We start from the raw sequence: 57,671 nt of genomic DNA on the forward strand, positions 1-57,671 counted from the left end.
ATACCGTCGTCATCTGCATCTATGTCTAAATAGTTTGGTCCACCTGTTCCATCAGTATTTGGTAAAGTAAGTGGGGTTCCTGCATCATCAGTATCTACAATATCACTCATACCATCACCATCTGTATCAGTAATTACACCTGAACCAATTTGTCCATCTCCGTCTGCATCTGTTCCTCCTGCTTCAATTGCATCTACTATTCCGTCGTTATCTGAATCGATATCTAAGGCATCAATAAGACCATCTAAATCTGTATCTGGATTAGTTAATGCGGTTCCACCATTGTCGGTATCTACGATATCTGATAAACCATCACCGTCTGTGTCCGTAATTGGTCCAGTTCCGATTTGACCGTCACCATCTGGATCTGTGCCACCGTTTTCTATCACATCTGCAATACCATCATTATCTGAATCTACATCTAAGGCATCAATAAGACCATCATTATCACTATCTGGAATAGTTAAAACAGTGCCACCGTTATCTGGATCCACTAAGTCAGGAATACCATCTCCATCTGTATCGGTAACATCATCTAAAACACCATCTCCATTCGCATCTGTTCCGCCAGCTTCTACTAAATCTGAAACACCATCATTATCTGAATCTAAATCTTGGTTATTTGGAATACCATCTCCATCACTGTCTAAAGTACCTTCTACGATATCTGGTATACCATCACCATCTCTATCCGCGTCACATTTATCGCCTAAACCGTCACCATCTTGATCGTTTATCTCCAAATAATCATCCGTTCCATTTGAATTATCGTCTGCTAAAGCACCATAACCGTCTGAACCACTAACAGTCCCATTAGCATTAAGCCCAGTTCCATCTACTTCTCCATTTCCGTCTACATCTGTATAACCAGCTTCTATTACATCAGAACAATTATCTCCATCTGCATCTATATCAAAACTATTAATTATACCATCTAAATCAAGGTCAAAATTATCATTAATCAAATCAAAATTTGAATCGACAAAACCAGGGAACTGCGCATCAATATAATTTGGAAATCCATCAAAATCATGATCAGCCAATGGGTCGGAGGAATGTTCAGTTAGATCTAAAATTCCGTCATTATCATCATCTAAGTCTAAATCATCAGTAATACCATCATTATCGTTATCACAATTAGGAAGAATTTTTGCGACTAAACCAGAAGCTACATTAGAGGAGTAAAACCAGGTATTAATAGTTCTAGCATTTCCGAAATCATCACAAGTAGAAACGGTAGTAGAACCATCAAATAAATTTGGAGCCGGCACAGCCAAAGTTGGTCCAGCACCATCCCAAGCATGTTGGGGGCCAAACACACCTTCTAGTAAATTAATATCTGCATAACCAGCACCTGTATTATTATCCGTTAATATATTTGCACAAGTTCCATAATTCACTAAATCAGAATCATCCCAATACAATTTTTTCGATCCAGGCAGTGGAAAAATAGAGGTTACTTGAAAACCATTAGCATTTATTTCTGCATCATACATTGGAATATTCGTCCTTCCTTTAAACAAGGTAGCTTGCAGATTAATGTTTGCACCACCTAAAACAGGATTGCCTAATCCATCAAAACCATCCCAAGCAATAATACCATTACCGGCAGCAGCACCATAAATTTCAATTACTTTATCAGATGTAGCAGATTGATAACCTGGTATGCCATTGATATCTAACAATAGTGCTAAATCTCCAGCACTTTGAATATAATACGGGATATAATATTCCCCAGGACATCCATATATTTGATTCGTCAACACCGGTGAAGGTGCTGTTCTTGTGGGTATAAAAACTAAAGTATCAGGTAAATTTAAAAACGTTTTATAACCATTATTCAATGGTGGTGCACCTGCAGGAGAAATAACAGATTTTCTATCATAAATAAAACTACCTGTATTAATTACACCATAATAATTCATTGCTAATTCATAACCAAATGGCTTAAAACCATTCGCGAATTCCATACGAATAATCGAGCTATCCTTAGTATAAGCGTAATAGTCACCATTAAATGAATAATTTAGATCTCCCTCAAAATTAGAAGGATTATAAGTCAAAAACGACCATTTCTGACAACTAATACGTCCAGACTTTCTTACACCAGCATTTGTAGCTACTGTAAAATCAAAAAATACACCTACCACATATTCATTGGTGGAAGAAATACCGGCTGTTAGTGAGGAGTATATTTCAATGAAATACTCTCCATTAGCAGTAGGATCAAATGAAAGCGGCGTATAACCTGTTGGGGCGGTCCCAGCGATATTTGGTCCAGCAACAGCTTCGGTATAATCTGCAATATGTCCTGTTCCAAGTAAAGGAAATAATTGCGGTCCATATACAACAGTTCCAGAACCATCTTTTATTCTAATATAAACATCTCCTCTTTGGGCTAGGATTACTCGGTCGTAAAATTTACCTCCAAAATAAAAGTTTTCATTAACATGATCTGCAATTTCAAATCTGATTTTGTTTTCATCTGGTGAATTAAAAAATGGACCGGATGAATTTGCGTCCCCTACATACAAACCTACACCGTTTGTAGCAGTAGGCATTACTTCTTTAGTTCCCTCAGCAAAAAGTTGTTGTGGAAAAAAAATTGGTAATACAAAAATAAGAGTGAATAGCAAATTTGATGCCCTAAATCTAAAACTATTTGATTTAAAGCACTTTAATTCCAAAGTATCTTTCATAAGTATTGTTTAACAAAACAAAACTACAAAATTTTTCGATATGTTAATAAATACAAATTTTTGTTAATAACTTTAATTTGTTAATTAGGAATAGGGTTTAAGGTCTTTTAGAATCAACTGTAAGTTAGATTTGCCTTTCCACCGATTTTCTTCTAGATGATACACCACATTAAAAACCTTATTATCGAGATACTTAAACTGATCTTGAAAATTAAACCCTATAGCATCTATTTCAATATCATCTTGCACCAATTTAATTTTAAGGTGTGCTTCTTTTAAAATTTTAGGCGAATTTACAGGCCTAACCATATTTGTTCTAAATATGGGATTCATATTATCAGGACCAAATGGGGCGAATTGTTTAAGAATCCTATAAAATTTTGGTATACTATTTTGCTCTTCTAAAAATATATCTCTAAAATCAATTTCAGCCTCAACGGCTATCTTTGGTATTTTTCTTTTGGCGTCAGATTGTATTTTAACAGCTTCATTAAAAGCAACTCTAAAATCATCAATTTTTTCAATTCTTAAGGTTAATCCTGCAGCGTACATATGTCCTCCAAATTGTTCTATATGTTCTTCACATGCACACAATGCTTCATACACATTAATATTTTCTACACTTCTAACGGAACCAACTGCCATGCCATTAGATTCGGTTAATATGATGGTTGGTTTATAATATTTTTCAATCACACGTGAAGCCACGATACCAACCACTCCTTTATGCCATGTATCATTATACAAAACCGTTGTAAACTGCTTATCTTCATCCACATTACTACTGATCATAGTTAACGCTTCTTCGGTTATATCTTTTTCAATAAGGCGTCTAGTAGTATTGTACTCGTTAATTTCCTTTCCTATACTTTGCGCTTCCATCATAGTAGTAGCTAAAAGTAGCTCTACCGCTTTATTACCCGATTTAATTCTCCCTGCTGCATTAATTCTTGGTGCCAAAGTAAACACAACATCCGTCACTGTCAGGGGGGTCTGCTTACCAGCCAGCTCTAGCAATACTGAAAACCCAATTCTTGGCGCTTGGTTTAACTTCTTTAATCCATGGTATGCAAGAATCCTATTTTCCCCCATTACAGAAACCATGTCGGCCCCTATAGCCACCATCACCAAATCCAGTAAATGTTCCACTTCAGAAAAGGGCAAAGCAAAACTATCATTTAAAGCTTGAGCCAATTTAAAACCAACACCACAACCGCATAATTCCTTAAAAGGATAAGTACATCCTTTTTGCTTAGGATTTAATATAATGGCGTTTGGTAATATTTCACCTGGCGTATGGTGATCACATATAATAAAATCTACATCATTAGTCTTTGCTCTTTCTACCTTATCTACTGCTTTAATACCACAATCCAAAGCAATGACTAGAGAAAAATTATTGTCAATTGCGAAATCTACTCCAATATTGGAAACACCATACCCCTCTTTGTATCTATCCGGAATATAATAATGTAGATTCTTTGTGAAATTTCTTAAATACTGAAACATCAAGGCCACTGATGTAGTACCATCTACATCATAATCTCCATAAATTAATATATTTTCATTGTTATCTATAGCATCTTGAATTCTAATAACAGCTTCATCCATTCCCTTCATCAAAAAGGGGTTATGGAGTTCTTCTATGTCGGGACGGAAAAACTTTTTAGCTTTATCAAATGAGTCAATCCCTCTATTAATCAATAATTCTCCAATAGTTTTAGAAACATCTAATGCTTCAATCAAATCAATAAGTTGATCATTTTCTTCAAATTCCGAATAGTTCCAATTATTTTCCATGTGTCTGCTAGAGATATAAAGTACAAAAAAAAATCCTTTGCATAGCAAAGGATTTTAAATTTTATGGGTAGAATTTAATTATTGCGCTGCTACATATCTTCTGTTCACTTCTTCCCAGTTAATAAGGTTAAAGAAAGCATTGATGTAATCTGGTCTACGATTTTGATATTTTAAGTAATAAGCATGTTCCCATACATCTAAACCTAAAATAGGTTGTGACTCGCAAGCAACACCTGGCATTAAAGGATTGTCTTGGTTAGGTGTAGAACAAACTTCTAATTTTCCATTTTTATCTGAACACAACCAAGCCCAACCAGAACCAAATCTAGTTGCTGCAGCTTTAGAGAAAATATCTTTAAAAGCTTCAAATGAACCAAAAGCAGCATCAATTGCTTTAGCAACATCACCTGTAGGTTCTCCACCACCGTTAGGCGACATTACAGTCCAAAATAAACTGTGGTTATAGAATCCACCACCATTATTTCTAACTGCTGGCGTATTAAATCCTTGTACTAAAATTTCTTCGATTGTTTTATTTTCCAATTCAGTTCCTGCAATTGCATTATTCAAATTGTTGGTATATCCTTGATGGTGTTTTCCATAATGAATTTCCATTGTTTGTTTATCAATGTTAGGCTCTAATGCATCAAATGCGTATGGTAATTTTGGTAATTCAAATGACATAATAATTTATTTTTAATTAATACTGTTCAAAGATAAAGGTAATTTCGAAAAATTAAATTGATTTTAGATTTAAATAGTGTTAAGTGGAAAGGAAAATCGACAATTTACTTAAACCGATAGTTCAATTAAAAGTTGATTTTTTTCCACATTGTTTAATTCCTCAACAAGAACAGTTTTAATTTCGCAATCATGCTGGGCCTTCAATACATTCTCCATTTTCATGGCCTCTAAAATTAATAAAGCATCTCCTTTTTTAACCTGATCACCAGGTTTAACCTTAATTGCAATTACTTTTCCAGGCATAGGTGCTTTAATATCCGTGTTAACGGCATCAAAACTTCTCTTAATACCCATTTTATCTAAAGTAAAATCTAATTCATTTTTAAATTGAACCTCATGTGTATTATGATTGTGTCTAAATTTTAAAGTTTTAAGGTCTGGATTTAAATCCAAAACTTCAATCACTTCCCCGTCAATCTTATAAATATCCTCACTAATTTTTTCAACACTACTATCCTTACTATCTGTAAATAATTCGTTTAAAGCTATTTGATCAATCATAATTAATAATTTTCTAGGTAAAACGTGTTATATTCTTCCATATTTTTTGTCGACTGCAAGATGGAAAAATTGGGTTTAGTAATTAAGTAATACGTATAGTCACTCGCAATATTATTCAAAAGTGACTTAGCAGGAATGGAAGTAAAGGCATTTTTATACACTTCTGCTTTTGCGTAGTTATCGAATTGTTTAACTAATATAACTTGACCAGTCTCATCTATCAAAGTCGAAATTATTTTTATACCATCTCCATTAAAGTAAGAGGCATTAAAATTGGAAATTTTTATCTTCACTTCGTTTAACAAATTCTCTTTGTCTTCCGGAATTAGTACAATTAAATAATGCGGCTCCGTTAAACTAGGTTTGTATTTTAATTTTTCTTGAACATCATCTCCATTATTAGTCTGATTGATATAATTAGCAGCATATATACCTTCTGGAGAGTCGGGACTCAAGGCAATTAAATCTTCCAAAGGAGCTATTGCAGCAGTTGCTCCACCAATGCCGGTTTTACTAATTGCTTTGGCCTTTAAAATATAATATTTATTCAAATATTTATTATCCTGATCGTTAAATATTATATTATTACAATAGGTTATGGTAGCTACATATTGTTGTAATTCGTATAAATTTAGTGCTTTTTTATAGGTCAATAAATCTTCTTGTTCTATGCGTTCTTTTTCTTCAAAATAAGAAGGGTTTGAAATTAAATTGGCGATATCTGAATTTGGAAAATTTGTCTTTATGTAGTTCTCATACTCTTTTTGTTTGCTAGAACCTTTTAACTTTTCAATCAAATACAATTGATATGCAGCTGGTAATACTTTTTCATGTGGATAATTTTTTCTTAGTATTTTTTGAAAATAATCTATCGCTTCTTTTTCTTCACTTAACTGATTTTTATAAATCATACCCAAATTATACATGGCCACCATTTGATCGTCTTTTGATTTACTTAGTGCTTCATCACTCAGCGGTAATCCTTCCATTAAAATGTCTATGGTTAAAGAATCAACCGACACTACTGTAGAGTCAACCGCAAGTTCTTTGAATTCATTCGACTGTTGCTTGTTCGACCTTCTCCAGTCATCCTCTAGTTCTCGAGAAGACCAATTTAATTTAAAATCATTATAACCTTTCGCCAAGGATTTTTGATTATAAAAGTACCATTTTGAACCTTCCCCATTTACAGTGTTTACCGCACTCAATCTTCTTTGTTGCTCTTCTAATTTTAGCTTTTCAGTAATTTTTTTTATTCGTGCTTTTTCTTGAATATCTTTGAGGATGTTTTTTAACTCTTTTTCCAAATCCTTTTCAGAAAGTGAGACAAGTGCTTGTAAGCTATCTTCTTTGGAATAAACCTCATAGTTTTCTACCAAACTAGACAAACTTTTTGCTTTGTTTTCAATTCGACTATAATCCTCATGTTCTTTGGGGAGGACAGTAACACAACTGTCGTAATATTTTTGTGATTTGATATACAATTTATCTTCAAAATGCATATCCGCAAGCTTTAAATAAGACTTTGCTTTTTGTTTATCGTTATTTACCGAAAACTGAGCAGATTTGGTTAAATTCACTATGGCGGCTGCTCTATTACCTTCCCGTAAATCAATATCCGCTAAAACAAAATATACCTGATCTCTATACTCCAAGTTTTTTTCATCTTTCAACATTTTATTCAAATCTTTTCTCAGTTCAGTAGGATTTGAATTAGCGGTTAAAGCTTTATTTATTTTAGCATAAAAACGCATTTCATAAATTGCATTCGAATTAATGACACGGTTAAAATGACTACTTGCCGCAGCATTTTTTCCTAACTGTTGGTATAACTGTCCCAATATATACTCATACCTAGCCCGTTCTTTTCGTTTCTTGGTCAAGGTAATTGCTTTTTCTAACTGTGTAATTGCTTTGGGATAATTCTCTTGTTTGATACTTAAATTAGCCAACGTTAATTCGTAATCCTTTTTTAAATCATCTGTAAACTTTTCAGGTGCATGCTCTTCTTTTTTCTCCTTTTTCTTCTTTTTCTTTTCCCGTTTTTCCCTTGCTCGCTGGTATTTATTTTTTTTCGGGCCACTTTTTTTTAAGAAAGAAAACATTCCTTCCTTTTCTTCTTCGGCCGCTAATTTCATGTCATTTTCAGCAGAAATTAATTGTAAATTTGCTTTTGAATAGTCACCTTGTTCAATATAAATTTTTGCGAGCCAAATTTTTGCAGCATATTTCGTTGCGGCATGATTGTACTCTTTAATGATGTATTTAAATTTCTCTTCCGCTTTATCAAATTCTCTTTTATAGAAGTGTGCTTTTCCAATTAAAAACCAATTATCATCTATCCATCTGCAATATTCATCTTTCTTTCGACTTACCACATTTGGATCAGGCATTGAATGGCGATAAATTACTTTAGAACACTTTTCAATGGCCTTGTCCATATCTGGAAATAATTCTGAAGCCTCTTTTTCATTCGGATATACCTCAAGCGCCAATATCTGCGTGTAATCCTCCTTATATTTATTTCTAAATGAACTGGCAGATTGGTTAATAATTTCACCAGCATTAAAATACCCATTAAACCTTGCGGTCATATTATGATAACCAACATTGAGTGCTGCATCTTTTTCCGTGGAACATGCATTGATAATCAACAAAGCAAAAATGGTGATTACAGTATAAGTAAGTTTAAAGGTTTTAAACATTGAATAATATATAATTTCAATTAACGGTGAATCAACAAAATTATTTTAAATAAATTAAAAAACACCCTTTTTTAGCAGTAATTTAAGATCTGTCCTTTATTGTGTGCATTAAAACTTCGGTTAATTCCTTCGGTTGCTCAATAAATCCCATATGGCCGCAGTTAGAAATTGTATAACAATTTAATTCAGTGCCCCTTAAATATTCCGCCATACGGGAAGTTGTAACAATGGGATCTAAATCTCCTTGTATGACTTGCCAATTGGCATGTTTAGCTTGGGCAGAAAAGTCATTTCTTTCTAACATGGCTCTGGTACAATTCTGAATAACGGCCTTATCGATTCTCAAAGCCATTGCTTTTATGTTTTCTATAGCGACCCAATGATTTTGTACATTGCTTTTCGCAAACAAATTCGGAATTGCTCTTTGGATAAAACTCTTTTTGTTATTCTCCACTACCTCCACCAATCTTTGTCTGTCTAGTTTTTTTTGAGGGGAATCTTCCCAAAAATTGGAATGCAATAAGATTAAATGGATGGGTATCAATTGCGCTATTTCTAACCCAACGTACCCACCCATAGAATGACCAATCACAATTGGTGGACTATTCTTTTCGACTTTCAATATTTCTAACACTAAGGACGCCATCTGTTGTATTGAAAAAAAATCCAACAAATGACTATTCACTCCATGCCCTGGTAAATCAATTTTTAAGACTTTATAATCGTCTTCAAAACTTAAACTGATGTCCTCCCAAATTTGACTAGTCTCTAAAAAACCGTGAATAAATACCATTAAAGGACCTTTGCCCGATACCGTGTATCTATAATCCACATCATTTACTAATACGGTTTTAACCATGCTGCATTAAATCTTCAATCTCTTCTGCTTCAATAGGTATATTACGCATCAAATTAAAAGGGTCACCACTTTCTTGTACAATTAAATCATCTTCAATTCTAATACCAATACCTTCTTCCGGAATATAAATACCAGGTTCACACGTAAACGCCATTCCAGCTTCTATAGGCACTGTCCAAGAACCCACATCATGCGTGTCTAGACCTATAAAGTGAGAAGTTCCGTGCATAAAATATTTCTTATAGGCTGGCCATTCTGGATCTTGATTTTTGATATCTGTTTGGTCTATTAATCCTAAATCAAGTAGTCCCGACTCCATCAATTTTCCAACTTCCGCATGATAAGTATGCAAATATGTACCTGGGACCAATAATTTTTCCGCTTCTTTTTTCACTTTAAGTACTGCATTATAGACCGCCTTTTGACGTTCAGAAAATCGTCCATTAACCGGAACACATCTTGTCATATCAGAAGCATAGTTTGCATATTCAGCACCAAAATCCATTAAAATTACATCTCCATCTTGGCAAGGTTGGTTGTTTTCAATGTAATGTAAAACGCAAGCATTTTTTCCAGATCCGATAATAGGCGTATATGCAAAACCATTAGAGCGATTTCTTAAAAATTCATGCATCAATTCAGCTTCAATTTCATACTCCATTACCCCGGGTTTAATAAAACCTAAGATTCTCCTTAATCCTTTTTCAGTAATATCACATGCTTCTTGCATCAAGGCGATTTCAGTATCTTCCTTAATACTTCTAATGGCATGCATTATTGGAGACGACTTTCTAACACTATGACTAGGATGATTCTTCGAAAAACTTTCTATAAATCTATCTTCCCTAGTTTGAACAATTGTATTGGCTCTAGTATGTTCATTCTTGTTAAAATAAATTTTATCGGCCTGTGCCATCACCACTTTCATGATGGCATCAAACTGGTCTAACCAATATACATTTTTAATACCACTAGTTTCGAAAGCTGCAGGTTTGGTAAGTTTTTCACCCTCCCAAACAGCTATGTGCTCATTTGTTTCTTTTAAAAAAAGCATTTCTCTATGCTTTTCATCAAATGCATTTGGAAATAAGACCAAAATACTCTCTTCTTGATCTACACCAGATAAATAAAAAATATCTCTGTGTTGCTGAAATGGCATAGTACTGTCTGCACTAATTGGATAGATATCATTAGAATTGAAAATGGCAATTCCATTATTTTCCATCCTTTTTACAAATTTTTGTCTGTTCTTTACAAATAAGTTTTTTGCTATTTTTTTATATTTCATAACTTGTATCTTTTGAAGGTATAAAGGTATTATTAATTCTGAAAATTACAATGAGATAGGAATAACAAAAGAAGTAAAGTAATTAGCAAAAGCCACTCTTTTTTAACACATACTCTGATTACTGAATAGTCACTTAATGTTAAATGTCTTACGGACCCTGAAGGGCCCAAAAAAAAATTAGAAAAAATAATTATGACCATTATTAAATAACAGTAATCATGCTACCTATTAAAGTAGTTTAATCAGCCTTTAAAGCGATTAAAACTATAGATAAAAAAACCAACAAAGCCATGTATAAATAAACCCATTCGCAAATTGAGTAGATTGTAAAGCTCAAAATTGTTTGAATGATAATATTTAATTACATTTGCACCCCCAATAAAACTAACGCATGTCATCAGGAATTAAAATATTTTCAGGCAGAGCCACAAAATCTTTAGCAGAAAAAATTGCTTTAAGTTACGGCAAAAACCTTGGTAATGTAATCGTTACTGAATTTAGTGATGGAGAATTTGAACCTTCATTTGAAGAGACAGTTCGTGGTCAAGATGTATTTTTAATACAATCGACTATGCCTCCAACAGAAAATTTATTCGAACTTTTACTGATGATAGATGCTGCAAAACGGGCATCTGCAAAATCTGTAACTGCAGTAATTCCTTATTTTGGATTTGCTAGACAAGACAGAAAATCTAAGCCAAGAGTTCCGATTGGAGCAAAAATGGTAGCTAATATGTTACGTTCAACTGGTGTTGATCGTATAATGACCATGGATTTACACGCTGATCAAATTCAAGGATTTTTTGAAGTACCAGTAGACCATTTATATGCTTCCACCATTTTCCTTCCATATCTACAACAAATTGATACAGGAAATTTGATCATGGCAGCCCCAGATGCAGGAGGAGCAAAAAGAGCTAACTCTTATGCGAAAAAATTAAACATTGGTCTTGCAATGTGCCATAAACAAAGAAAAGTGGCAAACGAAGTTGCAGAAATGACTGTAATTGGTGATGTTAAAGGAAAAGATGTCATTCTAGTAGATGATATGGTTGATACAGCAGGCACATTAACCAAAGCGGCAGATTTATTCATGCAAAATGGTGCAACATCTGTACGTGCTTTTTGTACGCACGCAGTTTTATCAGGACCTGCACTAGAAAGAATTGAAAAATCTTCCTTAACAGAATTAATAGTAACTGATTCCATTCCATTAAATGGGAAAGAAAGTAGTAAAATCAAAGTGTTGAGCGTAGCGCAGTTATATGCTGAAGTTATGAAAAGCATGGTTAACCATGAATCTATAAGTTCACACTTTATTATCTCGTAAATAAATAAATAAAAATAAAATGAAAGAAGTATCATTGAGCGGTTCGCTTAGAACGAACGTAGGGAAAAAAGATGCGAAAGCTGTAAGAAATGAAGGTAGAGTACCATGTGTAGTTTATGGTTCTGGAAAGCAAACACATTTCAGCGTTAAACACATGGATTTATATAAAATCATGTTTTCTCCAAATGTATATTCAGTCAACATTAATATTGACGGTACAAAAGTAAAAACAATCATTCAAGATTCACAACAACATCCTGTAACAGATAAAATTTTACATGTTGACTTTTTAGAATTACAAGATGATAAAATGGTTAAAATTGATATTCCAGTAACTGTAAGTGGTAGATCAATTGGTGTAATGAATGGTGGTAGATTACAACAAGTATTTAGAAAATTAACTGTTTTAGGTTATCCAAAAGATATTCCAGAAACAATTAATGTTGACATTACTAAACTTAGAATTGGTCAATCCATTAGAGTGAAAGCATTAGAAACTGGAGAATTAAAGATATTAAATGCACCAAATGCAGTAGTAGTATCTATCAAAATGTCTAGAGGTGCAATCGATCTTGAAGAAGAAGAAGCAGCAGCAGCTCCAGAAGCAGCAGCAGAAGAAGCAGCGGAATAAAAGTTTTAAATTGTTATTTTTAAAAAAGGTGATTACATTTGTAATCACCTTTTTTTGTATACCCAAACTTATGAAATACCTAATTGTTGGCCTCGGAAACCCAGGCGCAAAATATGAAAACACCAGACATAATATTGGCTTTAAAGTACTCGATCATTTAATTGGGGACAGTGAAACTACATTTGAAACTGAAAAATTAGGAGAAGTTGCAAAATTTAAATTCAAAGGGAGAACCCTCATCCTTTTAAAACCATCTACTTTTATGAATTTAAGTGGAAAAGCAGTAAATTATTGGATGCAAAAAGAAAAAATCACACTGCAAAAACTACTAATCGTGGTAGACGATATAGCCATTCCATTTGGAAAATTACGACTAAAAGGAAAAGGTAGTGATGCAGGACATAACGGTTTAAAAGATATAAACCTAGTGCTAAACACAAGTAATTACTCCAGACTAAAATTTGGTGTTGGGAACGATTTTCATCCAGGACAATTGGTAGAATATGTTTTGGGCGAGTGGCCTAAAAATGAAAAGGAAATGTTACCAGAAAGAATGGATGCAGCGGTTGCAATAATAAAGGCATTTACTACCATTGGATTGAATAAAACCATGAGTGAATTCAATAATAAGTAACTATCCTCTTAAAATGGTCTTGAATCCAATTTAAATCCGAATAATTTTTACTGTCGTTTTTCGTTAATTAAATGTAATTTCCACGTCCTTTATTAATATAATGTTAATTTTAAATTAAATCAACTATTAATATATCGACGTAATCCATGAAATACCTTATCTATCTATTGTCTACACTTGTACTTCTTTCCTGCAATAAAACAGAAGGAGAAGGTGGATTTGCTACTATAAAAGGCACTATTGTTACCTACGATCTTAATTCAGCTGGTGAATTAACCGCAACTTATCCTGCTACAGATGAAGATGTATATATTATTTATGGCACGGAAGACAATACGTACAACGATAAAACTACTACTAGTTATGATGGCAGCTATATATTCACTAACTTAAATAAGGGAACTTATACCTTGTATGTATATTCACAATGTGACACTTGTTTAAGTGGACAAAATGCCATTACTAAAGAGATACTGATTACCGATAAAAAGGAAGTATTCGATACTGGCGAAATCATCCGTTATGATTAAACACACCTGTTTTATCTGCCTATTGCTAATAAGTCAATATGGTCATGCGCAAACGCAAGATGCTAACTTATGGACAGGCATAAGCGTAGAATCAAAATTATTGAAGAATTGGTCAGCAAGCATTGAAGCCCAAAGTAGATTTAACCATAACATTTCTACTTTAAAATCTACTTTTACCGAAATTTCAACCTCCTATAACCTTATTAAACCGTTTGATATTGGCATTGGCTACCGCATTAGTCGAAAAGAAAAAGATCCCAATTTTCAAATAGACAACCGTCTCTTCATTACCCTTAAGTATAAGCAGCCTCTTTTTTCAAACAAGGACTTAACCTTAAAAATAAGATATAAATATCAGTTTGATTATAATCGGTTAACCGCAGTCAACGAATACATTAGTCCGAGCTATGCCATGCAGCATAGATTCAAATACGAAATAAGCTATGCTTTTAAAAGAATACAACCTTTTATTGAAAACGAATGGCTTTTCGATCCATACTACGCCAACAAAAACTTTTTTACCGTAAGAATTAGTCCTGGGTTCAGTTATAAAGTGAATAAAAAATGGCAAATTTCATTTAAGTACATTCAAGAAAGAAATTACCAAGAGAGCCTAGAAAAAAACCACATTTATAGCTTTGGCGTAAACTATAAATTAAAAGGAAAATTACTTAAGTAAACCTTATTCTACTAGCTTAAGATCAATTTGTTTTCTTGTCAAACTTACCTTTTCAATGACTACACTAACGGCATCTCCTACATTAAACTCTTCACCATAACGAGCACCAATTACAGAAAATTTCTTTTCATCAAAATAATACTTGTCATCTTTCATGGATTTTATCTGCACCATACCTTCACAATTCAAGTCGGTCATTTCTACATACATTCCCCATTCTGTGATACCAGTAATTTTCCCAGAAAAAGATTCTCCAATTTTGTCTTTCACATAAAATGCTTGGAAAAACTTTTGAGAATCACGCTCTGCATTGACTGCTCTTCTCTCGGTTTGAGAAATATGTAAAGCAGTATCTTTAAGACCTGGATGTTGTTGGTTTTTATGGTGAATAGTTTCAAATAATATTCTGTGTACCAACAAATCGGCATACCTTCTAATCGGAGAAGTAAAGTGGGTATAATAACTAAAACCAAGACCGTAATGCCCTATGTTCTCTGTTTCATATACTGCTTTTGACATACTTCGAATGGCCATACTTTGAATCATAGAAAAGCTAGGTTCGTCTTTCATTTCTTGAAAAACTTTATTCATTTCAAGTGCTATGTCTTTTTCATTTTTATACTTGAACTCTTTTCCAAACTTCTGTAAGAAAACTCTAAATAGCTCTACTTTTTCCTTATCTGGCTTATCGTGAATTCGATAAATAAATGGAATTACATGTTTATGTGTCTTGACATCTCCCACATACTTTGCTACTTTTTTATTGGCTAAAAGCATAAACTCTTCCACCAATTTATTAGAGTCTTTAGTTATTTTCTTGTAGGCGTTAATAGGTGCACCCTCTTCGTTTAATTCAAACCTTAATTCTTCGCTTTGAATCTCCAAAGCACCATTATTCAACCTTTCTTTTCTTAAAATTTTAGCAAGTCCGTCAATGGTTAATAAAGCTTTATCATGTTCCCCTTTACCGCTTTCAATTACTTCTTGTGCTTCTTCGTAGGTAAACCGTTTATCTGAACAAGTAACTGTTTTTCCAAACCACTCATTAAGCACTTTACCATTTTTATCGATTTCAAACATGGCAGAAAATGTAAACTTATCCTCATTTGGACGCAAAGAACAAACGCCATTTGACAGATGTTCTGGCAACATAGGAATTACACGGTCAACCAGATATACAGAATTCCCTCTTTTATAGGCTTCCTTATCCAGTTCAGAACCTGGAGAAACATAATGACCCACATCTGCAATATGCACCCCAATATGAAAATTCCCATTCTCTAAAAACTCAAGAGAAATCGCATCATCAAAATCTCGCGCATCCACGGGGTCAATGGTCATGGTTAAAACATCACGTAAATCTTTACGTTTATCTATTTCAGATTGGTTAAGTGTAGTAGAAATTGCTGCTGCTTCCTTTATTACTTCATCTGGAAAGACAAATGGGATACCATTAGAAATAAGTATTGCTTTCATTTCCGCCTCATTCGATTCTGGTCTACCAAGCACTTCAATTATCTCACCAAAAGGATTTTTAGCATCATCTGGCCATTCTAATAATTTTACAATTGCTTTATAACCAGATTTAGCGCCATTCATTTTAGAAAGAGGCACAAATACGTCGACATCAATTTTTGGATTATCGGGAATTAAAAAGGCAAATTTATCATTAGCTTCTATGGTTCCTACCAATTGTTCATTTGCACGCTCAATGATATCCACAACTACGCCTTCTTCATTTTTTTTATTCTTATTTTTTCGTTTCAAAATTTTTACGGATACTGTATCACCGTGTAAAGAATGATTAGTGGCTTTAGGAGCGATATAAATATCGCCATCCTCTGTTATAACATAACCTGCGCCTCTACGTGTAAATTCAATTCTACCTTGTTTTAACTTTGCCGTGTATGTACTTTTAAATTTTCCTTTTTGCATCTCTTTTAATAATCCTTCTTCACTTAGTTCCAATAATATGCCATAAATTAATTTACGATCAGCAGCTTGATTTTCATTTAATAACTCTGCGATTTGTTTATAATTAAAAGTCTTTCTAGGTTCTTTTTTATAAAGGTTAATGATGGCTGATTTCAAAATTCCCTTTTTTTTCCCAGGCTTGTTTTTTGTAGTTTGATTCATCTAAAAAATATTCTCTCTAAAATTAGGTATAATTTAGGTTATGGGTTAAATTTGTAAGACAAAATATTACAAATATGCCAGATAAAGAAATAGAAAAAGCCTTAAACTCACAAATTCAGAAAGAAGCAAATTCTTCACAACTATACCTATCCATGGCAAGTTGGGCAGATCAAAATGGATTGAGTGGTACGGCACAATTTCTTTATGCGCATTCTGATGAAGAAAGACTACACATGCTTAAGTTAGTTAAATTTATCAATGAGCGTGGCGGAAAAGCCAAAATTCCAAAATTAGACACACCAAAAGATAATTTCGAATCGTTGGAAGAGTTATTTATTGATTTGTTAAATCACGAAATAATGGTGACTAATGCCATTAACGAAATCGTACACATTTGTATTCAAAAGAAAGATTACACCACGCATAATTTCATGCAATGGTTTGTTGCTGAACAACTTGAAGAAGAAGCTTTAGCAAGAAACGTATTGGATAAAATAAAATTAATTGGTAACGATAAAGGTGGTCTTTACTTATTTGATAGAGACATAGTGAATATGGTAACGACAGAAACACCTGGTCAAATTTAAAAGTTTGGCATTATTTTAGTAAGTTAGGGCTTGGAATTATATTAAAGCGATTTGAATTTAAAGATATTTATATTATCCATTTTTTCATTATTTATTTTCACTTCTGTAAATAATCAGACTGGTGATAGTAAGTTTAAGGACACGCAAAGTGTGCTTAAGGCCTTATACTTATATAACTTTGCTTCATTAGCCGATTGGCCTTCTAATTATAAAAAAGGCGACTTTATTATTGGCGTGTTAAGTAAAGACAATAAAGTTTACTTAGAGCTAAAAAAGAAGTACGAAGAAAAAAGGATTGGTGGCCAAGATATCAAAATAGTAAAATATGCTAAGATCTCGGAAATAGATAAGGTAAATTTATTATTTTTAGATAAATCTCAAAGCAGTTTAATAAATTCTGTGAATGAAAAAATTAAATCACAGAGTACTTTGTTAGTAACTAATCGAACTGGTTATTTAAATAAAGGAGCAGTCATTAATTTTGTAGAAATAAATAATAAGCAATCCTACGAAGTGAATGTCCGTAACGCAAAAAAAAGAAAATTGATTCTAGCATCAAAACTTATTGAATTGGCCATAAAAAAAATTGAATGAGATTATTATTTTACATATCATTATTTGTGCTGGGATTTAGACCGCAAGTTGGGCATAGCCAAACCACAAATTATCCGTTAAAGGCATATGAGTTCTATCAAAAGAAGGACTTTGTTACTGCCAAAATATGGATTGATTCTGCTTTGCAGTTCAACCAAATAAAAACGGATAAAGTATGGTTTATTCGTGGATTAATATACAGAGAATTAGAAAGTACAACTGAAAATAACACCAGATTAGTCGCTTTAGTATCCTTAAGTAAAGCAAAAAATCTATCGACTGACGCTGCATTGCTTAAACAGATAAACATTGTTACGCAAAACACAGTTATGAAGACCTACAATGAATCCATTGATTTATTGAAAATGGGAGAATTGAACAAAAGTGAAGCCCGCTATTTAAAGTATAAGGAGCAATATTTAATGTACAATAACCCAACCTATAATTTTGATCAACTAGACATCATGTATTTTAATTCATTGGGGTCTGCTTGGCAAGCGAATAATGAATTAGCGAGTTTTACAGAGCAAGAAAAGCAATTAAATATTGCTGTAGAAAAGTTTCAAAAAACCTTACATATAGATCCAGAAAATTATGATGCCAATTACAACATTGGCGTAGCCTATTACAATTTAGGAACTGATATTATCATACATCTTGATCCACTTTCACCATTAGATCGCATAGAAGAATTACAAATTACCGCATTAAGACTTTATAAAAATGGCTTACCATTTTTAATGAAAGCCTACGAATTAGATCCAGAGAATCCACAAGTTATCGAAGGACTTAGAAATATTCATCACGCAATGCAAGATGAAGAAAAAGAAAAGTTTTTCAAACTATTATATGAGCAGGTAACGGGTAAAAAATTAGAAAACGACTAATCTATCCTATGAAGTTCAAACTTACAATCGGTAAAAAGATCGGCCTTGGCTTCGGGATATTAATCATCCTGATTATGGTCGTTTTTGGTGCGACTTATTTCGCAGTTAACAAGGGGGTTAACACTTTCGAGCAAAGTAAGGAAATGAACAGTGTGTTGGTAAATGTCATCACACCTTCTAAAGAAAAAATAAGTGCATTAAGACTAATAATTAAAGACTCAAAACAATATGCAATCCAATGGGTTTCTCAACAAACCAAAGAAGAAGAGCCTTTTAAAGTACAACTAAAGTCCATCATGCAAAACAAAATTCCTGATGCGGTTAAGGATATCAAACTACTGTCTAGGAATTGGTCAAATATTGAAAACTCACAATTATTTTACGAAGTACCCCCTTTGATTGACAGTTTGCTTATAAGTTATGAAGTCATAATGACTCACTTACCTGATTTTGCAAGTTATGATGACATATTTGCCATGTTTTATGCCGGACCATTGGTTGACCAAAACGGACCAGTGAGTGTTTTAGCTTCCTTAATTGATACTAAATTAAGAACATTACAAATTAATTTTGAAAACCAAGAGGAAAAACTATTGGATGACAATTCAAAATCCTTTAATGTGGCTACTGAAACTTTTTCAAAGTTAAACTTCTATTGGGTCTTAGGTGCACTTTCCATTATCTTGGCCACTTTAGTTGCCATATTTACTACTAAATCAATAGTTACTCCTGTCCGATATCTTAAAAAAATACTTTTAGCTTTAGGAAAAGGTATAATACCTAACCAATCTGCCAGGGTGAGTAATGATGAGATAGGTGAAATGTCGGATGCCTTAAATCACCTGGTCAGTGGACTTAAAAAAACCACTTCCTTTGCACGAGACGTTGGACAGAGTAAGTTTGACTCACTTTACAAACCGTTGAGTGATAAAGATGAATTAGGTCACGCCTTACTTGTCATGAGAGATGAGTTAAAGGAAACCGAAAGAAACTTAGAACGTAAAGTAGAGGAAAGAACAGAAGAGGTTGTAAAACAAAGAGAGAAGGTACAAGAGTTGTACAAGGACGTTAGAGATAGTATTGTTTATGCGAAACGTCTTCAAAATTCAATTTTACCAACCCAAGAAAAAGTAAAGAGTATTTGTCCACAATCATTTATTCTATATAAACCTAAAGATATTGTTTCTGGCGATTTTTACTGGTTCGAAAAAATTAATAATAAATCTATTTTTAGTATAGTAGATTGTACTGGTCATGGTGTACCGGGTGCATTTATGAGTTTATTAGGTTCTAATGGTTTAAACTCTGCCTTAAAGGAGGGAAAACTCAGTCAACCTGCAGCTATGCTGGATTATTTGAATAAAAGCATATTTGAATCCCTTAATAAGAGTGACATTACTAACGAAGTAAGGGACGGCATGGATGTCGCTTTGTGTGCAATAGACCACGATACGTTAGAATTGGAATACTCTGGCGCAAATAATCCGCTATACATTATTAGAGATGGGGAGTTCATTATCATCAAAGCAAATAAAATAGCGATAGGTTCCTTTGCACCAGGGGAGGCAAATTTTGACAACCATAAAGTACAATTACAAAAAGGAGATTCTGTATACATTTTTTCAGATGGTTATCCTGATCAATTTGGCGGACCAAAAGGAAGAAAATTAATGTACAATCGTTTTAGAGAATACCTATTAGAAATAAGTAACAACCCCATAGAGTTGCAAGGAGAATTATTAAATACTAGATTAATGGCTTGGCAAGGAAAAATGGATCAGATAGATGATATTCTTGTGATTGGTTTAAAAATTTAAGCATGAAAAAAGTATTTCTTTTTACGGCTTTAATATTCCTAAATTTTTTATCCCATTCCCAACAAAGTGTAAAGTTTGATTCTTATGGCATAGAAGACGGACTATCACAAAGCCATGTCACCAATATTCTAGAGGATAATTTTGGTTACATATGGATGGCCACGCAAGATGGATTAAACCGATTCAATGGGTATGAATTTGCAGTTTATAAAAACAAGTTAAACGATTCCACTTCAATTCCAAATAATTACGTGCATTCTCTAATTAAGGATGCACACGGAACACTTTGGTTTGGCACCAATAGAGGAATAGGAAGTATCAACCCTTTGAATGGGAAAATATCAAAAATCAATAAACAGACCTATCCAAAATTAAAAGGCTATATTTTTACCAGTTTAGCAATTGACAAAGGCAATAACATTTGGGCTCTTTCTGAAAAAAACGGTATAAATGTAATTAACACTACAACAAAAACTGTTAAAAACATTTCTGCCATTCAACGTTCTACTGACTTCAGTACCATATATATTGACCCTAGAAATAAACTATGGCTAGGTAATAAAAAAGGCGAAATATTTTATGCGGATTATCCATATGATAACTTTGCAAAAATTCAAGCGCCTGATTTTTTAATTACTGGTGAAATTAACAAATTTTATTTTCATAAAAACAATATAATAGTCTGCACTACAGCTGGTGTATACAGTATAGATCAAAATTATACAGTAGAGAATTTTTCGAAATTTGCGGCAATAAATTACCAAAATTTTACATCCATTTACATTGAAAGTGACCACAAAATATGGTTAGGCACCAAAGATTATGGCTTATATTTATTAAAAGATAATTACACCTTAAAACCAATACTTTACCAGTATTCTACTAACCCTTACAACCCATACAGTTTGTGTGATGATCACATCAACACCATATTTTCTGACCAATCGGGTAATGTTTGGATAGGGACTGAAAAAGGCGTTGCAAAATTCGACAAATACAAACAAGGTTTTATTACAGTCGGTATTAATAACAATTCCGATCAAGGGCTAATAGATCAAAATGTTTGGTCGTTCAGTGAAGATACGCAACACAAAATTTATGTAGGCACAAAAAAGGATTTAACCGTATACCATCCTTACAAAAATTTATTCTCGCATTATTATCGCCCAGAAAAAAATGAGCACTATTTGATGAGTATTTATCCAGAAACGCCAACAAAAATATGGTTAGGTTATGACGACGGTTTATTTCTTTTAAATATAGAAAGCACTAATGACTATACTTTTACGAAAATTGAATTTCAAGAAAATACACTTGATCAATCTATTAGAGTCTATCAAATAAAACCCTATAAAGCGGGTAAATTATGGATTGGAACGCGTTCTGGTCTAAGCCTAATAGACACAGAAACACAAAACTATAAATTTTACCACCCTTCCAACCTTAGCTATAGCATTGGTGATGGTGCTGTTAAAGTAATATATAAAGATTTAAAAGGAAACTTTTGGTTTGTCACGAACAATGACGGCCTATATCAATTAATTATAGAATCCAATAATGAATTATTTATACCGTTTTTAACCAATAGTGAAATAGAAACGAACAGTCACATCACTTCCATTCTTCAAACTGACACTAACAATTTATGGTTAGGAACCTATGGTGAAGGTTTAAAACTTTTAGATCTTAAAAAAGTTACCATCACTAATTATACCGAATCGAATGGACTAGCAAACAATGTCGTTTATGGCCTGTTATCAGATGCAGATAAAAACATTTGGATCAGTACAAATAAGGGATTATCAAAATTTAATCCGGAAACGAAAACATTTCACAACTACACGACCAACGACGGACTTTCCAGCAATGAGTTTAATACTAATGCATTTTTCAAGTCATCTGACAACAACCTATATTTTGGTGGAATAAAAGGTTATATGAAATTTAAAGCCAACGACATTAAAAATAACCCTATCAAACCTAAGGTGGTTATTTCTAATATAACCATACATAATAAACGAAAAAACTCCAGTCAAAAAGAAATTGTGACGCACAACTATAGCGATACCCTTTCATTAGTCCTTCCCTATTATCAAAATGACATTTCATTTGAGTTTTTTAGTTCTCACTATTCCAACCCAGAAAAAAATTCCTACAAATATATATTGGAAGGTTATGATGATGATTATACCTTTTTAGACGACGACAACAAAGTGCATTACATGAATCTTTCTCATGACGAATACACTTTTAAGGTTTACAGTAAAAATCCAGATGGGGTTTGGTCTGCTAGACCTGCAAAAGTTAAGATTAAAATCACACCACCTTTTTGGTTAACCTGGTGGTTTATTATAATATGTTTAGGTGTTTTTCTTATGGTTATACTATACATCTACCAAATTAGAGTTGCACAAATAAGAAGACAAAAGATAAAACTAGAACTAGAAGTTGTAAAAAGAACTAGAAAAATTTCAGAACAAAACACCCAAATTATAGCCCAAAACACCCAAGTTGAAGAACAAAAAGAAAAGATTGAATTACAAAAAGAATTAATTCAAAAAGAGAAAGAAAAGGTAGAAGGGATATTGTTAAATATATTACCTGAAGGAACAGCTGCTGAATTAATTAGTAAAGGAAAATCCAAGGCAAGATATTATAAAAGAGTTACCGTAATGTTTACTGATTTTGTTGGCTTTTCCAAAATTGCTGAAAACATGAAGCCCCAAGAATTGGTTCGTCAATTAGACAGCTACTTCACTAACTTTGATAAAATCATCAGTCGTTTTGATCTAGAAAAAATTAAAACCATTGGTGATGCATACATGTGTGCTGGTGGCGTACCCATAAGAAATAAAAGTAATGCCATAGAAGTAGTACTTGCAGCATTAGCCATTCAGAGCTTTATGTTGGACTACAATGCCAAACTAGAAGAAAAAGGTAAAGAGTCTTGGAATATTAGAATTGGAATTAATACGGGAGAAGTTACCGCGGGAGTAATTGGACAAAAACGATTTGCTTATGATATCTGGGGGTCCACTGTTAACCAGGCCCAAAGAATGGAGATGCATGGGGAGCCAAATACGGTTAATGTATCTGGTAACACTTACGAAATTATAGCACCTTACTTTTTATGTACCTATAGAGGTAAAATTCAAACCAAGCACAATGGTACATTAGACATGTATTTTGTAAATGGTATAAAACCAGAATTATCGGTAGATGGTGCAGGTCTTAAACCAAATAAAAAATTCTGGCAAATAGTTGACTTGCATATTTATAGTTCTATTAACTATATGAAAGCAGAACGGCACATTATGAAAGTGTTAGAAGATGAGTTATCGGACAAGTTATACTACCACAGTATAAAACACACCAAAGATGTAACTGAAGCTGCGGAGCGAATAGCTTTGATGGAAGGTATTACGGATGAAGATTTATTCCTACTCAAATCAGCGGCCAGCTACCATGATGCTGGTTTTGTTGAAAAGTATGATAAGAATGAAGAAATTGGTATGCGAATGGCACGTGAAACTTTACCAAAATATGGTTATACACAGCAGCAAATTGATGTTATTGATGGTTTGATAAAAGCAACAGAAATACCTCAAAGTCCGAAAACATTACTCGAGCAAATAATGTGTGATGCCGACTTAGACTACTTAGGTCGGGATGATTTTCATGTAATTGCTGACCTATTAAGGTTAGAATTAAGAGAACATGGTGCTATAGATTCTGACAGAGCTTGGGATGAAATACAGGTGAAGTTTCTTACCCAACACACCTATTTCACAGGTTCAGCTATCCGTTCTAGACAAAAAAAGAAACTCAAACATTTAGAGGAAATTAAACAGAAATTAAAAACTTATAATTATAAAGATTAAAAGTCTTATTTTTTAAAGGATAATTAATAAATTTAAAGTTGTGAAAGAAACAACTTTTGTACAGCAAAACAAGGAAAAGTGGAAACACTTTGAAAGTTTGTCAAAATCAAAAAATAATGACCCGGATGAAATTTCGGAATTATTTACAGAAATTACAGAAGATTTATCGTACGCCAGAACATTTTATCCTCGACGCTCTGTAAGGATTTACTTAAATCAATTGGCACAAGGTGTTTTTACATCACTATACAAGCAAAAGAAACAACCTATCCGAGGATTTTTTACTTTTTGGAATCAAACGGTACCATTATCCTTATATCGAGCAAGAAAGAATTTATGGATGGCATTTTTATTCTTTACTGCAGCTATATTATTGGGTGCTATTTCACAACACTTTGATAGTTCTTTTGCGGAAATTGTACTTGGAAAATCCTATTTAGAAGCTACAGAAGATCGCATAGCTGCGGGCAATCCTATGGGGATTTATGGAGAAAGTGAAGCCGTAACCATGTTTCTTCAGATAACCATTAACAACATTCAAGTCGCCATTTTAGCATTTGTCCTAGGTATTTTCTATAGTTTTGGCACCTATTACATTCTATTGAGTAATGGCATTATGCTGGGCGCTTTTCAATGGTGGTTTTATGCAAAAGGCTTATTATTGACTTCTTTTATGGCCATTTGGATACATGGTGCGTTCGAAATATCTGCCATTGTAATAGCTGGTGCCGCAGGTATTACACTAGGAAATGGCTTGCTTTTTCCTAAATCATTTAACCGACTACAATCCCTAGTATTCTCAGCAAAACAAGGATTTAATATATTAATTAGTCTAGTCCCTGTATTTATTTTGGCTGGTGGACTTGAAAGTTTTATTACCAGATATTATCAATCCATTCCGCCATTTTTAAATTGGTTTATCATCCTTGGCTCCTTTAGCATCATTTTAATGTATTATGTAATTTATCCCGCAAAGGTGGCTAAGAAATACCCCGACAAACTGACCCTTTCTGAACCACCAAGAAAATTACCTAAACGTAAAATAAGTCTACACAGCATACGATCTTCAGGACAAGTGTTTACGGATGCCATATTTACTTTTATACAAAAAGCGAATTCCTACACCACTTTTAACCTTAAATTACTTACCCTTCCTATTCTAAGTATTTTAATATGGACCATTTATCAGGACAGTATCCATCTGACATTTTTAAATGACTGGGACGAAAACTTTGCCATATATTTTGGGTTGATGCCACACCTCTCCATTTTGAAATTTATCAGTTGGTCTATCTTAATCACATTGGTTTTAAACTATTCAATATATATCAGCTTATCACAACAGCCCATAAACCTAATCATTTATCTAAAACAAGCTTGGTACAGTTTCTTTTGGCAGTTTATATTGGTAAGCATACTAATGGTAACATTGATTTTCTTTAATTGGTTTTTCTTCACCTTAACCTTTATATTCTTTGGATTTATATTTCTGTTAACCCCAGTAATTATTCAACAAGAAAGCGTAAATTTATTTAAAGCCATTAATAGTACCTTTACCCTCATAAAAAAATCATACGGACAAGTATTCGGTTTATCAATCTCCATTGTCATTATCTCCATCATCTTCTTTTTTATATTCCACAATCCATTTGGTTATGGTATTATGTATATTCTAGATGATTTTTTAGAACAATTATTATTGGGCAATACCTCATTCACCTATCCTATAATCAATACCGTTAATGTATTTGTTTATGCCATTTTTATCAACTACATCTTACAAGTGGTATATATAAATGCCTACTTCTTATACTATTCTTTATTAGAAAAGAAAGATGCTAAAAATTTAATGGAAAACATAGATACCATTGGAAAGCGCAGTAAATCATTTGAAACAAGTATGGAGTATGATTAAGTTTATATCCATATTTCTAATCTGTTTAACCTATTATAGTTTTGGGCAAGAATTGTATCCCCATAAATTAGATGAGCAAAAATTATCTGAACTACAAAAAACGATCCAACACCAGACAAAAAAACCAGAACGTTGGACATTTGAAACAGATCAAGAATGGCAAGATGCCGTCAAAAAATTTGATAAAAACAAAAGGGGATCTAGCAAAGAAAAAGCTAAAGGATATGAATCGAAAGAATATACGACACCCGAGACCAACAAATCACCCAGCAACTACGAATTGCCTAATCTAAAAATAGGTCCAATTACCAAAGTCATTATTTATGTTGTATTAGGTGCTTTACTAGTCATCTTATTGTATTATTTATTTATTAATTCAAATTACAAATCAGTTGGAAAGAAATATACCCCCATAGATTTGGAAGAAATAGCCCCATCTGAAATTACAACAACGGCATTAGAAAGCATGCTAACTGCTGCCATAAAAGAAGAGAACTATAGAAAAGCTATCCGTATTTACTATCTTTTTATCATTAAAGATTTGGCCGATAAAAAATGGATACACTGGGAAAAACAGAAAACAAATAATCACTATTTAATGGAAATGTCTACTAAAAAAGAATATGCCCATTTCAGTACTGCTGTCACTTATTTTGAATTCATTTGGTATGGCAAGAGAAAGATTACCGTGGCACAATTTGACATCATTAAACCTCATTTCACCAAGCTATTAAAAGCTTTAGACATTAAATAATATTGAATAAAACAGCTAAAATATGGATTATTGTTGGTGCAACTTTACTAATTGGTTTAGTGGTATATATCGTGAATAAATCCAACAGCTCATTTGTTACAGATTCCTGGCATGAATCTTATGCACCAACTGACAAAGGGCCTTATGGTACCTATGTATTTAAAGAGCTACTAGATACTACTGGAATTTTTGAATCCTTCATTCAGCTCGATCAGGATATTGAAAATAACCTAGTCGACCACGAAGACTTAAACGATATATACTTTTTTATTGGTTTAGAAAATTACATGAGCGAAGCCAATTTTGATTATTTAATTGACTTTGTAGAAAATGGCAATACCGCATTTATATCTACCCCTAAAATGTCGGCCTATATGTTGGATTACTTATTCTTGAAGTTAAACGAAACTTATCAGTATAGTAAAGACTCAATACAGCAATTTTATTTTACCAATCCTACCATCAATCAAAAACCATTTCCCTTTAAATTTATTAAAAATAACCGTGCCGAAATACACAGTTGGGTAAGTTTTAACCCAGACAATTTTATTTATTTGGCTGGTGAAACCAAAGTATTAGGACAATCTTCCAATCAGCAACCAAATTTTATTAAAATACCACTAGAGGGTGGTACAATATATTTGCATTCTACCCCCTATTTATTTTCAAATATTGCATTTTTTCGATTTAATGGTATTAAATATGCCGAAAACATTATTAAACATTTACCACCTGGAAAAATTCAATGGGACATTTATAATTTAGATTATCATTCAAAATCAGAAGAAAATGAAGGTGGGAATAAAGGGAGTAACAATCGCAGTTTTTTTGAATTTATTTTTAAGCATACTGCTTTAAAATGGGGTTTTATAATCCTCCTAATTACCGCGCTTTTATATGCTATATTTAAGGGGAAAAGAAAGCAAGATATTATTCCAGCAATATCGTTAAAAACGAATTCTTCGTTGCGTTATTTAGAAACAGTAAGTTCTTTATATTTACAAGCAAGGAAACACAACAAACTAGCAGAAATACAGAAAAAAGTATTCTTAGCGTTTATAGCCGATAAATACTTTATCAAGACCAATAAAATAAACGCTGAATATGTAATTAAGTTAGCCGCTAAATCGGGGGTTGCCATTGAAAATATTAACGCAATTTTCATTTCGTTCAAAACACTTTCAGACAAAGAAATGGTAACAGATGAGGAATTAATAAAATTACAACAAGAAATAGAATATTTTTATAAAACATGTAAGTGATGGAAATAGAAAACAACGAAATAGAGGAGAACCTAACGCCACAAGGAAATGCAAATCAAGAACAACCACCCCTCAGCAACGCTGATTTTTTAGGTTCTAGATTAAACCTAGCCTTAGTTCAGGAAAAAGTATTGACTGCCAAAAAGGAAATTGGTAGATACATTATTGGTCAAGGAGAAATGATAGACCTACTACTGATTAGTTTGTTTTCTAGAGGACATGTGTTACTAGAAGGAGTACCAGGCGTAGCAAAGACCTTAACTGCAAAAGTACTTTCAAAAACATTAAGTGTCGATTTTTCACGTATTCAATTTACGCCAGATTTGATGCCCTCGGATGTAATAGGGACTTCTATATTTAATTTAAAGACTTCAGAATTTGAATTTAAAAAAGGCCCCATATTTTCAAACATTATTTTAATTGATGAGATCAATAGGGCACCTGCAAAAACCCAAGCTGCTTTATTTGAGGTAATGGAAGAAAGACAAATATCATATGATGGTGTGGTTTATAAAATGTCATTACCATTTTTGGTATTGGCGACACAAAACCCCGTTGAGCAAGAGGGAACTTACAATTTACCTGAAGCACAATTAGACCGTTTTCTTTTCAAAATAAAGATTACTTATCCCAGTCAAAGTGAAGAATTCGAAATTTTAAAACGTTACAAAAATTACAATGCTTCTCCAAATGTAGATGATATCACGCCTGTTTTCGATCCAGCAACTTTAAAAGAAATTCAATCGGTTATTGAACAAATTAAAATAGAGGACCAGTTACTGACCTATATTACACAAATTACAGAAAAAACCAGAAATCACGGGAAAATATATTTAGGAGGTTCTCCCAGAGCTTCCCTTTCTATGTTAAAAAGTGCGAAATCTTTTGCGGCCATGCGGGGCAGAGACTTTGTAATACCAGATGACATACAATATGTATGTAAACACGTATTCAATCACCGTATGATATTGACACCAGAAGCCGAAATGGAAGGCTTGACCGTGGAGGATGTCATAGAAGAAATTATTCAAGAAGTTGCAGTTCCAAGATAGATGAAATTATTGCGATCCTTATATTTTACAAATTGGTTTTATATTGCTTTATTGGCGATCGTATTTGCGTTTATTTTAGCGTTTCCGTTTCCATTTATACTGGTTATTGCGCAAGGCGGTTTATTTTTAATAATTGCAATCACAGTATTAGAATTCATCTTACTTTATAGGCCCAAAAAACCCATTGAAGCAACAAGAGAAGTAAACAATCCCATATCTATGGGAGATGAAAACCCGGTGCGACTTAAAATAACGAATAAGTACAAATTAAGAATCAGGGCTCAAATATTCGACAATACACCGGCTCAGCTTCAATTAAGAGACTTGTCCTTTCTTGTGGAACTTCAACCTGGAGAAAATAAGGAAGTAAAATATATGATCAAGCCAACAGAAAGAGGCGTTTATACTTTTGGCGATTTATATGTTTATGTTTCCACCTTTCTTCATTTTGTACAACGTAAAGTAGTCGCCAAACAAAATTGTGCTATCGCTGCATATCCATCTATTCTACAAATGAAAAAGATGGAATTAAAAGTATTTACAAAAACGGCAGCTCAAGGCATTAAAAAAATTCGCAGACTGGGCCACAACAATGAATTTGAACAAATAAAAAACTATGTACAGGGAGATGATTTTAGAACGGTAAACTGGAAAGCAACCAGTAGGAGAAATGAATTAATGGTGAACCAATATCAGGACGAAAGGTCACAAAACATCTATTCTATCATTGACAAAAGTCGCACCATGCACATGCCATTTGAAGGTTTAACTTTACTCGATTATGCCATCAATTCCACTTTAGCTTTTTCGAACGTTGCCATGAAAAAAGGAGACAAAGTAGGTTTACATACCTTTTCAAACAAATTAGGTAGTTTTTTAAAAGCAGAAAGAAGTACCGTTCAATTAAAAAGAATAATTGAGACGCTTTACCACCAACAAACGCACTTTTTAGAAGCAGATTATAATTTATTATACAGTAATATTCGGAATAAAATTAAAGGTAGAAGCTTAATAATGCTCTATTGCAACATTGAATCAACCTATACCCTAAAAAGGATTTTACCCCATTTAAAACGCATTAATAAAAACCATTTATTAGTCCTGATATTTTTTGAAAACACAGAAATCAATGCCGTGCTACATAAGGTGCCAAAACATGTGGGAGACATTTACTTAAAAACATTTGCAGAAAAATATAAAATGGACAAGAAAAGGATTGCTTTAGAACTAAAGCGAAACGGCATTCAAACCATTTTAACCACACCAAGCAATTTATCGGTGGCAACAGTCAATAAATACCTTGAAATGAAATCTAGAGGCTTAATTTAATCACTTATTGCTATCTTTATCCCATAATAAATTCCTCCAAATGAAAATCATCAGTTATCTTATCTTTTCTTGTCTATTTTTAACGGCAAATGCACAATTTGATTTAACCCTTCAAAAGGCAGAAGCTTTGGCAGATGTGCCTTTAAATTGTATTGAAAAGGAGTACCCAAATAAGTTGGGACAAGTTTTAAATGGGCAAAGCGATTTAAAAACACCGGAGGCATTACACCCTGTATTTTATGGTTGTTTCGATTGGCATTCTTCGGTTCATGGCCATTGGTTATTGAGTAAGTTCGTAAACGATTATCCAGGAACAGACTTAAGCAATAACATTTCCAATAGGTGGAACGAGCGATTTACGACCATTAAAGTAATCAAAGAGGTGAACTACTTTATGGTAGAAAACAACAAGAATTATGAAAGAACATATGGTTGGGCCTGGTTGTTAAAATTGCAAACAGAATTTAATATTTCCACCAACAAACAAGCAACAGATTGGGCAAGAACATTACTACCGCTCACCAATACCATTGTTAATAAATTCAAGAAATTTTTACCAAAGTTAGCTTATCCAATTCGTGTAGGTGAACATACTAACACTGCTTTTGCTTTGACTTTTGCATTAGAATATGCACGTAATGTAAAAGACTTAGAATTTGAAAAACTAATTGTAAAAAGCGCCAAAGATTTTTACCTAAACGATAAGCTTTCCCCTTTAACGTGGGAGCCAAGTGGGTTTGATTTTTTGTCGCCAACCCTTACCGAAGCAAATTTGATGGCTGAAGTATTGAGCGAGGCTGAATTCAGCAAATGGATTAAAACTTTTTTGCCAAGCATTTTAAAAAGTAACTTTACTTTAACACCTGGCATTGTCAACGACAGAACAGATGGTAAATTGGTTCACTTAGATGGCTTAAACTTTTCTCGTGCTTGGTGCTTGTATCGATTATCTAAACACTTACCGAAACAAAAGGACCATTTGATTAGCATAGCCGATCAACATTTAGAAGCATCCATGGAACAAGTAATTGGCAGCGACTATATGGGTAGCCATTGGTTAGCCTCCTTTTTAGTATATGCTTTGGACATGCGTAAGGAAGCTATTCAATAACTCGCTTACTCCTGAATTAAAATTCTTTTAGTACTCACGCCATTATTTGAACTGACTTTCAAGAGCAGCATACCATTTGTTGCCGTTTTTAAATTAATTTCCATTAAGTGGTTATTCAATTCGTAGTGGACCGGAACACTTTGTCCCATCATGTTGAATACTTCCACCTTTTTAATGTCGTTGTATTTTTCAGTCTGAACATAAAAATTACCATTGCTAGGGTTCGGAAATACTTGAAATTGAAAGTTAGTGGTTTCACCTACTGAAAGGTCTGTTTCAGTAAAAGTAGTCACTGCTGTATTGGTCACAATTGGATCATTAAAGTCGAAGAAAATATAAGCTGTGTTTTCAATTATTGTTTCAACAGGCAGACCAGCTTTCGGTTTAATACGGTATTGGAAATAACCTATGGACTCATCATAATTAGTCGTACTATCTACCAACATAATGTTTGGAAAATAAACAATTAGTCTATCCTCAACTAAATTAAAGCTATTGGCGTGTTTGTACCCAATTACCTCAAAAGTACTATAGTCCAAATTAGCCGAAAGTGTATCTTCTAAACGAATATTAAAAGCGGGCGCCGTTCCTGTATTTTGAAAACGAATGGTGTACGTCAACCAATCCTCATAACCTGGTTTAACACTTCTTGGATATACCTGCTTGTCGTTAGGGTCGTATGAATTGGCAACTGAATAACAATAAGTGTAAGTGTTATTTGTTGAATCTATATCGGCAGCTGATGCAATTACATTAACAGTTACACAAATTAAATCGCCAGATTGTGCAGTGGAATCAGTTTTAAACATAAGTCTAAAATCCTTGTTATTAACCACATTAGCAAAGTCAGCAATCGTATATGAATAAGTTGTTCCAGAAACAAGTGGTATTAATGATGTAGGCGCTTCGTTTAGAAAGGTAACAGGACCATTAACGGTAATGCTAACAGAACCACTTTGATTAGTTAAACAGCCCATACTGTACCATTGACTCAAATCACCAGCATTAACTGTAAGTTCGTGTGTCTGATTAGGAAAAACCCATCCTAGTGTACTTATGCCTAAAGTACCATAATCAACAGATGATGAACAAGTTGTTCCAAAATCAACCTTATCGAATAAACTATCAGCAACAGTTATAGAAACTGTAGAATCTACTCCTGGTGAAAGGCAACTTGGCAAAAACGGTATACCGGCCGTATCAATTACAACTTCATATGTCCCTATATTTGATGTAGTAAACTTATAATTACCGTAAATATCTGAAGCCGTAGTTTCTAATAATAAGCCAAGACTATCAAATAGTTTAACTTCTAAGTTTTTAAAAGGGGTTTCATAACCATTGAATTGGCAATCAGTAGCAGTATCAATAAAAATGTACCCTGTAATTCCTTGTCCTGATGGACAACCAGCAGGGTTATTTGAAGTATTACCAAAATTACAAAGTGGAATAGTATCTAAATATGACCATACATTCATGGCGGTTAAATAATTAGGAATACAATGAAAAGGGTTACCAAATATTTCAATTATGTTCAAATTAGGAAAAACAGGCCAGCAAGAAACATTATTATTTTCCATTCTAAGGATCGTAAGGTTATCTGGTAATTTAGGTACATAGGAAATATTGTTATTACTTAAATCAATGATTAATAGTCCTTCAGGAAAGTTAGGAATGCTCGTTAATTGGTTATCACTAATATCGATTAGATTAGTCATAAAAATAGGTAGAGAATCTATGTATGAAATATTACAGTTTTTTGCAATTATGCGATACATAGTATCAGGTAAATTCACTAATTGAGTGATATTTGGACTATCAGAAACATACAGTCTTTTTAAGGTAGATGGGAGGATACCCAAGGTCGAGATACTGTTTCCTCCACAACTTAAATCTTCTATATTTGGTGGTAGTGCAGGAAGTACCGAAAGACCACAATCATTAATATTTAAATCTATAATACTCGGGGGAAGTGAACTAGCGGATATACTTCCGATATTAGGATTGCTTTCAATATTAAAATCTTTAATTGTGTTGGGCAATGTGGGCACCACCGATAGATTACAATCGAATATATGAATTGTTTCAAGTCCCACGTTAAAATTAGGTATTGCCAGGTTTGGCGTCCCACCTCTATAATAATTTATTATGCTTGAAGATATTGGAGGCGTACTAGTTAAATTAGGGTTATTATTGATATTTAGATTAATTAAGTTTGGCGGTAAGCTAGTAATAGTTGTAAAATCATTGTCATTTAAATAAAGAAAATTTAAGCTACTTTGCGGTAAGTTTGGTAAAATAGTTAATCCATTATTTTCTGCTTTTAGTGAGATAATATTATCAAAATATTGCGCCCCTTCAAGATTTATAATGCCTTGACCCTCACAATTCAAACTTATCGCATTAACTATATCCGAACATGTAGTATCCATTTGGTTACCATTCATACAAACCGAGTAATTACTCTGTAAAAAGGCAACAAAATTGGTGTCAGGAATAGTAACGTATTGTGCTTGCACAAAATTAAAAGCAAAAATAAATAATAAGGCCAAATAAATATTTTTCATAGCATAGGGTTTTAGTCACTGTTTTTCAATCTACTATTGGAAAACGAAAGATTTTAAGATTGGTTGCCCAATTTACAATAAAAAAAATTCTACTACTTTAATTTACTGTTGATTCTGTTTTTTGTATGAATGATATAAGCTACATTCAAGCTTAAATTATCATAGTTTTGGGCCAATAAATTATCGCCTGTTAGGACTTCAAATTCACCATTAAATCCACACAAGAAAAGGTTAAACGCCATTTCCAGTCTTAAATGGATGGCAGGGCAAACCTTACTTCTATTGAATGGATAGTACTCCAAAAAAATGTCATTCGTTTTGACAAACCCTTGTCCATTCACTTCATTTTTCTCCCTGATAATTACTTAGTAAATCGATCTTTTTTTTCCTCCAACAGTAAAGTATTTGCCAGATTTTGTAAACGTTGCAGCATTATACCTGTCAGCACGCTGCAAGTCAACATATTTGGGAGATTTGAGACAAAACAACTCGTTTACCAACAATTTAAAAACGTTTAATCACGTGTCAACAACCATGTTTCCAATAGGAAAACCTACATTATTTTTTTTGCCATTTCTCCCTTACCGACATTCCAAATAGCCTTATTATTGTCGACCAAAGCAGCGGAAATTAATTCACCAGTTGCATTAAAACAAATATCAGTAATGGTTCCTATATGACCCATTTGAACAACTAATCGCACATCTTGTTGCTTCCGTATTAATGGCGTAACAAAATAATAAATTTCTTGCAATTCATATCGCATTGGAATCAAATCAGCTATACACATGCTGATTAAAGCCGACCAGCAGGACAAAAAATGCAATCATTTTGTAACATTTCAAATCAAATGGATACTAACTGAGCAGAACCCATTAGTTTTACAATAACGGTGATCAAACAAAAGGAATTTATTAAACTGGTAAAACCTCATCAAGGAATTTTGGTGAAAGTGTCTAAAATATACATGGACACCCTAACTGATCAGGAAGATTTGCGTCAAGAAATTTTATTCCAACTCTGGAAAGCTTATCCTAGTTTTAAAGGAAAAAGTCAATTTTCTTCTTGGATGTATCGTGTGGCAATCAATACGGCCATTACCTTTTTTAAACAGCAGAAAAAAATGCCTTTCCTTGAATTGTTGAATGACAAAACAGTGTCGATTAATGAAGCAGTAGAAGAAATAAAAACCGAGCAATTGGCACATTTTTATGGTGCAGTGAGACAGTTAAACAAGATTGAAAAAGCATTGATTTTGTATAGTATTGAAGGATATTCACAAAAAGAAATTGCAACTGAATTGGGTTTGTCCGAAGTAAATACACGTGTAAAACTAAAACGGACCAAAGACAAATTAAAATCAATCATTAAAACACAGGGTTATGAATTTTGACAATATAAAAGCAGCCATGGATGCTGATGCAGACCAAAAGGACAACATAAAAATAGATTTAGGAAAAGGACCGCATAATCCTGTAGCACTAATAAGACGCAACATGCGCATTGAAATTCTGACCCAATTGATTGGCGTCATCATATTTCTGATCGCACCGTTTACTTTTTTAAGTCTAGACCCTAAACCGCAGGCCATCTACCTTATTTTTATATTCATCATCTCTGTCATGATACTACTTTACACCCTTAAATTAAGTCTGTTTTTAAGAGAAGTTGACCCCATGACGAACAGTACAACAAAGTTGTTACAACAGTTCATATACAAAGCTAAACTGACCTTGCAAGTTTATAAATCCTTTATGTTGGCCAGTACACTACTCATACCAGTCGCTGTTTTTGCACTAATTACTGGTAACATCAATGGACAATACCACAATCCAACCCTCTTTGAAAAATGGATATATTTGGCTATTAGTGGCACTGAATTGAGCTTGTTAATTATTGGTTATTTATTGTTGGCTGGTGCATTCTATTATATGACCATCAGCTGGACCAAAACCATGTACGGAAAACACTTGACGGCATTGGAAATACTATTGAACAATTTAGAGGAGGAAGAATGAGTCTACTTGAGTCATGAAACATTTCATCCCACTAATCCGACAGTTGAGTACTGAAAAATAGTTTTAGTTTTACCATAGCCTTACATTTAACCATATACAATCAGGAATTATGGATGCTACCATCAAATTATTAATTATTGCCCACGTCGCACTTGGCGGAATTGCATTACTTACAGGTCTCCTTTCAATAATCGCCTATAAAGGCAAAAATTTACACAAAAAATCAGGAAAGTTTTTTGTTTACACCATGATAAGTTCTGGTTTAATAGCCATGGTCATTGCCTTGCTACCAAAGCATGAAAGTCCCTTTTTATTCTCGATTGGAATTTTCAGTACTTACCTCACTTTAACAGGTTATCGCGCATTGCGTTTTAAAAGACAAAACATCAGTTTGCGTATAGATATCACCATGGCATGGCTGATGGTCGTCACTGGATTTTTAATGATTATTCTTCCCACAATTTTAACACTAAAATTTAATATTGTCTTAGGGGTATTTGGAATATTAGGCATTTCATTGGCCATTCAAGACTTGAAGCTATTTAGCAAACCCAAACGCCTTAGAAAAGGTTGGTTAAAGTTACACATAGGAAAAATTATGGGAGGCTATATTTCAGCGGTGACCGCCTTTATTGTAGTCAATCAATTCATCCCTGGCATTTATGGTTGGTTAGTTCCAACCCTAATTGGCAGTGTTTTTATAGCCTATTGGATGAGACGGGTACGTTTGGGGAAGGTGATTAATTGAAACAGTTTTATTGGAAAACTAGCTGTGCATTAGTTAATTTACTGCGCTTATCTGTACTAGCAAATATTGTTCTAATTTTAAATGAAGTTAGAATTTTAGCTAGGGCAGAGCAACTGCCAAAACTTAATGTAAAAGGCATTTTCCTTAGCTATGTTGCATGCGCTATTAATTCACATTATGCAGCACCTAGTAGTGCAACTACTGTGTAGCAAATGGTGTTTATAGCTTATTGCTCGGTTGGTGGCGCAGCAGTATAACTACTGCGCAGTTCTTAAATGATTAACTTAAAGTTTTTACACCACCACATTTACAATTTTCCCTGGTACTACAATCATCTTTTTCGGTGCTTTTCCTTCTAACCATTTTTGTGATTGTTCATCCGCTAATACTGCTTTTTCAACCTCATCTTTGGGCATGTTGGTTGGCAATTCTAACTTGAAACGCATTTTACCGTTAAATGATACTGGATAAGCATAGTTGGCTTCCACTAAAAAATCGGGATTAAAAACTGGGAATTCAGCGTAAGACAAGGTCCCTGCTTCGTTTCCTAATTTGGTCCACAACTCCTCACAAATGTGTGGTGCATAAGGTGATATTAAGACTACCAAATCAGACAATATCGCTTTGTTATTACAATTTTGCTCGCCCAATTCATTCACCGCAATCATAAAGTTTGAAACGCCCGTATTGAATGAAAAACGGTTTAAATCGTCTTCAATTTTTTTAATGGTTTTGTGCAAAGTCTTCAACGCTTTTTTATCTGCTTCTCCAGCTTCAATTGCAAAATTACCTTCAGCATCATGGAAAAGTCTCCAAAACTTTCTCAAGAAGTTATGTACCCCATTAATTCCTTTGGTATCCCATGGTTTTGCTTGTTCCAACGGACCTAAGAACATTTCATAACAACGCAAGGTATCAGCTCCAAACTTTTCTACCAATTCATCAGGCGTCTGTACATTATATTTCGACTTAGACATTTTTTCTACTTCGCTTCCGCAAATATAAGTGCCGTCGTCTTCTAAAATAAATTCGGCATTGGCATATTCTGGCAACCAATTTTTAAAGCCTTCAAGGTCTAATTTATCATTGTCGACCAATGAAATATCGGCGTGCAATCTTGCAGTTTTATATTCCTTTCTTTTTCCAAAAGAAACAAATTTTCCTGAATCTTTATCTCGATAAACAAAACTCGATCTACCCAAGATCATACCTTGGTTGATCAATTTTTTAAAGGGTTCGTCGAAGGAAATAAATCCTTTATCTTTTAAAAATTTGGTCCAAAAACGAGAATACAATAAGTGACCTGTTGCATGTTCGGAACCACCAATGTATAAATCGACTTGGTTCCAGTAATCTGCTTTTTCCTTTGAAACAAATTCCGTTTCGTTGTGTGGGTCCATATAACGTAAAAAGTACCAAGAAGAACCTGCCCAACCTGGCATGGTGTTGTACTCCATTCTATCCCCTTCAAACACATTCCATGCATCCTTTTCTGCTCTGGCCAAAGGTGGTTCTCCGTCTTCGGTCGGCAAATACGCATCCACTTCGGGTAATGTCACCGGCAATTGATCGTCTTCAATTAAATAAGGCAAATCATTTTTATAGTATACTGGAAAAGGTTCTCCCCAATAACGTTGACGAGAGAAAACAGCGTCTCTTAATCTGTACGTTGTTTTTCCGGTTCCGATCCCCTTTTTTTCCATTTCATAAATGGCCAATTTCATGGCTTTTCTAACAGAAAGACCATCTAAAAAGCCAGAATTATTCATTTTTCCTTCCTTTTCGGCATAAGCGGCTTCAGAAATATCAACCCCTTCGAATATATTTAAAATTTCAATGTCAAAGTGCTTGGCAAAATCCCAATCGCGTTGGTCTCCTGCTGGAACGGCCATTACTGCACCGGTACCATAACCAGCCAATACGTAATCTCCAATCCAAATCTGCACTTTCTCTCCGGTAAATGGATGCAAAGCATAAGCTCCTGTAAACTGCCCCGTAATATTTTTTACATCCGCTTGACGGTCGCGTTCTGTTTTTAAACTCGCTTGTTTTTGATAAGCTGCTACTGCTTCCTTTTGATCATCAGTCGTAATCTCTGCCACCAAGGCATGCTCAGGAGCCAATACCAAAAAGTTGACACCAAAAATAGTATCAGGTCTAGTGGTAAAGACTTCAATAAACTGCTCTTCCCCTATTATCTCCTCTAAATTCGTATTTGACTCCTCTTCTTGATTCGGCAAACTTTTTAATGCATCTGAAATTGATTTCAATACTTGTTCCGTATGTGCAACCACCTCTTCATCAGATAAACGAATTATTTTATACCCTAAATCTTCTAATGTTTTCGTTTGAATTTTTTCTTTGGCAATTGATTCCTCATTTCCATGATGGTCTTTTTCAATTTCGACAATTAGTTTTTTAGAAAGGCACACAAAGTCAACAATAAAGTCTGTAATCAAGTGTTGCTTTCTAAATTTAATGCCTAATTTTTTGCCTTTCAATTCTGTCCATAAAGCAGCTTCTGCATCCGTCGGATTTGCTCTCATTTCTTTGGCTTGTTCCACCAATTTTTCATCTTGAACGGTTCCAATTCTAGGAGACTGAACTTTGAACTTTACAGCAGCTCCAACTGATTTCCCAATCCAATTTCTTTGCTGTTCTTTGATAGAATCTGACCAATCAATCGTTTCTAAACCGTTTAATAAACGCTCGGAATAGGCTGTAATACGCATACTCCACTGGCGCATCAGCTTTTGAACCACTGGATGACCACCTCTTTCAGAAACCCCGTCTTTAATTTCGTCATTTGCCAAAACTGTACCTAAAGCTGGACACCAATTTACCATGGAATCTGCCAAATAAGTCAGGCGGTAATTCATTAATATTTTTTGTTGTGTTGCTTCATCAAATGCATTCCATTCAGCCGCTGTAAAAATATCGATTTGGCTTGTTTCAGCTTTTACTGTTGCGTTTCCTTCGTTTTCAAAAACGACCTCCAAATTGGAAATATCATCTGCTTTATCAGCGTCTACATTATACCAACTATTGTACAATTGTTTAAAAATCCATTGGGTCCATTTGTAGTAATCAGGACTTGAAGTTTGCACTTCACGGTCCCAATCAAATGAAAAACCAATTTTATCCAATTGTTCTCTATATCGCGCCAAATTCTTTTCGGTAGTAATGGCAGGATGTTGTCCTGTTTGAATGGCATATTGTTCTGCGGGTAATCCAAAAGAATCGTATCCCATTGGGTGCAAGACATTAAACCCTTTTAATCTTTTAAACCGTGCATAAATATCAGATGCAATATAACCCAGTGGATGACCCACGTGCAAACCTGCTCCAGAAGGATAAGGAAACATATCTAGACCATAATACTTTGGTTTATCAGAACTGTCAGCGGCCCGAAAAGTTTTGTTTTCTGCCCAGTGTTGACGCCATTTTGATTCTATGTCTTGAAAATTATACTCCATGATAAATGCTATTTAAAAATGCAAAGTTAAAAAATTAGGTGTGTTCTTGTACTATTAACGAATAGCTTTTATTGTAACATTAATTTTTAAGCAGAAAAAAAGGGGAAAGTCTGCATAGACTTTCCCCTTTTTCAAAGTATTATTTCAATGTGATTAGCCACATTTAGAAGAGCCACAATCTTTACAAGATAAACAGCCTTCTTGATAAATTAAATTGGTGGAATTACAATTTTCACATTTTTGATTTTTAGCTTCTGTACCATCTACAATGTATCTTTTTAATGCACGGGCCACTCCATTTTTCCAAGTATTAATTGCTTCTGTATCCAATTGCAAAGTACTGATTAGGTGTACCGCTTTTTCAATTGGCATACCATGACGCAAAGTACCTGAAATTAATTTAGCATAATTCCAATACTCTTGTTCAAACTTATGCGATAACCCTTCAATGGTGGTCTTATATCCTCTTTTATTAATGTATTGAAAATCATATCTCGACTTTCCTTCAGCATTTTGTGCTTTAATAATAAAACCATTATTCACCCAACGTGGAATCAAAATACCATCTTCATCATCTGCCAAACCAGTAAATATTTCATAAGGCTTACCATCAATCAATCCAATAAAGGCGATCCACTTTTCTTTATTATTCTGTAAACGAACTACATCTGCCTCTAAAATTTCAGGGCGTTTAGTCGGGAAGTTTTGAAATTCATTTCCTTTTTCTTCTTCTTTTTCTGGTGCATCATTTGCAATCAGTACACCTGATCTTGATCCATCACGGTAAACGGTTAACCCTTTACAACCCGACTTCCAAGCTTCCATATACAATTCGCCCACCAAGGCTTCATCCACATCATTTGGGAGATTAATGGTTACAGAAATTGAATGATCAACCCATTGTTGCACGGCACCTTGCAAATGAACTTTACTCACCCAATCCACATCATTTGAAGTGGCTTTATAATAAGGTGATTTTTTGATTAATTCATCAATTTCAGATTGGCTATAATTCACTTCTGTATCCAAACCATTCACGGTCATCCAAGTTTTAAATTTATGGTGGAATACGGTGTATTCTTCCCAAGAATCTCCAATCTCATCTACAAAATCAATGGTCGCATTTTTATCGTTTGGATTTACTTTTCTTCTTCTTTTATATACCGGTAAAAACACTGGCTCAATCCCTGAGGTAGTCTGTGTCATTAAACTCGTTGTTCCTGTTGGTGCAATGGTCAATAAGGCAATATTTCTACGGCCATATTCCCCCATGTCATAATACAATTTTTCATCCACTTCTTTTAAACGTTGAATGAAAGGGTTGTTCACTTCTTTTTCAAAATTATACACTGGGAAAGCGCCTCTATCTCTAGCCATATATACAGAAGCTCTATAAGTTTCAACTGCAAGCATTTGGTGAACTTTAACAGAAAATTTATTTGCATCTTCAGCCCCATAAGTCAAGCCCAAAGCCGCCAGCATATCTCCTTCAGCAGTAATACCAATACCCGTTCTTCTACCTTGCTCAGCTTTGTGCTTAATATTTTGCCACAATTCTCTTTCTACACGTTTTACACTTTGATTTTCTGGATCATCCTCAATTTTAGCTAAAATGGTATCAATCTTTTCTAATTCTAAATCAATGATATCATCCATTATTCTTTGTGCCATTGAAATATGGCTCGTAAATAAAGGAAAATTAAAGGAAGCTTCTTCAGTAAAAGGGTTTTCAACATAGCTATATAAATTAATAGCCAATAACCTACAGGAGTCATAAGCACATAATGGAATCTCTCCACATGGGTTAGTCGAAACAGTTTTAAATCCTTCCTCTGCATAACAATCCGCTACAGATTGGTTGATAATGGTATCCCAGAATAAAATACCTGGTTCTGCAGATTTCCATGCATTATGCACAATTTTTGACCATAAATGACCTGCTTTTACTTCTTTAGTAACTTTTGGATTATCGCTTTTAATCGGATATTTTTGAACATAACTTGTATCCGCAGCAACTGCTCTCATAAAATCATCATCAATTCTTACAGAAACATTTGCACCAGTAACTTTTCCTTGCTCTAATTTTGCATCAATAAAATCTTCTGCATCAGGATGGTTAATAGATACAGATAACATTAATGCCCCTCTTCTACCATCTTGCGCTACTTCTCTTGTACTATTAGAATACCTTTCCATAAATGGCACTAATCCCGTTGAAGTCAAGGCCGAATTTTTTACAGCGGAACCTTTTGGACGAATATGAGACAAATCGTGACCAACACCACCTCTACGTTTCATTAATTGAACCTGCTCTTGGTCAATTTTTAAAATACCACCATAAGAATCAGAATTATCATCATTTCCAATTACAAAACAGTTCGACAAAGAACCTGTTTGAAAATCATTCCCAATTCCTGCCATTGGACTCCCTTGAGGAACAATATATTTAAAATCTTTTATTAAATCATAAATGTCATTCTCCGAAACTGGATTTGCATACTTATTTTCAACACGAGCAATTTCCCTTGACAATCGCCTATGCATTTGATCTGGATTGCTTTCATAAATATTACCTTCGGAATCTTTTAAAGCATATTTATTTATCCAAACTTGTGCTGCCAAATCATCCCCTTTAAAATAGTTTAAAGCGTCTGCTAAAGCTTCTTCATAGGTATAGGTTTTTAGGTCGTTGATCATTTCCATTTTTTGGGTTTTTATTTTAAACAAAGTTACATTTTTTTGAAACAAGTAACTGAATAAATATTTCAATGTTTACAAATTTCAACCCTTAAAACTCTCTATTACTGTTTATTAAAATTTTTGAACAATCAAAAAGTTAACAAATAATACAATTAAATATAAATTAATGTTGTGTTAGTTAAATAATAATGATATGGTGTTAGACCTGTAAAATTTGTTTATAATTTCAATTATTCGAAGCTATAAATTACAATAAATACTGATGGACAATTTCAGTACTTAGACAAGCCCAACAAAACAATTTCTTGGCAGCCTTAAACCGCACTTATCTGGAGCAATCCGAAATAAAAATGTTTATAATTATCCATCAGGAAAGGTGGAAAATTATCATTTATTCTTTATTTTTAAGCTTGATGCAACAAAAAATATACGAAATCGCCTTGTCATTAATGAATGGTATCGGTCCCAAAAGAGCCAAGACATTGGTCTCGTATTTAGGTTCTGCCGAGGAGGTGTTTAAGGTGAGACATAAAATTGATGCGCTCATTCCAGGAGTAAGCAAACAATTGTTAAAAGCCGTAAAATGGGAAGAATGTTTGCAAAGGGCAGAAATAGAATTAGAATGGATGGATAAAAATAGCATTGATGTACATTTTTACCTAGACCAAAATTACCCAAAAAAACTAAAACAGTGTGATGATGGTCCTGTTGTTTTTTATGCAAAAGGAGGACATTACAACAAGCGTAAGAATATTGCCGTAGTCGGCACTAGAAAATGCACGAGTTATGGTGTACAAATGACGAGAGATTTGATACATGGCTTAAAAGATTTTAACGTGCAAATTGTCAGCGGTCTTGCATTTGGTATCGATATTGCAGCCCATAAGGCAGCCTTGGAATTTGACGTGCCAACCATTGGTGTTCTAGCCCATGGACTAGATGATCTATATCCAGTTGGACACAAATCAACGGCAAAAAAAATGCTGGAAAATGGCGGTGGATTGATTTCAGAATTTATGAGTAACACTGTAGCAGAAAAGGAAAATTTTCCAAAGCGAAATAGGATTGTAGCAGGCATGTGTGACGCCACCATTGTTGTTGAAAGCTCTCAAAAAGGCGGATCATTAATCACTGCAGGACTAGCAAACGACTATAACCGTGATGTTTTTGCTTTTCCTGGCAACGCCGATAAAACTAGCTCAGTGGGTTGTAACTATTTAATTCAAAAAAATAGGGCCCATCTCATTACATGCGCACAAGACATGATTGATATTTTAGGCTGGCAAGATGAATTAGCTTCTACCCCTATTCAAACAGATTTATTTACCAGCTATTCTCCAGAAGAAGAAAAAATACTGAACATTTTAAGAGAGAAAGGCATTACACAGATTGACGATTTATGTCATTTTTGTGCCATGACCGTTAGTCAACTTTCAGTACAACTTTTCAACTTAGAAATGAAAGGCGCCATTAGAGCACTATCAGGTAAACGTTTTGAATTTATTTAGTAATCAACAACTCGATTATATAGTCACTCCATGGAATATCCGCATTTGTTTTGACTGGAGAAACTGAAAGAATTTTAAACGTATACCCCAAGGTATCTTTAGCACTTTGCGTATTCATTTTTACCTGGGCGTCATTAATGATAAAACTTGCAACTACTTGCCCTTCCCAAATACAATTTGTCTCTTCGGGACAACGCGAATCTTCTACTACTTCAAAACCATTAATCTTAAGATCCGTTTTAGCCATATCCACCTTTTGATTCGGCATCATACGGAATGAACTCCCCAAGCTTGCGTTTAAACTTGTTTTCCCGCAACTACTCAATAAACAAGCGAAGGCTACTGTACTAATTATAAATCTTTTTTTCATTTTAATTATGATAAATGCCATCCTTTTTTATCTCACTGACAACAAAGGAAGAATGAACGTTTCCTATGTTTTTAATCTTTGACAATCGCTCGGTTAAAAAATCACGATAGTCATCCATATTTTTCACCAACACCTTTAACAAATAATCATGCTCACCAGAAACGTGGTGGCATTCAATTACAGCATCAATAGAAACAACTTGCCTTTCGAAGTTAGCTAAAAATTCTTTGGTATGTTCTTTTAAAGAGACATGTGTATAAATCAATAAATTTAAACCCAACTTTTTTGCATTTACTTTGGCAACGTATTTTTCAATCACCCCTTCTCGCTCCAACCTTTTAATTCGTTCATACACAGGTGTAGTGGTCAAATCTAACTGAGCAGCAACTTGTTTGGTATTTAAATCAGAATTATTTTGAAGAATTTGAATTATTTTTCTGTCCGTTTTATCTAACTCCTTCATAGTTTAAAATTCTAAATATATTGAATTATTGACAAAATATAGATTTTGAATCTATAAAATAAACCATCTACAAGTATATTTTCTAGTTAAACTTATTTATGTGGTTTTCTGAAATGAACTTCTTTAGTTTTACTCAAAAAAAAACATGCGCAAACCAGAATCTCAAATGATGTCATACGGCTACAAACCTTCATTATCGGAAGGAGCCATTAAATGTCCGATCTTTCAAACCTCAACCTTTGTTTTTAAATCAGCAGAAGAAGGAAAAGCCTTCTTTGAATTGGCTTATGGATTAAGAGAGCAAGATGAAAACGAGGAAATGGGTCTGATTTATAGTCGACTAAACAATCCAGACTTAGAGATTTTAGAAAACAGATTATCCTTGTGGGACGAAGCAGAAGACTGTGCAGTTTTTGAAAGTGGCATGGCTGCGATCTCCACAGTTTTGATGGAATTTTTAGCACCAGGGGACTTGTTGTTATATAGTAATCCAATTTATGGAGGATCTGATCATTTTATCAAGCACGTATTGACAAAATATGGGATTCATATTTTACCATTTGACGCGAAGGATAACGAAGAAGCAATAATTGAAAAATTAAACGCAAGTGGCTTGGCAAACAAATTAGCTTTGGTATACATTGAAACACCTGCAAACCCGACAAATGCTTTGATTGACATTGCCATTTGCCATAAAATTGCCAATCAATTTTCAACAGAAGAAAAGGAAGTGATTTTAGCCGTGGATAATACTTACATGGGACCTGTTTGGCAACATCCAATAAAACATGGCGCTGATTTGGTCATGTATTCAGCCACAAAATATATTGGTGGACACAGTGATGTGATTGCAGGAGCTGTTTTAGGAAACAAAGCGAACATGGGTAGAATTAAAGGCATGCGTACTTTCTTGGGTAACCAAACCAGTCCGAACACAGGTTGGTTGTTGATGAGAAGTTTAGAAACTTTGAAATTGAGAATGGACAAACAAGAAGAAAACGCTGCTGCGGTAGCTGAGTATTTAGCTGGACATGAATTGGTGGAAAAGATATATTACTTAGGCATGCTGGAAGGGGAACAACAAGCAATATTTAATAGACAATGTGAAGGTACAGGCGCCATGGTTTCTTTCGACATTAAAGGAGGAGAAAAAGCGGCCTTTAAATTTTTAAATAACTTAAAATTAATCAAGCTGGCAGTAAGTTTAGGTGGCACAGAATCATTGGCAGAACACCCAGCTTCAATGACCCACGCAGGCGTAGATAAAATTGAAAGAGAACACCATGATGTAACAGATAACTTGGTAAGACTTTCTATTGGCGTAGAACATTACACCGATATCATTGAAGATGTGGCTCAGGCATTAAAAAGTGTGTAAAGTATTATATATTTGACATTTAAAAAGGGGATTGATAAAAACCAATCCCCTTTTTAATTATATTTACATGCCTAAACCCATATTACGAGTAGTTTATGAAATTGTATACCTATGTATTGAACATACTATTAAGTACTTTTATCATTTCATTTTCTTCAAACTCCATTGCTCAAAAACAAATCTCTATTTACAGCAGTATTAGTCCATACGGACTGCCAATAAACAGAGAAAAACTAACGCTTACAAAAATTGGAACGCAGACAAATAAATACCTTACCTCACAATATTTCTCAATAGGCATAAGTGATCTATATAAAAAAAACATCCTTTTTAGTCTTGAATTCACCATTCAAAATACTGCTTTTGATGTAAAAAAGACAAATGCATTTCCCGAATACCCAATGAATGAATTTGAGTGGGTTTCATCAACTTACAAATTAAACCAAATCAGCAGAAGACTGGGATTTAGACTTGACTATATACTCTCTAAAGATCAAAAAATTAGACCTATTGCAGGATGGTCAATTCACCTAAGAAGAGACTTCTATTACATAGAAAAAGGATCGACTACCTATCAAAATATTAATTCAAATCAAACCAAAAAAAATGATTTTGTAGCAGCAACAAAACTCCAAAACCTTTATGTCTTTTATGACATTCGTTTTGGCGCTTTATATGCCTTCAACCACAAATTATCATTAATGGCCGCGCTGGAATTATCAGCTGGAAAAATAGCTAAAGAATACCTTTCTTATCCTGATCAAATTTTCAAATTCGAATTAGCAATTCCTATTAGCTTCCGCTATACCTTATAATTTTCCCTAAAAAGGATTGGTCGCCCAAACACTGACTTCGGGTACAAATCCCCGGTTGTCCATTTCTGAATTTTGTACAATTACATGCGCAATTTCTTCGGGCCTTAATTTATTATCGACCACTTCTTTTTCCACACGATCGGTTTGGTTAAACGCAGTGGTGACCTCCGAAGGATTGACTAAAAATAACTTAACAAACCAAATTCTAGCGTTTTTAAAATGGAATTTACGCCTTGTATTCGCAGGGAAGATTAGTTCAGTATAGTTTAAAAATATTACTTATTTTTGCCCTAATGAATACTTATAGGTTTTTTATTTATTACTCATTTTTATATTGAAAATTCACTTTCGTAAAATATGACTACATCATACATGAAACCGTTGTGCACAACTAAAAACCTCTCCAAATTACAAACATATTTTTTATATGAAATTGAAAAAATTACTTAAAGAAGTTAAAAAAAAATATTTAGATCTAATAAAAAAAGAATCAGATACACACTATCTTTCTATCGGCGAAAACTGTCTGACAGACAATATTTTAGATAGACACAATTTAAAAAGCTTCAGCACGCCTTATTCACACGGCAGGAGTAATTTAGATTACGCAATAAAATTAGAAAAAGATAATTATCAAAATCTTTTATCCACAGAACACCTATTCTATGATTATGTAGGTGAAAATAAAGTAGTCAGAAACAAGCACTACTCTCAATCTGATGATATATATGTTGAAATTCATCAAAATGGATTTGAATTCACTCATCATGATGTAATGAATAATGAGCCACAAAGAAAAAGTTATGAAAGAAAAATTCTTAGAATGACTTCTTTCGATAATAGTAAAAAGCTAAAATTCGTATACCATTATAGAATTAACAAAAATAAAAACCTCAAACTTATAATAAACAAAGCGGAAGAGTTTTTAAGCTATTATCAAAAAAAAGGTATCGAATGTGAATTCATATTTTTCACACAAGAAATTATTTCTCAAAAAGAAGAAAGAAAGTTAATAAAAGTTCACGACTCCAAAAGTGTAAAAGGATTTATTTTAAATACATTAGAGATTTGGGGTGGTGATGATGATGATGTATTCTGGGCAAAAAAAGATGATGATTTATTAAAAAAAATGATAAAAGAAATCCAATAGCAGCATGTCACATTTTAACATCTTCCAACAGATCAATAAATAATATTAGTATCCAATGTATCGCATTTTTTCAAATTCGAATTAGCAATTCCTATTAGCTTCCGCTATACCTTATAATTTTCCCTAAAAAGGATTGGTCGCCCAAACACTGACTTCGGGTACAAATCCCCGGTTGTCCATTTCTAAATTTTGTACAATTACATGCGCAATTTCTTCGGGCCTTAATTTATTATCAACCACTTCTTTTTCCACACGATCGGTTTGGTTAAACGCTGTGGTGACCTCCGAAGGGTTGACTAAAAACACACGAATATTGTCTTTTCTGAGTTCTGCTTGCCAACATTGGGTCAAAGCGCGGACAGCAAACTTAGAAGCGGTATAAACCGAACCATGTGCAAAGCCTTTTAAGGCCGCGGTAGACCCGATATTAATGATATTCCCACTTTGTTGCTCTTTAAAAGTCGGCAATAAAGCTTGTGTTAACATGGTTAGTCCAAAAACGTTGGTATTAAAAACACGTTGCAGACCTGCTAAGGTGATATCTCCTAATAACCCAAACTCACCAATACCTGCATTATTTAACAAGACATCAATACCCCCTAATTTTTTTAAAACGATTGCAACATTTTCGGCTATATGATCAGTATCAGCTAAATCAAACACCATAGCCATGGCACCAATTTCTTGGGCAGCTTTTTCAACCCTTTCTTTATTGCGACCAGTGATTAAAACAGTAGCCCCTTTTTCAACCATCATCAGCGCAGTTGCTTTACCAATACCCAAACTTCCACCAGTCACTAATATTTTTTTGCCTTTTAAATCCATTTTAACTTTTTGTTACAAGATAACACATTTCCAAATTACATTCCACGACTCACTTTTACCCTCTCATACGCTTCCAATATTTTTTGAAACTTAATACTTGCACTTTCTTGAAATTTTTCACCCAAATGAGAAATTTTATCCGGATGGTGAATATTAGCCAATTTTCTAAAAGCTTTCTTCACCTTTAAATCAGAAGTATTTTCATTTACACCTAAAATTTGATAACTGTTTTTTAGTCCAATTTTTGAAGGGACGGCGTTTCGTTGGTATCTTCGTTTCTGCTCTTTTTCATTAGGTTGATACCCTAACATAGCCAATATGGAAATCAGTATTTTTTTATGGACATGAAGGTATTTTGCAATCGTCTCGAGCAACACAAATTCTTCGTCTGATATTTTCCCATCAATAGCCGATAGTTTTATCAAAAAATTTATCATTTGTACCCTTTCTGCTGGACCAAAATTGCGATTAATGGTTTTACAAATAGTAAATAAGTTTTCCTCAACTGTTAAAAGAGCTACAAATTCGGTAATGTGTTTTTCAGCATATTTATCTTTAAAACTATCTTTCAAAGATTGTTTTACCCAAGTGATTTCTTTGTCACTAATTTCTCCATCAACAGCCATCAACTTTATCGACAACTTAAAAATAACGGTTAAGTATTTTTCTTCATTTCCCAAAAAACCCGCTCCAGACTTGGTTTTATAGGTGTATTTCATCAAAATATAGACAAGTATAGCCACGGTAAGAATCCAAACAAAAATTGCAAAAATTGCATTTCCAATAATTATCGCAATAATGACCCCTAAAATAGGAGGAAGAAAAATAAGTAAAAGGACAATAAGGGTACTACGCATGTAGGCGAAGATAATAAATTAGTCAATGCAGCTATTTGGACTGTGCTAGTATTAATCTTCTTAAACAAGAACTTTTATTAACCCCCTAGTAAAATTACACCTGTAAAAGCAAGTGTAATAAATGTGACATTACTTAATAGCGCTAGCCATTACCTTCGTATTATTATACAATTTAATTATGGCAAAAATAGTTATTCTTGGAGCCGGAATTGCGGGTCATACGGCCGCGGCGCATTTACGTAGAAAATTAAATAAAACACATGAAGTTTTAGTAGTGTCACCAAATAGCAATTACCAATGGGTGCCTTCAAATATCTGGGTCGGAATTGGTAAAATGACATCAAAAGACATTATATTTCCACTGAAACCACTTTACAAGAAAAAAGGCATTGGTTTCAAACAAGCAAAAGTCATGTCCTTTTATCCAGAAGGTTCAAATCAGTTAATAAAACCACATGTAAAAGTTGAATATGTGACAGGAGAGCGCGAAGGCACAGAAGAGTTAGTTGACTATGATTACTTGATCAATGCAACCGGTCCAAAATTAGCCTTTGACTTAACGCCTGGTCTTATTCCTGGCATACACAATACTTATTCAGTATGTACATTTGGTCATGCTACTGAGGCTTGGAAAGCACTAAAAGAATTAATAGCAACCGTAAAAAAAACGGGAGAAAATGCTAAAATTATAATTGGAACTGGACATGCCAAATCTACTTGTCAAGGTGCAGCTTTTGAATACATTTTAAATGTCGAAAAAGTAATTAATGATTCTGGCTTAAGAGATAAATTTGAAATTACTTGGTTGTCGAATGAATATGACTTGGGTGATTTTGGAATGGACGGGATGCTTTTAAAATACGGAAGAAAGAATATCTCTTCTGCAGAAATGGTCAAATCTGTTTTTGAAGATAGAGGAATTAAATGGATTACAAAATCTGGTGTAAACAAAATAGAAAAGGGTGTAGCCTTTTATGAAAATTTAGCGGGAGAAAGAAAAGAGGCCCATTTTGACTTTGCCATGCTCATTCCTGCTTTTTCAGGCCATGGATTTAAGTCATACGACAAAGCTGGACAAGAAAACACGAGTAAACTATTCAAAGGATTTATGCTAGTGGATGCCGATTACTCCTCAAAACCATACGAAGAATGGACTGCACAAGATTGGCCTGAAACTTATCAAAACCCAAGTTACGACAATATTTTTGCGCCTGGTATTGCCTTCGCGCCACCCCATAGCATTTCGAGACCAAGAAAAAATGAAGCCGGCACAGAAATCTATCCCGCACCACCAAGAACTGGTATGCCCTCAGGAATCACCGCCAAATTGGTAGCTGACAACATAATAGACCAGATTAAAAACAATAATAAAAATCTTTCACATAAAGGATCAATGGCAAATATGGGTGCTGCCTGTATTGCATCAGCAGGTTATGGAGCCTTTTCTGGTAGCGGTGTCAGTATAACTACTTTTCCTATTGTACCAGATTATAAAAAATATCCGAAAACCCAAGGAAGAAAACTAGGGAAAACATTTGGAGATATTGGTTTAGCAGGTCACTGGCTAAAACTAACCCTCCATTATGCGTTTTTATACAAAGCCAAAATGAAACCATTTTGGTGGATTATTCCAGAATAAATAATAACTTTTACTATGAAATTTACCAAATTGAATAAATTCACAATGAAGAATCCTTTGATTCAAGTATTTAAATTCGTTTATTTAAGTGTTAAAATTATGTTTGTGGTCGCTTTAGGTCACGGAAGCACAAGGAATTAAACAAATAAAAAACAATAGGCAATGTAGGCATGCTTTTATGACCTAACAGTAGGTGTATATTGGCATGTATTTGCAATAATTCTTGTTGTCATTTATTTAATCATACAATACTGCATATTTAAAGGAAAATTAGACGAGAACAAATACGTGGGAGCATTAATAATTACCTCTATACCCATACAGAACCCCTTCAGTTTACCTCCCTACTAATCTTTCAATTAGAATGGAATTACTTTGCAGTAAGTTAGGATTGGTAAGCCTAAAAGGTAGTTTTACCTTTGAATTTATCCTTAAATTGAATCATTCTAAATATTTACATTGGGTTATTTTATAAATAATGTAGTGCAAATTTCATAACAACAGGCTAACATAATTAGCTTAATATCTCCTCTAATATTATTAAACAGGTAAAATTGGTTTAACCAAGTTCTTTTATGTTCTCGATAATTTTGTGCCGAACAAAATAATTAAACAATCGACTCATGAAAAAAACTTTACTTTTTGCAGGATTATTTGCAACTTTAGGAGCAAGCGCCCAATTAGGCTTTAATCCACACATTGATTTCGTCAATGAAACAGATACTGTATATGTACCATCTTCATTAATAAAAAAACAAGTCCTTTTTATTGGTGGAACCCACATGGTACAAACGACAGACACTTATGGTAATCCAGCAGGTGCTTTTCCAGCAAAACAATGGCATGACTTTATTGGATTTACACCAGATAATACATCTAATGATTTAGGATGGCTTTCAGTAAATCACGAAATGGTATTGGCGGATGACAATATTGGTGATGGCGGGGGGATGACCGTATTCAAAATTAAAAGAGACCCAGTAACGGATAGTTTGATGGTAGTTTCACAAACCTTAGCGGATGGTAGAACAGGTGAATATTTCAATGTTGATTTCGCAAACACAGTAGGTGAAACAGGTATGAATTGTGGTGGTATCCAATCCTCTGCAGATGGTCGTATTTGGACCGCTGAAGAATGGTTTAGATATGGCACATCAGACATATATGCTAATGGTGCAGGTGTTAGAGATACAGCAGATTTTACCATTACAGGTTCAGGAATCGCTGTTGCGGATGGACAAACAGTTGCTAAATATGAGAACTTCAACTACATGGTTGAAATCGATCCAAAAACAGCAAGTGCAGTAAGAAAACAATATAACTGGGGTCGTCAACCTTTTGAAGGTGGTGCAATTTTACCGGACAATAAAACGGTGATTTTAGGTGCTGATAATACACCAGGTATGTTAACTAAATTTGTAGCAGATGTCGCTGGAGACTTTACGGTTGGGAAAACTTATTTCTACAAAGAAGATGCACCTACTAAATGGATTGAATTAGACAATAGTGATTTTAATAAATTATTACATTTTCAAGATGAAGCAATTGCTTTAGGTGCGACAATGTTTAACAGATTAGAATGGATTTCATATAACCCTAAAGATGGTAATGTTTACATTACAGAAACAGGTAGAGATAATCCAGCCGGATCATGGAATGATGAATATGCAGATGGTGGTATTTTTGCAAAACACCACATAGCTAGAGCAAACATGCAATATGCAACTGGACCAGACGATAGTGATTACAGAGATTACTACGGCCGTGTGCTAAAATTAGACATGACAAATAGTGACATTAGCGTACATATTGAAGGTGGACCTGATTTTGCGAGTAATGTTGATCCAACAGATTACCCAAGTACTCATCTATCTAACCCTGATGGTTTAGGATTTATTACCATTGGCGAAAAAACATATATGCTAATATGTGAAGATTTAAATGGTACATCTAACGGAAGAATGCCAATGGGAACATCTAACAAAACTTGTGAATTGTTTATGTTAGACATGGACATTAACAGCCCATCATTAAACGATTTAATTAGAATTGCAGAAGTGCCTACTGGCGCAGAGATTACAGGTGTAAGAGGTTTACCTGATGGAAAAACCATTTTATTTAACTGCCAACATCCTAGCTCTTCTAATCCTTTCCCTTATAATAACTCATGCACCATAGCATTAACAGGATTTGATAAAGGATTTTTAAGTGCACCAAAAGTTGATTATGATGCAAACGAATTAAAAATGTATCCTAATCCAGCAATTAATGTGGTTCACTTAAACAAAACTACAGACGTAGGTGTTTACGATATGAATGGCAACTTAATCCAAGTATTAAGAAACACAAATAAAATCAACGTTTCTAGTCTTTCTTCTGGAACATATATTATCCAAACAGCAGAAAAAGAAACTAAAACTTTAATTGTCGAGTAAGCATTTTCTTCAATTATCTACACACCCACCATTTGTGAAGAATGGTGGGTGTTTCTATTCAAGCAACAATTATGATTAAGACAAGTATCCTATTCGTTTTTTTAACAGTCCTTCAACTGGTTAATGCAAATACAAAACCTAGTGTATTTTTAAAACAAGATTTAATAAAAAACTATGCCTTATTGGTGGAGGAAGTCAATCAATTACAAAGGGCTACTTTGGTTGAAAAAATAGATTGGGAAGCATTAACACAAGTATTTTTTGATAGCAGAAATGCCTACAAAAATGTGGAATTACTAGTCGCTTTTTTAGACCCGGAATTTATAAACGACTACATTAATGGAGCGCCCTTATTAAAAATAGAACGAAAAACGGACGACATGACCATCCTTAATCCAAAAGGCTTTCAAATCGCAGAAGAAGTTTTATTTGAAAAAAATTTACCAGAATTTAAACTATTAGTCGAACAATTACAAGCTAGAATTATTGAATTTGGAAATCGTTTACCATCTCTTTATCTAAGCGAAAGAATTGTTTTTGAAGCCATGCGAACACAAGTTATCCGTATTACAGCCTTAGGCATTACAGGCTTCGATTCCCCATCCGGATTCAATTCTTTAGTTGAAAATAATATCACCCTTAAAAACTTAGAAAAAACAGCAAGCGCTTATTATGGTTTCTTAAATGAAAACGAGCAAGTGAAATTGAAAACAATATTTAAACAAGGGCATTCTTTTTTTGAAGTAAAAGAAATGGATGCATTCAATCGTTATCAATTTATAAAACAATTTTTAAACCCTATTTATGGTATAATATTACAAGTCCAAAAAGAACTATTTATTGAAACAAAAACCATGGTTGTAAAATCTGGATATGCTGTAAATTATGAGACAGAAAACATTTTTGATACCGACTTTTTTAATGCGGATTACTTTGCTAACTATGCTAATTCAGGTATTGAAGAAAAGAAAATAGCTTTAGGAAAAACTTTGTTTTATGATCCAATCATTTCTAAAAACAATAAAAGGGCCTGTGCCTCTTGTCACCACCCAGAAAAAGGCTTTACAGATGGTTTAAAAACAAGTGTAGCATTCAATGAAATTGGCCATATCGATCGCAATTCACCCACCTTAATCAATGCCATATTTAGTACTCGATTTTTTTGGGACAACCGAGCTGGATCACCAGAAGCACAAGCAGAACATGTTATTTTTAATCCAAAAGAACTAAACACAAATTATAATGAAATCCTAGGGAAATTAAATAGCAATTCTACCTATAAAAAATTATTCCAAGAAGCATACCCTGAAATAAAAGAAATAAATCGTCAAACCACTTTAAGTAGTCTTTCCGCATTTATTCAATCATTGAAATCTTTTAATTCCGTTTTTGACCAAAGTATAAAAGGAAAAATTCCTGTTCCTAAAGATGTAGAAGCCGGATTTAATTTATTCACTGGAAAAGCAGCTTGTGCTACCTGTCATTTTATCCCCACTTTTAGCGGCTTAGTACCGCCACTATATGTAGAAACAGAATCTGAAGTATTGGGTGTTCCTGCCTATAACGATATCAATAAAGCAATTTTGGATCAGGATTTAGGGCGATATGGAAATGGAAGACCCAAGGAAAAGGCGGACTTTTATAAAAATTCATTCAAAACTGCTACGATTAGAAACATAGAACTAACAGCTCCATATATGCACAATGGCGTTTTTAATACACTTGAAGAAGTGGTAGAATTCTACAATATTGGCGGAGGACATGGTTGGGGAATTGCTCCAGAAAATACTACCTTGCCTAGTGATGAACTGAATTTAAACGCTACAGAAATTAAGCAGTTAATTATTTTTATGCAATCTTTAACCGACACAACAGGTATGACAGCCGTTCCAACCACACTACCAACTTATAAAGACGATTTATTAAAAGACAGAAAAATTGGTGGTGTATATTAAAAATAAGTTAAAATCTATTTCCTTAAAAATAGATATATGCAGGACTTGTAATAAAACTCACTACCTTTGTGAATAGTATGGTAAGTGGTAAAGCAAATATTCGAAACCTTTCATTTGAAGAACTCACAAAAGTAGTGATAGACTTAGGGGAAAAAAAGTTCCGTGCCAAGCAGGTATATGAATGGTTATGGAAAAAAGGGGTACGCACATTTGAAGAAATGAAAAATATTCCTAAAGCACTGAATAGTGCCTTAGATGAAACATACTTTATAGATGCTTTAAAAATTACCGATTTACAAAAAAGTAATGATGGTACCGTTAAGGTAGCATTTACCAGTTTTGATGGACACGTTACCGAAGGAGTCTTGATTCCAACAGACACCAGGGTAACCGCTTGTATTTCCTCTCAAGTAGGTTGTAGCTTAGCTTGCAAGTTTTGTGCAACTGGAAGGTTAAAATTAATGCGAAATCTAAGTCCAGGCGAAATATATGACCAAGTATTGTTATTGACTAACTTATCACAAGAACATTACGAGATCAATTTGACCAACATTGTTTTTATGGGCATGGGGGAACCATTGCTTAACTTCAACAACGTAATGCAGGGTTCTGACAGAATTTGTAGCGAAGATGGACTTGGAATATCTCCAAGAAGAATTACTATTTCTACAGCTGGCATTGCTAAAATGATTGAAAAAATGGGGGAAGCACCCTTAAAATTAAACTTAGCTTTATCCTTACATGCAGCAAATGATGTAAAGCGAAGTAAAATCATGGAAATTAATGATTCTAATTCTATAGATAGGTTAGCAGAAGCATTAAGAAATTACCATGCGAATACACAACAAAGAATTACTTTCGAGTATATCATTTTTAAAGATTTCAACGATACTTTAGCAGATGCAAGTCAATTAGCTGATTTCTGTAAAAATGTCCCCGTTAAAATTAACATCATTGAATACAACCCAATTGATGATGGAGAATATGAACAAGCGGACAGACAAAAAGTAGATGCCTTTGCGGCTTTTCTAGAATCTCTTAA

Annotated in this window: 44 protein-coding genes and 1 pseudogene (1 of these 45 running past the window's edge); 27 read left to right on the forward strand and 18 right to left on the reverse strand. The window is 33.9% G+C overall.

The window, feature by feature from the left end:
- From DNU06_RS13255 to DNU06_RS13285, 7 genes and pseudogenes are all read right to left on the reverse strand, one after another.
- Window positions 1–2,699: pseudogene (locus DNU06_RS13255) on the reverse strand (hypothetical protein); the annotation flags it as partial.
- 84 nt (window positions 2,700–2,783) lie between these two features.
- Complete coding sequence (gene recJ, locus DNU06_RS13260) at window positions 2,784–4,499, reverse strand: single-stranded-DNA-specific exonuclease RecJ (RefSeq protein ID WP_111063974.1); 1,716 nt, start codon at window positions 4,497–4,499, stop codon at window positions 2,784–2,786.
- Between the two features lie 78 nt (window positions 4,500–4,577).
- On the reverse strand, window positions 4,578–5,183 hold the full coding sequence (locus DNU06_RS13265) for a superoxide dismutase (protein ID WP_111063975.1): 606 nt from the start codon (window positions 5,181–5,183) through the stop codon (window positions 4,578–4,580).
- Window positions 5,184–5,291: 108 nt separating this feature from the next.
- Window positions 5,292–5,744 (reverse strand): acetyl-CoA carboxylase biotin carboxyl carrier protein subunit, encoded by a 453-nt coding sequence (locus DNU06_RS13270; RefSeq protein WP_111063976.1) that lies wholly within the window; start codon window positions 5,742–5,744, stop codon window positions 5,292–5,294.
- 2 nt (window positions 5,745–5,746) lie between these two features.
- On the reverse strand, window positions 5,747–8,449 hold the full coding sequence (porW, locus tag DNU06_RS13275) for a type IX secretion system periplasmic lipoprotein PorW/SprE (protein ID WP_111063977.1): 2,703 nt from the start codon (window positions 8,447–8,449) through the stop codon (window positions 5,747–5,749).
- 82 nt (window positions 8,450–8,531) lie between these two features.
- Window positions 8,532–9,308, reverse strand: coding sequence for an alpha/beta fold hydrolase (locus DNU06_RS13280; protein ID WP_111063978.1), 777 nt, complete (start codon window positions 9,306–9,308; stop codon window positions 8,532–8,534).
- Complete coding sequence (locus DNU06_RS13285) at window positions 9,301–10,596, reverse strand: aminopeptidase P N-terminal domain-containing protein (protein WP_111063979.1); 1,296 nt, start codon at window positions 10,594–10,596, stop codon at window positions 9,301–9,303. Before DNU06_RS13285 ends, DNU06_RS13280 begins: the two co-directional genes overlap by 8 nt.
- 391 nt (window positions 10,597–10,987) lie before the next feature.
- Between DNU06_RS13285 and DNU06_RS13290 the strand changes: the two genes are divergently transcribed.
- The 5 genes from DNU06_RS13290 to DNU06_RS13310 all read left to right on the forward strand — a co-directional run bounded on the left by DNU06_RS13290 (window position 10,988) and on the right by DNU06_RS13310 (window position 14,400).
- Window positions 10,988–11,926 (forward strand): ribose-phosphate pyrophosphokinase, encoded by a 939-nt coding sequence (locus tag DNU06_RS13290; RefSeq protein WP_111063980.1) that lies wholly within the window; start codon window positions 10,988–10,990, stop codon window positions 11,924–11,926.
- A gap of 19 nt (window positions 11,927–11,945) precedes the next feature.
- Window positions 11,946–12,557 carry a 50S ribosomal protein L25/general stress protein Ctc gene (locus DNU06_RS13295; RefSeq protein ID WP_111063981.1) on the forward strand — a complete coding sequence of 204 codons (612 nt, stop codon included), beginning with the start codon at window positions 11,946–11,948 and terminating at the stop codon, window positions 12,555–12,557.
- Between the two features lie 70 nt (window positions 12,558–12,627).
- Window positions 12,628–13,191, forward strand: a complete 564-nt coding sequence (pth, locus tag DNU06_RS13300; RefSeq protein WP_111063982.1) for an aminoacyl-tRNA hydrolase — start codon at window positions 12,628–12,630, stop codon at window positions 13,189–13,191.
- A gap of 146 nt (window positions 13,192–13,337) precedes the next feature.
- Window positions 13,338–13,721 carry a hypothetical protein gene (locus tag DNU06_RS13305; RefSeq protein ID WP_111063983.1) on the forward strand — a complete coding sequence of 128 codons (384 nt, stop codon included), beginning with the start codon at window positions 13,338–13,340 and terminating at the stop codon, window positions 13,719–13,721.
- The gene (locus DNU06_RS13310) at window positions 13,714–14,400 is read left to right on the forward strand and encodes a DUF2490 domain-containing protein (RefSeq protein ID WP_111063984.1); all 687 of its coding nucleotides are present in this window, start codon (window positions 13,714–13,716) and stop codon (window positions 14,398–14,400) included. The genes DNU06_RS13305 and DNU06_RS13310 overlap by 8 nt, the downstream gene beginning before the upstream one ends.
- Before the next feature lie 3 nt (window positions 14,401–14,403).
- On the opposite strand, the gene rnr is transcribed toward DNU06_RS13310, so the two are convergent.
- Window positions 14,404–16,536 (reverse strand): ribonuclease R, encoded by a 2,133-nt coding sequence (rnr, locus tag DNU06_RS13315; protein WP_111063985.1) that lies wholly within the window; start codon window positions 16,534–16,536, stop codon window positions 14,404–14,406.
- A 74-nt stretch (window positions 16,537–16,610) separates the two neighbouring features.
- Here rnr and DNU06_RS13320 point away from each other — a divergent pair, with 74 nt between their 5' ends.
- Genes DNU06_RS13320 through DNU06_RS13370 form a run of 11 tightly spaced genes read left to right on the forward strand, consistent with a single transcriptional unit; the run spans window position 16,611 to window position 31,725 of the window.
- The gene (locus DNU06_RS13320) at window positions 16,611–17,123 is read left to right on the forward strand and encodes a ferritin (RefSeq protein ID WP_111063986.1); all 513 of its coding nucleotides are present in this window, start codon (window positions 16,611–16,613) and stop codon (window positions 17,121–17,123) included.
- Between the two features lie 51 nt (window positions 17,124–17,174).
- A complete protein-coding gene (locus tag DNU06_RS13325) occupies window positions 17,175–17,717 on the forward strand; it encodes a YfiR family protein (RefSeq protein ID WP_111063987.1) in 543 nt (180 codons plus the stop codon).
- Entirely contained in the window at window positions 17,714–18,604 is an 891-nt protein-coding gene (locus tag DNU06_RS13330; RefSeq protein ID WP_111063988.1) for a tetratricopeptide repeat protein, read from the forward strand. Before DNU06_RS13325 ends, DNU06_RS13330 begins: the two co-directional genes overlap by 4 nt.
- 8 nt (window positions 18,605–18,612) lie before the next feature.
- Window positions 18,613–20,421: a SpoIIE family protein phosphatase gene (locus DNU06_RS13335; RefSeq protein ID WP_111063989.1), complete on the forward strand. Its 1,809-nt coding sequence runs from the start codon at window positions 18,613–18,615 to the stop codon at window positions 20,419–20,421.
- Window positions 20,422–20,423: 2 nt separating this feature from the next.
- Window positions 20,424–24,302, forward strand: coding sequence for an adenylate/guanylate cyclase domain-containing protein (locus DNU06_RS13340; RefSeq protein WP_111063990.1), 3,879 nt, complete (start codon window positions 20,424–20,426; stop codon window positions 24,300–24,302).
- A gap of 40 nt (window positions 24,303–24,342) precedes the next feature.
- Window positions 24,343–26,217: a stage II sporulation protein M gene (locus DNU06_RS13345; RefSeq protein ID WP_111063991.1), complete on the forward strand. Its 1,875-nt coding sequence runs from the start codon at window positions 24,343–24,345 to the stop codon at window positions 26,215–26,217.
- Window positions 26,210–26,971, forward strand: a complete 762-nt coding sequence (locus DNU06_RS13350) for a hypothetical protein (protein WP_111063992.1) — start codon at window positions 26,210–26,212, stop codon at window positions 26,969–26,971. The genes DNU06_RS13345 and DNU06_RS13350 overlap by 8 nt, the downstream gene beginning before the upstream one ends.
- 2 nt (window positions 26,972–26,973) lie before the next feature.
- Window positions 26,974–28,233: a DUF4350 domain-containing protein gene (locus tag DNU06_RS13355; RefSeq protein ID WP_111063993.1), complete on the forward strand. Its 1,260-nt coding sequence runs from the start codon at window positions 26,974–26,976 to the stop codon at window positions 28,231–28,233.
- A complete protein-coding gene (locus DNU06_RS13360; RefSeq protein WP_111063994.1) occupies window positions 28,233–29,285 on the forward strand; it encodes an AAA family ATPase in 1,053 nt (350 codons plus the stop codon). Before DNU06_RS13355 ends, DNU06_RS13360 begins: the two co-directional genes overlap by 1 nt.
- A complete protein-coding gene (locus DNU06_RS13365; protein WP_111063995.1) occupies window positions 29,286–30,614 on the forward strand; it encodes a DUF58 domain-containing protein in 1,329 nt (442 codons plus the stop codon).
- Between the two features lie 40 nt (window positions 30,615–30,654).
- Window positions 30,655–31,725, forward strand: a complete 1,071-nt coding sequence (locus tag DNU06_RS13370) for a DUF2891 domain-containing protein (protein ID WP_111063996.1) — start codon at window positions 30,655–30,657, stop codon at window positions 31,723–31,725.
- A 5-nt stretch (window positions 31,726–31,730) separates the two neighbouring features.
- Here the strand turns inward: DNU06_RS13370 and DNU06_RS13375 are convergent, their stop codons facing one another.
- The 3 genes from DNU06_RS13375 to DNU06_RS13385 all read right to left on the reverse strand — a co-directional run bounded on the left by DNU06_RS13375 (window position 31,731) and on the right by DNU06_RS13385 (window position 35,082).
- Complete coding sequence (locus DNU06_RS13375; protein ID WP_111063997.1) at window positions 31,731–34,292, reverse strand: DUF7619 domain-containing protein; 2,562 nt, start codon at window positions 34,290–34,292, stop codon at window positions 31,731–31,733.
- A gap of 92 nt (window positions 34,293–34,384) precedes the next feature.
- On the reverse strand, window positions 34,385–34,633 hold the full coding sequence (locus DNU06_RS13380) for a hypothetical protein (protein WP_111063998.1): 249 nt from the start codon (window positions 34,631–34,633) through the stop codon (window positions 34,385–34,387).
- Between the two features lie 212 nt (window positions 34,634–34,845).
- Entirely contained in the window at window positions 34,846–35,082 is a 237-nt protein-coding gene (locus tag DNU06_RS13385; RefSeq protein WP_111063999.1) for a hypothetical protein, read from the reverse strand.
- Window positions 35,083–35,259: 177 nt separating this feature from the next.
- Here DNU06_RS13385 and DNU06_RS13390 point away from each other — a divergent pair, with 177 nt between their 5' ends.
- From DNU06_RS13390 to DNU06_RS13400, 3 genes are all read left to right on the forward strand, one after another.
- Complete coding sequence (locus DNU06_RS13390; protein WP_233503036.1) at window positions 35,260–35,685, forward strand: RNA polymerase sigma factor; 426 nt, start codon at window positions 35,260–35,262, stop codon at window positions 35,683–35,685.
- Window positions 35,675–36,310, forward strand: a complete 636-nt coding sequence (locus DNU06_RS13395) for a hypothetical protein (protein WP_111064001.1) — start codon at window positions 35,675–35,677, stop codon at window positions 36,308–36,310. The genes DNU06_RS13390 and DNU06_RS13395 overlap by 11 nt, the downstream gene beginning before the upstream one ends.
- Window positions 36,311–36,419: 109 nt before the next feature.
- Window positions 36,420–37,058, forward strand: coding sequence for a DUF2306 domain-containing protein (locus tag DNU06_RS13400; RefSeq protein WP_111064002.1), 639 nt, complete (start codon window positions 36,420–36,422; stop codon window positions 37,056–37,058).
- A gap of 293 nt (window positions 37,059–37,351) precedes the next feature.
- On the opposite strand, the gene leuS is transcribed toward DNU06_RS13400, so the two are convergent.
- Window positions 37,352–40,534 (reverse strand): leucine--tRNA ligase, encoded by a 3,183-nt coding sequence (gene leuS, locus DNU06_RS13410; RefSeq protein WP_111064004.1) that lies wholly within the window; start codon window positions 40,532–40,534, stop codon window positions 37,352–37,354.
- Window positions 40,535–40,687: 153 nt separating this feature from the next.
- On the reverse strand, window positions 40,688–43,231 hold the full coding sequence (locus DNU06_RS13415) for an adenosylcobalamin-dependent ribonucleoside-diphosphate reductase (RefSeq protein ID WP_379659528.1): 2,544 nt from the start codon (window positions 43,229–43,231) through the stop codon (window positions 40,688–40,690).
- Between the two features lie 353 nt (window positions 43,232–43,584).
- Between DNU06_RS13415 and dprA the strand changes: the two genes are divergently transcribed.
- Window positions 43,585–44,742, forward strand: a complete 1,158-nt coding sequence (gene dprA, locus DNU06_RS13420) for a DNA-processing protein DprA (protein ID WP_146239248.1) — start codon at window positions 43,585–43,587, stop codon at window positions 44,740–44,742.
- Here the strand turns inward: dprA and DNU06_RS13425 are convergent.
- Window positions 44,735–45,112: a hypothetical protein gene (locus DNU06_RS13425; protein ID WP_146239249.1), complete on the reverse strand. Its 378-nt coding sequence runs from the start codon at window positions 45,110–45,112 to the stop codon at window positions 44,735–44,737. The two genes, dprA and DNU06_RS13425, sit on opposite strands and share 8 nt — an antisense overlap.
- A gap of 1 nt (window position 45,113) precedes the next feature.
- Window positions 45,114–45,575, reverse strand: a complete 462-nt coding sequence (locus DNU06_RS13430) for an Lrp/AsnC family transcriptional regulator (RefSeq protein WP_111064007.1) — start codon at window positions 45,573–45,575, stop codon at window positions 45,114–45,116.
- 145 nt (window positions 45,576–45,720) lie between these two features.
- Here DNU06_RS13430 and DNU06_RS13435 point away from each other — a divergent pair, with 145 nt between their 5' ends.
- Complete coding sequence (locus tag DNU06_RS13435) at window positions 45,721–46,953, forward strand: cystathionine gamma-synthase family protein (protein WP_111064008.1); 1,233 nt, start codon at window positions 45,721–45,723, stop codon at window positions 46,951–46,953.
- 95 nt (window positions 46,954–47,048) lie between these two features.
- Window positions 47,049–47,768, forward strand: coding sequence for a hypothetical protein (locus DNU06_RS13440; RefSeq protein ID WP_111064009.1), 720 nt, complete (start codon window positions 47,049–47,051; stop codon window positions 47,766–47,768).
- 6 nt (window positions 47,769–47,774) lie between these two features.
- Here DNU06_RS13440 and DNU06_RS18125 read toward each other — a convergent pair whose 3' ends face one another.
- On the reverse strand, window positions 47,775–47,903 hold the full coding sequence (locus tag DNU06_RS18125) for a hypothetical protein (RefSeq protein WP_262510053.1): 129 nt from the start codon (window positions 47,901–47,903) through the stop codon (window positions 47,775–47,777).
- A gap of 292 nt (window positions 47,904–48,195) precedes the next feature.
- Here DNU06_RS18125 and DNU06_RS13445 point away from each other — a divergent pair, with 292 nt between their 5' ends.
- Window positions 48,196–48,918 (forward strand): DUF1796 family putative cysteine peptidase, encoded by a 723-nt coding sequence (locus tag DNU06_RS13445; RefSeq protein ID WP_111064010.1) that lies wholly within the window; start codon window positions 48,196–48,198, stop codon window positions 48,916–48,918.
- Between the two features lie 123 nt (window positions 48,919–49,041).
- On the opposite strand, the gene DNU06_RS13450 is transcribed toward DNU06_RS13445, so the two are convergent.
- Both DNU06_RS13450 and DNU06_RS13455 read right to left on the reverse strand, forming a co-directional pair.
- Entirely contained in the window at window positions 49,042–49,743 is a 702-nt protein-coding gene (locus DNU06_RS13450) for an SDR family oxidoreductase (protein WP_111064011.1), read from the reverse strand.
- Between the two features lie 35 nt (window positions 49,744–49,778).
- Window positions 49,779–50,600, reverse strand: coding sequence for a TerB family tellurite resistance protein (locus DNU06_RS13455; protein ID WP_111064012.1), 822 nt, complete (start codon window positions 50,598–50,600; stop codon window positions 49,779–49,781).
- A 178-nt stretch (window positions 50,601–50,778) separates the two neighbouring features.
- On the opposite strand from DNU06_RS13455, the gene DNU06_RS13460 reads away from it, so the two are divergent.
- From DNU06_RS13460 to rlmN, 4 genes are all read left to right on the forward strand, one after another.
- Window positions 50,779–52,239 (forward strand): NAD(P)/FAD-dependent oxidoreductase, encoded by a 1,461-nt coding sequence (locus DNU06_RS13460; protein ID WP_111064013.1) that lies wholly within the window; start codon window positions 50,779–50,781, stop codon window positions 52,237–52,239.
- A gap of 623 nt (window positions 52,240–52,862) precedes the next feature.
- Window positions 52,863–54,674, forward strand: coding sequence for an alkaline phosphatase PhoX (locus DNU06_RS13465; protein ID WP_111064014.1), 1,812 nt, complete (start codon window positions 52,863–52,865; stop codon window positions 54,672–54,674).
- 71 nt (window positions 54,675–54,745) lie between these two features.
- Complete coding sequence (locus DNU06_RS13470) at window positions 54,746–56,629, forward strand: cytochrome-c peroxidase (protein WP_158526901.1); 1,884 nt, start codon at window positions 54,746–54,748, stop codon at window positions 56,627–56,629.
- 77 nt (window positions 56,630–56,706) lie between these two features.
- A protein-coding gene (gene rlmN, locus DNU06_RS13475) for a 23S rRNA (adenine(2503)-C(2))-methyltransferase RlmN (RefSeq protein ID WP_111064016.1) crosses the window boundary here: on the forward strand, window positions 56,707–57,671 show its 5' portion. It continues 115 nt past the right edge of the window; 965 of the gene's 1,080 nt are visible here — the first part of the coding sequence; the start codon lies at window positions 56,707–56,709; its stop codon lies off the right edge, out of view.

The organism is Putridiphycobacter roseus, assembly GCF_003234935.1.
Lineage (GTDB): Bacteria > Bacteroidota > Bacteroidia > Flavobacteriales_D > Crocinitomicaceae > Putridiphycobacter > Putridiphycobacter roseus.

Excerpts from the sequence above, each read along its gene's own strand:
- DNU06_RS13445 (WP_111064010.1), top strand. The coding sequence starts at position 48,196 with ATGAAATTGAAAAAATTACTTAAAGAAGTTAAAAAAAAATATTTAGAT.
- DNU06_RS13320 (WP_111063986.1), top strand. The coding sequence starts at position 16,611 with ATGCCAGATAAAGAAATAGAAAAAGCCTTAAACTCACAAATTCAGAAA.
- DNU06_RS13450 (WP_111064011.1), bottom strand. The coding sequence starts at position 49,743 with ATGGATTTAAAAGGCAAAAAAATATTAGTGACTGGTGGAAGTTTGGGT.
- DNU06_RS13435 (WP_111064008.1), top strand. The coding sequence starts at position 45,721 with ATGCGCAAACCAGAATCTCAAATGATGTCATACGGCTACAAACCTTCA.
- DNU06_RS13430 (WP_111064007.1), bottom strand. The coding sequence starts at position 45,575 with ATGAAGGAGTTAGATAAAACGGACAGAAAAATAATTCAAATTCTTCAA.
- DNU06_RS13465 (WP_111064014.1), top strand. The coding sequence starts at position 52,863 with ATGAAAAAAACTTTACTTTTTGCAGGATTATTTGCAACTTTAGGAGCA.
- DNU06_RS13330 (WP_111063988.1), top strand. The coding sequence starts at position 17,714 with ATGAGATTATTATTTTACATATCATTATTTGTGCTGGGATTTAGACCG.
- DNU06_RS13370 (WP_111063996.1), top strand. The coding sequence starts at position 30,655 with ATGAAAATCATCAGTTATCTTATCTTTTCTTGTCTATTTTTAACGGCA.
- DNU06_RS13350 (WP_111063992.1), top strand. The coding sequence starts at position 26,210 with ATGATTAAGTTTATATCCATATTTCTAATCTGTTTAACCTATTATAGT.
- DNU06_RS13375 (WP_111063997.1), bottom strand. The coding sequence starts at position 34,292 with ATGAAAAATATTTATTTGGCCTTATTATTTATTTTTGCTTTTAATTTT.
- dprA (WP_146239248.1), top strand. The coding sequence starts at position 43,585 with ATGTTTATAATTATCCATCAGGAAAGGTGGAAAATTATCATTTATTCT.
- DNU06_RS13340 (WP_111063990.1), top strand. The coding sequence starts at position 20,424 with ATGAAAAAAGTATTTCTTTTTACGGCTTTAATATTCCTAAATTTTTTA.
- DNU06_RS13295 (WP_111063981.1), top strand. The coding sequence starts at position 11,946 with ATGAAAGAAGTATCATTGAGCGGTTCGCTTAGAACGAACGTAGGGAAA.
- DNU06_RS13415 (WP_379659528.1), bottom strand. The coding sequence starts at position 43,231 with ATGATCAACGACCTAAAAACCTATACCTATGAAGAAGCTTTAGCAGAC.
- DNU06_RS13425 (WP_146239249.1), bottom strand. The coding sequence starts at position 45,112 with ATGAAAAAAAGATTTATAATTAGTACAGTAGCCTTCGCTTGTTTATTG.
- DNU06_RS13455 (WP_111064012.1), bottom strand. The coding sequence starts at position 50,600 with ATGCGTAGTACCCTTATTGTCCTTTTACTTATTTTTCTTCCTCCTATT.
- DNU06_RS13280 (WP_111063978.1), bottom strand. The coding sequence starts at position 9,308 with ATGGTTAAAACCGTATTAGTAAATGATGTGGATTATAGATACACGGTA.
- DNU06_RS13390 (WP_233503036.1), top strand. The coding sequence starts at position 35,260 with ATGGACACCCTAACTGATCAGGAAGATTTGCGTCAAGAAATTTTATTC.
- DNU06_RS13385 (WP_111063999.1), bottom strand. The coding sequence starts at position 35,082 with ATGTGTATAGCTGATTTGATTCCAATGCGATATGAATTGCAAGAAATT.
- DNU06_RS13440 (WP_111064009.1), top strand. The coding sequence starts at position 47,049 with ATGAAATTGTATACCTATGTATTGAACATACTATTAAGTACTTTTATC.
- DNU06_RS13335 (WP_111063989.1), top strand. The coding sequence starts at position 18,613 with ATGAAGTTCAAACTTACAATCGGTAAAAAGATCGGCCTTGGCTTCGGG.
- porW (WP_111063977.1), bottom strand. The coding sequence starts at position 8,449 with ATGTTTAAAACCTTTAAACTTACTTATACTGTAATCACCATTTTTGCT.
- DNU06_RS13365 (WP_111063995.1), top strand. The coding sequence starts at position 29,286 with ATGAAATTATTGCGATCCTTATATTTTACAAATTGGTTTTATATTGCT.
- DNU06_RS13460 (WP_111064013.1), top strand. The coding sequence starts at position 50,779 with ATGGCAAAAATAGTTATTCTTGGAGCCGGAATTGCGGGTCATACGGCC.
- leuS (WP_111064004.1), bottom strand. The coding sequence starts at position 40,534 with ATGGAGTATAATTTTCAAGACATAGAATCAAAATGGCGTCAACACTGG.
- DNU06_RS13305 (WP_111063983.1), top strand. The coding sequence starts at position 13,338 with ATGAAATACCTTATCTATCTATTGTCTACACTTGTACTTCTTTCCTGC.
- DNU06_RS13310 (WP_111063984.1), top strand. The coding sequence starts at position 13,714 with ATGATTAAACACACCTGTTTTATCTGCCTATTGCTAATAAGTCAATAT.
- DNU06_RS13270 (WP_111063976.1), bottom strand. The coding sequence starts at position 5,744 with ATGATTGATCAAATAGCTTTAAACGAATTATTTACAGATAGTAAGGAT.
- DNU06_RS13285 (WP_111063979.1), bottom strand. The coding sequence starts at position 10,596 with ATGAAATATAAAAAAATAGCAAAAAACTTATTTGTAAAGAACAGACAA.
- DNU06_RS13290 (WP_111063980.1), top strand. The coding sequence starts at position 10,988 with ATGTCATCAGGAATTAAAATATTTTCAGGCAGAGCCACAAAATCTTTA.
- DNU06_RS13395 (WP_111064001.1), top strand. The coding sequence starts at position 35,675 with ATGAATTTTGACAATATAAAAGCAGCCATGGATGCTGATGCAGACCAA.
- recJ (WP_111063974.1), bottom strand. The coding sequence starts at position 4,499 with ATGGAAAATAATTGGAACTATTCGGAATTTGAAGAAAATGATCAACTT.
- pth (WP_111063982.1), top strand. The coding sequence starts at position 12,628 with ATGAAATACCTAATTGTTGGCCTCGGAAACCCAGGCGCAAAATATGAA.
- DNU06_RS13360 (WP_111063994.1), top strand. The coding sequence starts at position 28,233 with ATGGAAATAGAAAACAACGAAATAGAGGAGAACCTAACGCCACAAGGA.
- DNU06_RS13470 (WP_158526901.1), top strand. The coding sequence starts at position 54,746 with ATGATTAAGACAAGTATCCTATTCGTTTTTTTAACAGTCCTTCAACTG.
- DNU06_RS13400 (WP_111064002.1), top strand. The coding sequence starts at position 36,420 with ATGGATGCTACCATCAAATTATTAATTATTGCCCACGTCGCACTTGGC.
- DNU06_RS13265 (WP_111063975.1), bottom strand. The coding sequence starts at position 5,183 with ATGTCATTTGAATTACCAAAATTACCATACGCATTTGATGCATTAGAG.
- rnr (WP_111063985.1), bottom strand. The coding sequence starts at position 16,536 with ATGAATCAAACTACAAAAAACAAGCCTGGGAAAAAAAAGGGAATTTTG.